This is a genomic window from Geobacillus sp. FJAT-46040 (assembly GCF_002335725.1).
In the GTDB taxonomy this organism is placed as follows: Bacteria; Bacillota; Bacilli; order Bacillales; family Anoxybacillaceae; genus Geobacillus; species Geobacillus thermoleovorans.
On record NZ_NISS01000001.1, the window covers coordinates 1084596 to 1142266 of the forward strand.

Below are 57671 nucleotides of genomic sequence, written 5' to 3' on the forward strand. Positions count from 1 at the left end.
CGGTCTTTTTCCAAGTCGGGTTTGTCTTGCTTATTCCGCTCGTCTTTACGATTGCGATGGAAACGGGCATTTCACTTGTGACGATCGGCATTCCGCTTGTCGCTGGTTTGTCTGTCGTGCATGGGCTTGTCCCGCCGCACCCAGCCGCGATGGCGGCAGTCGGCATTTTTAAGGCGGATGTCGGAAAAACGATTCTTTACTCGATCATCGTCGGCTTGCCGACCGCCATTATTGCCGGTCCGCTGTATGGCAAATGGATCGGTTCGCGCCTGCACAAAACAGTGCCGGCGGAGATTGCCGAACAGCTTGTGCAGCATAAAGAAGCACGTGAGCTTCCTGGCTTTGGCAATACGCTGTTCACGATTTTGCTTCCCGTTATTTTGATGTTGATTGCCTCTGTCGCAAACGTGACGCTTGATCAAAAGTCAGAAGCGGCGAAAGTGTTGCGCTTTATCGGCGACCCGATTGTTGCGCTCTTGATCGCGACGGTTTATTCGTTCTTCAGCTTAGGCTACGCCCGCGGCTTCAACCGCGACGCTGTCTTGAAATTTGCCAACGACTGCCTCGGCCCGGTCGCGAACATCCTGCTTGTCATCGGGGCGGGCGGCGCATTCAACAAAGTGCTGCTTGATTCCGGCATCGGCGAACAAATCGCGGAAGTGGCGAAACACTCGCACTTCTCTCCGCTCCTGTTAGGCTGGGGCATTGCGGCGCTCATTCGCGTAGCGACGGGATCGGCGACCGTCTCGATGATGACCGCTGCCGGCATCGTTGCCCCCATCGCGGCTACCATGCCGGGAACGAATATGGAACTGCTTGTCTTGGCGACCGGCGCGGGTTCGTTGATCTTGTCGCACGTCAATGACTCCGGCTTCTGGATGATCAAAGAATATTTCGGCATGACGGTGAAAGAAACGCTCATGACATGGACGGCGATGGAGACGATTATTTCGGTGGTGGCGTTTATTTTCGTCTTGCTGTTGAATGTGGTTCTCTGACGGCAGAATGGAAGGTGTCCTAAAAAGGCGGGACACCTTTTCGTATTATCGGATATACGCATAAACCCATTGATGGAAAACGAGATATGGTCGCTTTGTGGCAAGCCTCTTTTTTGAGACAGCCTCTTTTCTTCAGAACCGTATCTATAGAAGGCAGGTGAAAAATAGCTGTCACGTGCAAATCAGCGGCATTTCGCCAAAAAAGAAAGATTGTCTCGCAAGGTTTATCTAATTGAAAAACGTCTGGGATCAGCAACCTTTTGTACTAAATCACCAGCCCTCTAGTGCGGTGGTGAAAAACACGATTCATAAATTATCGGCTTTGCTTCAGTCAGCTCCGTTGGAACAAATGGATGAGGTCATGCACCGACGAGTGTTGGACCAATTTTTATCCCAGAACGGAGAAATTGAGGCCGTCTGGTCGAATCGTCTTGATGGGGCGTTTGTCTATTCGAATCCGCCGGCGGGCTTGGTCAACGCCAAAGTCCGGTCGTGGTTTCAGGAAGCTTGTAGAGGAACAGTGTATGTTTCCGATCCGTATGTATCGGCATTGACGAAACATCTTTGCGTCACGGTGTCCGCTCCCATTAGGGATCATAACGGTCAAATTGTCGGGGTCATTGGAGTGGATTTGTCGCTTGTGAAATGAACGCTGCCCCAAAAAGGTGCATGTGTGCCTTTTTGGGGCATGTTTTGTTTTTCGACCTGGCTGATTGGTCGGAAGATGATTGATAATAAATATAACAAAAATATGTAATAAAATATGACAAATATGTTGAGTCCGTGAAACGTGGGCCTTATACTGCTAATCAAGAACAAATCCTCAACGTGGAGAACATGCATCGCTTTTGAGGAACAAGGGAGGGATGCGCTCTTTTAGATGAACGAGGGGCAGGAATTCATCGATGTTTCAAATGAATAATGAATAGGGGGAAGGGTGTGCGAATGAAACCAGCATTCATGTGGAAATTATGGTTGCTTTTATGCATCAGCGTTTTTGCCCTTGGGGGATGTGCGGCGTCATCAGCTGTTGATCAAGCAAAAAACGAAAACAAAAAGGATTCGTCTTCGGCTAGTAAAGAAGGCGATACGGTCAAAGTAGGGATTCTCCATTCGCTGAGCGGAACGATGGCCATCAGTGAAGTGTCGCTGCGCGATGCCGAGTTAATGGCCATTGAGGAAATCAATGCATCGGGCGGGCTGCTCGGCAAGAAGATTGAACCGATTGTGGAAGATGGGGCGTCGGACTGGCCGACGTTTGCCGAAAAGGCGAAAAAACTGCTGCAAAAAGATCAAGTGGCCGCCATTTTTGGCGGTTGGACATCGGCGAGCCGCAAGGCGATGCTTCCGGTTGTGGAGCAAAACAACGGGCTGCTTTGGTATCCGGTGCAATACGAAGGGATGGAGTCGTCTCCGAACATCTTTTACACTGGGGCGACGACGAATCAACAAATCGTTCCAGCGGTCAGCTGGCTCCTGAAAAACCGCGGCAAGACGTTTTTCTTGCTTGGATCGGATTACGTCTTTCCGCGGACAGCGAACAAAATCATCAAGGCCCAGTTGAAGGCCGAAGGTGGGCAAGTGGTCGGGGAAGAATATACGCCGCTCGGCCATACCGATTATAGCACCATTATCAGCAAAATCAAACAAGTGAAACCGGCTGTCGTCTTCAATACGCTCAACGGCGATAGCAATGTTGCCTTTTTCAAACAGTTGAAAGACGCTGGCATCACACCGAAAGACGTGACGGTGATGTCCGTCAGTATCGCGGAAGAAGAAATACGCGGGATCGGGCCGGATGTGTTGGCCGGTCATTTGGCTGTGTGGAACTATTTTCAGACGACCGATACACCGGAGAATAAGGCATTTGTACAAAAGTATAAAGAAAAGTATGGACAAGACCGCGTGACGGCTGACCCGATTGAAGCGGCGTATACTGCGGTTCATTTATGGGCCGAAGCAGTGAAAAAAGCCGGTTCCTTTGATGTGGATCAAGTGAAAAAAGCGGCGGCCGGCCTTGAATACAAGGCGCCGGAAGGAACAGTGAAAATTGACGGGGAAACGCAGCATCTATGGAAAACGGTGCGCATTGGCGAAATCCAAGCGGACGGACAATTCAAAGAGTTATGGAATTCCGGCCAGCCGGTGAAGCCGGATCCGTATTTAAAGAGCTACCCATGGGCGAAAGGATTAAGTGAATAGTTCACTTGGAAGGAAGGGATTTCCTTCCTTCTCGCCCAGCGGACATGAGAGGGGGACGGCGATGTTTATTGACCAATTATTCAACGGGCTGAGCGTCGGTTCGATTTTGCTTTTGATCGCCATTGGGTTGGCGATCACCTTTGGATTGATGGGCGTCATCAATATGGCGCACGGTGAACTGATGATGGTCGGAGCGTACACAACCTACGTCATTCAACAAATCTTTGCCCATCATGCACCGCAATCAGCGGGGATGTACTTTGTCATTGCCATTCCGTCGTCGTTTCTCATCGCTGCCTTGCTTGGGTGGGGGTTGGAAAAAAGCTTGATCCGCCATTTGTACCACCGCCCGCTGGACAGTTTGTTGGCGACATGGGGGATCAGTTTGATTTTGCAACAGACGGCCCGCCTCATCTTTGGGGCGCCCAACGTGGCGGTTGTGCCGCCAAGCTGGCTGGATGGCGGAATCCGCTTGTTTGGGGCGGTGTTTCCGTATAAACGGTTGTTTATTCTTTGCCTTGTGTTGGCGATCGTTTTCTTTCTCTATATGTATTTAATGAAAACACGAGCTGGCCGACGCATTCAAGCCGTCACCATGAACCGGTCGATGGCAGCCTGCCTCGGCATTGCCACGCAGAAAGTTGATGCATACTCGTTTGCGATCGGTTCAGGGTTGGCGGGGGTGGCGGGATGCGCGTTGACCTTGCTTGGGCCGATCGGGCCGACGATCGGCACATACTATATTGTCGATGCGTTTATGGTCGTCATTTTAGGGGGAGTGGGAAAACTGGCCGGGACGCTGCTGGGGGCATTTGGCATTGGTTTGATTTCGACGTTCGTCGAATATTCCACAAGCGCCACCATCGCCAAAGTCATTGTGTTCGTTCTCATTATTGCGTTCTTGCAATGGAAACCGTCCGGTCTTCTTAGCTTGAGGACGCGGTCGCTCGATTGAGGGGAGGAAGCATCGTGAACAAACGTTGGGGATACTGGCTGTTTTTCGTTGCTTTGTTTTTGGCGCCATTTTATTTAACGGAGTTTCGCCTGTCTTTGCTTGGCAAATTTCTTTGCTTTGCCATCGTGGCGGTCGGCATTTCTCTCATTTGGGGCTATACCGGCATTTTGAGCCTCGGCCATGGGGTGTACTTCGGGTTAGGCGCTTATTGCATGGCGATGTATTTGAAGCTCGAAGCTTCGCGAGGGCATTTGCCTGATTTTATGGAATGGAGCGGCGTGCGCGAACTGCCGTGGTTTTGGAAGCCGTTTGCGCATCCTATGGTGGCCATCGCCGCCGCGATCGCTCTTCCTACGCTGCTCGCTGCGCTATTAAGCTATTTCACGTTTAAAAATCGGATTAAAGGTGTCTATTTTTCTCTCCTTTCCCAGGCGGTTGTTGTCGTGTTTGTTACGCTGTTTATCGGCAAGCAAGAATGGACGGGTGGAACGAACGGCTTGACCAATTTTTCGACCGTGTTCGGCTTTTCGTTATCATCGCCGCTTACGCAAATTGTGTTGTATTGGCTGACAGCAGCTGTTCTTGCCCTCATTTTCGTTATGACGCGCCGTCTAACGACTGGTCGGCTAGGAAAAGTGCTCATTGCCATTCGCGACGCTGAAAATCGGGTTCGTTTTTTAGGGTTTAATCCGACCGTCTATAAAGTGTTTGTGTATAGTTTGTCAGCCGCCTTTGCCGGGGTGGCTGGGGCGTTGTTTGTCCTGCAAGTCGGGCTCATTTCCCCGGAGATGATGGGGATTATTCCTTCAATCGAAATGGTGCTGTGGGCTGCTGTCGGCGGACGCCACTCGCTCATGGGCGCGATTATGGGCGCGATCGTCATGAACACGGCGAAAAGCTTTTTAAGCGAAAATTATCCGGATCTATGGCTGCTTTTGTTAGGCGCCTTGTTTGTCGTTGTTGTGCTGTTTGTTCCGAAAGGATTGGCGGGCATTTATGAATCGCTCGTTGCCGTTCGCATCAAAGCAAAAAGGGGGCATGAACGTGAAGCCCGTGTTGATGTGTCGTGACGTCGTCGTTGACTTCGATGGATTTCGTGCTTTGCAAGGTGTTGATCTCGCGGTTTACCCTCATGAAGTGCGGTTTTTGATCGGCCCGAACGGAGCGGGGAAAACGACGCTGCTCGATGTCATTTGCGGACGGACGAGAGCGACGGACGGCCGAGTGCTGTTTTTCTCCCATGACATCACGAAACGGCCCGAATATGAAATTGTGCAAATGGGGATCGCCCGGAAGTTTCAAAGCCCTTCCATTTTTCCATTTTTGACGGTATGGGAAAATATGGAGTTGGCCATGCGACAAGACCGGCGTCTGCGTTCCGTTTTGCGGGCGAAGTTGACTGGAGAAGAGAAAGAAATGATGGCAGCACAGCTAGAGAAAATTGGATTGCTCGATGAACGTCATCGCTTAGCGGGCACCCTGTCTCATGGCCAAAAGCAGTGGTTGGAAATTGGCATGCAGCTCATTCAGCGCCCGCAACTTCTCTTATTGGATGAGCCGATTGCCGGCATGAGCGCGGCGGAACGGGAGCGCACGGGGGAATGGCTGCACGAAATCGCCAAACATTGTGCGGTGATCATTGTGGAGCATGATATGGACTTTGTCCGCCGTTATTCGAAGCAAGTGACGGTCATGCATGAAGGAAAAGTATTGTGCGAAGGCTCGATTGATGAGGTGCAGCAAAACGAACAAGTCATCGATGTGTATCTTGGAAGGAGGAAAAACGCGTGTTATGCCTCCGGAATGTAACCGCTGGCTATGACGAAAGCGTTGTGCTCGATCAAGTTCGCATGGACATTCCTCTCAGCCGGGTGACGGCGGTGTTGGGCAGAAACGGAGTCGGCAAAACGACGTTGATGAAAACGATCATCGGGTTGATTCGCCCGATGTCAGGCGTGATCGAATGGGAAGGAGAAGATATCACGCGATGGCCGCCGGAGCGTCGGGCGCGGGCAGGGATCGGCTATGTGCCGCAAGGGAGGGAAATTTTCTCCGCGCTGACAGTGGAAGAAAATATCCTTCTCGGGTTGGAAGCACAGGCCGAGAACGTCCGTCCTCAGCCGATCCTTGAGGAAATGTATGCATTATTTCCAGTCCTAAAAGAGATGCGCCAGCGAAAAGGAGGGGATTTAAGCGGCGGACAGCAGCAACAGCTGGCCATTGCCCGCGCGTTGGCCGGCCGGCCGAAACTGCTCTTGCTTGATGAACCGATGGAAGGCATTCAGCCATCGATCGTTGAGTTGATTCATGATGCGATTATGAAAATCGCCGAAGAAAAACAGGTTGGCATCGTATTGGTCGAACATAACGTGGAGCTGGCGTTTTCTTGTGCCGATCGTTTCTATATTTTGGATCGCGGCACTGTCGTGGCGAAGGGGGATGTCGATGGGGCTGATTTGACTTATATTCAATCATTTCTTGCTGTTTAAGCCACAGGCCGCGGGTTAGCGATGAGAGATTTCTTGAACCTGCGAGTATAGGTGGGAGCATTCAAGAGGGGGAGAGATGAGTGAAACTGACTCCGCGCGAACAGGAAAAGCTGTTGATCGTCGTGGCCGCCGATTTGGCGCGCCGCCGGAAAGAACGAGGATTGAAACTGAATTATCCGGAAGCGGTGGCGCTCATTACGTATGAACTGATGGAAGGAGCCCGCGACGGGCGGACGGTGGCGGAGTTGATGCAATACGGCGCGACGATTTTGACACGCGATGATGTGATGGAAGGCGTCGCTGACATGATCGACGAGATTCAAGTCGAGGCGACGTTTCCGGACGGCACGAAACTCGTCACGGTCCACCAGCCGATCCGGTCGTAATAGCGCCGGCCGATTCCGATGAAGGTGGATAAAGGAGTGATCTTATGATCCCAGGAGAATACCGATTGCGCGACGAACCGATTGTGTGCAACCGGCAAAAGCCGGTTACGAAGCTGACGGTTGTAAACCGCGGCGACCGCCCGGTGCAGGTTGGTTCCCATTTTCACTTTTTTGAAGTCAATTCGTTTCTCGAATTTGACCGACAGGCCGCATACGGAAAACATTTGAACATCCCAGCCGGGACAGCGGTTCGTTTTGAGCCCGGAGATGCGAAGCAAGTGGAGCTTGTCCCGTTCTCCGGCAAGCGCCGGGTGTACGGATTAAACAATATGGTCAACGGTCCGCTTGATGACAACGGGAAGGAGGGAGCAAGAGAATGAGTTTTTCCATGTCAAGACGGCAATACGCGGATATGTTTGGGCCGACGACTGGGGACTGCATCCGGTTGGCGGATACGGACTTATGGGTTGAAATTGAGCATGACTATACCGTTTACGGCGATGAAGTGAAATTCGGCGGTGGGAAGGTGATTCGCGACGGGATGGGGCAACATCCGCTTGCAACCCGCGACGAAGCGGTCGATTTAGTGCTGACGAATGCCGTCATCGTTGATTACACCGGCATTTACAAAGCCGATATCGGGATCAAAGATGGAAACATCGCCGCCATCGGCAAGGCTGGGAATCCGCTGTTAATGGATGGCGTCAATATTGTCATCGGCGCCTCAACGGAAGTGATCGCGGCGGAAGGAAAAATCGTGACCGCTGGAGGAGTGGATGCCCATATCCATTTCATTTGCCCGCAGCAAATCGAAACCGCCCTGTCATCCGGCATTACGACGATGATCGGCGGCGGGACCGGGCCGGCGACCGGAACGAATGCCACGACGTGCACGCCGGGAGAGTGGAATATTTACCGGATGCTTGAAGCCGCCGAAGCGTTCCCGATGAATATCGGTTTTTTAGGAAAAGGCAACGCATCGGCGAAAGAGCCGATCGCTGAGCAAGTCCGCGCCGGAGCGATTGGACTCAAACTTCATGAAGACTGGGGAACGACGGCAGCAGCGATTGATGCGTGCTTGCGAGTGGCGGATGAGTACGATGTGCAAGTCGCCATTCATACCGATACATTGAATGAAGGCGGGTTTGTCGAGCATACACTGAAGGCCATTAACGGGCGCGTCATTCATACATACCATACGGAAGGAGCCGGAGGGGGGCATGCGCCCGATATTATGAAAGTCGCCAGCTTCCCGAACATTTTGCCTTCTTCCACGAATCCGACGCGGCCGTATACGAAAAACACGCTTGATGAGCATTTAGATATGTTAATGGTGTGCCATCATTTAGATCCGTCCGTTCCGGAAGACATTGCCTTTGCCGATTCGCGCATCCGCAAAGAAACGATCGCGGCAGAAGACATTTTGCACGACATCGGCGCCTTCAGCATGATCAGTTCCGACTCGCAAGCGATGGGACGGGTCGGTGAAGTCATTTTACGTACGTGGCAAACGGCCGACAAAATGAAAAAACAGTTTGGCCGCTTGCCGGAGGAAACGGGGCGAGGCGATAATGTCCGCGTCAAACGGTACGTAGCCAAATATACGATCAACCCGGCTATCACTCATGGCATCGCGAAGTATGTCGGGTCAGTCGAAGTCGGAAAATTCGCAGATTTGGTCGTTTGGCATCCCGCTTTTTTCGGGGTCAAGCCTGAGCTCGTCATCAAAGGCGGGATGATCGCCTACAGCGTGATGGGCGACCCGAACGCCAGCATTCCGACGCCGCAGCCCGCTCTGTACCGCCCGATGTTCGCCAACTATGGCGCCGCCGTCGCGAAAACGTCCATTACGTTTTTGTCCAAAGCGGCGTTCGAACGCGGCGTCCCTGACAAACTGCGATTGCACAAAATCGTCAAACCGGTTGGAAACATTCGTTCGTTAACGAAACACGATATGGTGTTCAACAACGCCATGCCTCAAATCGATGTCGATCCGCAAACGTATGAAGTGAAGGTCGACGGGCGGCTCATCACGTGCGAACCGGCTGAAGTTGTGGCCATGGCGCAACGATATTTTCTGTTTTGAGGTGATGATGATGATTGTAGAAACGGTTATCGGCAACATTCGAGCTCTTTCTTCTCTCCCCCCGCACATCGAACGGGTGTACATGCCAAGCGATGATTTAGTAAAACGAATTCAGCGGGTGGTGACCGACCATGGGAGGGAGATTGGCATTCGCTTGAAAGAAGCGAAAGAATTGGTAGACGGAGATGTGTTATGGATGGATGAGCATAATGCCATTGTCGTATCCGTTCTTCCCGATGATTTGCTTGTCATCCAGCCTGTTTCCATGAAACAAATGGGGGAGATTGCTCATCAGCTCGGCAACCGCCACTTGCCCGCCCAATTCGAGGAAGGGGAAATGCTCGTCCAATACGACTATTTAGTCGAAGAGCTGCTCCAGCAACTCGGCATCCCGTACAAGAGGGAAAAACGGAAAGTAAAACAAGCGTTCCGCCATATCGGGCATCGCCATGACTGACCAACAGTTGTTGTGGCTGCTGCAGCTCTCCGATTCGAATTTTCCGTCTGGAGCATTTTCCCATTCCTTTGGGTTTGAAACATACATGTACAATGAACAAATTTGCGATGCCAAAACGTTTGGCGATGTGCTTGTCGCTTATATTCAGACCCAGCTGACGTATACGGATGGATTGGCGTGCCGGATCGCCTATGAGCAGTTGGAAGTCGACCGTATGGAAGGACTGCGGCGGCTGAACGACACGCTGTTTGCTCTCTGCTTGGCGAAGGAAACGCGAGAAGGAACGAGAATGATTGGGGGGCGCTTATGGAAACTGTGCCGCGACATTTACGGAGTCGATGAATTGGATGAGATCGTGCAAACGACGCGGTCCATTCATCCGGCCATTGTGTTTGCGGCGGTTGGCCGCAAAATCGGAGCAGTCAAACAAACGACGGTGCTGACGTATTTGTTTGCTTCCGTACAAACGATGGTGCAAAACGCGGTCCGCGGCATCCCCCTCGGCCAGACGGACGGACAAAAGCTTCTTGTCATGGTGCAGCCATATTTGATTCATGCCGCGAGCATCATCGAGACACTCGACGAAGAGGAGCTCGGGGCGGCAGCCGTCGGCTTGGAAATCGCGCAAATGCAGCATGAACGTCTTCCTGTTCGATTGTTTATGTCGTAAATCTTGTTTGACGTGGAACGAAAGAAGGACAGAGAAGGGAGAATCCAGAATGGAACCGGTACGAATCGGCATCGGCGGCCCGGTCGGCGCCGGCAAAACGATGCTTGTCGAGAAGCTGACGCGGGCGATGCATCGCCGCTTTAGCATCGCGGTCATTACGAATGATATTTATACAAAAGAAGATGCCCAATTTTTAATCAAACATAGCGTCTTGCCGGAAGATCGGATTATCGGCGTCGAAACGGGCGGGTGCCCGCATACGGCCATTCGCGAAGACGCATCAATGAATTTTGCGGCCATTGATGAACTGAAACGGCGCCATCCAGATGTGGAACTCATTTTGATCGAGAGCGGCGGCGATAACTTGGCGGCGACCTTCAGCCCGGAGTTGGTCGATTTCTCCATTTATGTCATCGACGTCGCCCAAGGGGAGAAAATTCCGCGCAAAGGCGGACAGGGGATGATTAAGTCGGATTTGCTCGTGATCAACAAAATCGATCTTGCCCCTTACGTCGGCGCCAGTCTGGAAGTGATGGAACGGGACGCCAAAGCAGCGCGAGGGGCGAAGCCGGTCATTTTTACAAATTTAAAAGAAGAGATTGGTCTTTTTGACGTTGTGGATTGGATCGAAAAACAGGTGCTGCTGGCAGGGCTGGAAGAATGAGCTGGACGGGGCGTTTGCGATGTACAGCGGTCGTGAAAAACGGCCGCACCGTCATTTTGGACAACTATAGTGAAGGGGCGCTGAAACTGATGCGTCCTGTTTACCTCGACCCGGCTCATCCGACGTTATATCTTGTCCACGTGGGCGGCGGGTATGTCGATGGGGATTCATATGATATGGAAATCTTCCTCGAGCCCAGCGCCCGGTTGATGGTGACGACCCAGTCGGCGGCGAAAATCTACAAAACTCCTTCAACGCCTGTAAGGCAGTATACACGATTGTCACTTGGGGAGCAAAGCGTACTTGAATATTTCCCCGACCCGACGATCGCCTATGAGCATGCGCGCTTTTATCAAGAAACGACGGTGTACATCACGCCAAGCTCCACGTTCGTTTATGGCGAAATCATCACACCTGGATGGTCGGAAAGCGGCGAGCTGTTCCGCTATGATTGGATTCGCTCGAAACTGAAGGTGTATCAAGACGAGGTGCTCGTTCTGTTTGATCATCTGTACTTGGACTCGCGGCAGCACTTAACGAGCATGCTGCAGCTCGGCGGCTACACGCATGTCGGATCATTCGTGGCTCTTTCTCCGTTTATCACAAAGGAAGTGTTAGAACAGTTCAACCAATTCATGGAAGAGATGCCGCAAGAGGTTCGCTGCGGTTTTTCAGCGGCGGCCGTTCCAGGCTTTTCTGTACGTATATTGGCGTATGAAACATCGGTCATCGAAGCGATATTCCAACGCGTCCAACAGTTCATTCGCCAACAATGCGGTGAGAAAGCGCCAGTCTGTTGGAGGAAATATTGACAAGGGAAAGGAAGAAGACAATGGGAACGATATGGCCTGTGCTCTTGTTTGGATTGCTGCTTGGAATGAAACATGCGACGGAACCGGATCATGTCATTGCCGTTTCGACCATTGCCAGCCGGACGAAAAAACTGTCCCTTTCATCGCTGGCCGGCATGTTTTGGGGAATTGGCCATACGTTGACGCTGCTCGTTGTTGGGATGGCGATGATCGCCTTTGAGCGGCAAATTCCTGAACAGATTGCTTCTTATCTCGAAATGGGCGTCGGCATCATGATCGTTATTCTAGGAATGGCTAGTTTCCGTTCGACAATGAGGCTGGATCATCATCACCAAGGCGATATTCATCATTTACATGTGAAATCGACATTGATCGGCATCGTCCATGGTTTAGCCGGCAGCGCCGGAATGGTGTTGTTGACGATGACGACGGTCAAAGGAACTTGGATGGCGCTTGCTTTTATTTTGATTTTTGGCCTAGGAACGGTCATCGGCATGATGCTGTTCACGACGTTTCTCGGGATTCCGTTTGTTTGGATGAAAGCGAAACAGCAAGTCATGAATCAATGGATCGTGAAAACCGTCTCCCTCATCAGCATCGCCTATGGGGTCTATTACATGTATCATATCGCCGCCGAAATTTGACGCTCCTCGCGGCTGGCGTCATAGGTGGAGGGTTGTTCAAAACAAAGAAGCACCGGTCTTGGGAGAAGGCCGGTGCTTCTTTTTCGATGCGGCGTCATCATCACCTCGTGTCACACCAGTGGTTTGACCAGCAACAACTCATCTCGAATAGGAATGCCGTCAGGACTTGTTTTCGGAATGCTTGGCTTGATTCGCCGCGCCTTGTCGACAGCGTTCGGAAAGACATTCACAATTTGGTAGCCGCGCTTTTGGTAGAAACGAAGCGCATGCAAGTTGTCGTTGGTGGTGATCAGTTGAACAGCCGTGCACCTTTGTTGTCTCGCCCATGTCTCCGCCTCATGCAAAAGGGTGCTGCCGATGCCGCGGTTTTCCATTATGCTGTCTAGCGAGATGATCTCGCATTCGTTTCCGCGAATCACAAACGTAATGAGCCCGATGATCCGCTGTCCATTCTCGACAGCCGCAAATCCATCTAGTTCGCTGCAGTTATAGATGCCGGTCGAGACAACCATTTGCGGGCTTCCCCAATGGTCGTTGAAAAATTGGTTGACGATGGCGCGGTCCAACTGTTTGGTTGGAACGATGTTCAAGGCGCTCCTCCTCCTTTTATCTTAATTAGGCGAGAAGACTCCCACTTCAACGAAGCGAAGCGGAGTAAGTGGGAGATGAATCGCCTTAACTATATTTTGCTGAAAATAGGATAGATTCAGTAAAATATAGTATAATATAGTTAGATGGGAGGTGAAAAAATGTATTTTTGTATCAAACAACAGCTAAATGGTTTGACCAAAGAAGAATACTTGACTCTTCGAGAACTGTGCCATATTGCCAAGAACATGTACAACGTCGGATTGTACAATGTCAGACAATACTATTTTGAACACAAGGAATTTCTTAATTATGAGAAAAACTATCATCTTGCAAAAACTAACGAAAACTATAAGCTGTTAAACAGCAACATGGCACAGCAAATTTTAAAAAAGGTCAATGAAGCCTTTAAATCTTTCTTTGGTTTGATCAGTCTTGCCAAACAAGGAAAATATGACCACAAGGCTATCAGTATTCCAAAATATCTTAAAAAAGATGGCTTTCATTCACTGATCATTGGCCAGATTCGTATAGACGGCAACAAATTCACGATACCGTATTCTCGCCTATTTAAAAAGACTCACAAGCCTATCACGATAACGATTCCGCCTGTGTTACTGGACAAAAAGATTAAGCAGATTGAAATCATTCCTAAGCATCATGCCAGGTTCTTTGAGATTCAGTACAAATATGAAATGCCTGAAGATCAAAGAGAATTAAATGACCAAAAAGCACTGGCAATTGATTTAGGATTAAACAATGTTGCCACTTGTGTCACATCAGACGGCAGATCATTCATCATTGATGGGCGGAGATTAAAAAGTATAAATCAATGGTTTAACAAAGAAAATGCCAGACTTCAAAGCATAAAAGATAAGCAAAAAATCAAAGGCACCACTCGTAAACAGGCTTTGCTTGCTATGAATCGCAATAATAAAGTGAATGATTATATCAACAAGACTTGCCGTTACATCATTAACTACTGTATTGAAAATCAAATTGGCAAACTTGTCATTGGCTATGCGGAAACATGGCAACGCAATATGAATCTAGGAAAAAAGACAAATCAAAACTTTGTCAATATTCCTCTCGGTAACATAAAAGAAAAACTAGAATATCTTTGTGAATTTTACGGCATTGAATTCTTGAAACAGGAAGAATCCTATACGTCTCAAGCCAGCTTTTTTGACGGCGATGAGATTCCTGAATATAATGCCGACAATCCAAAAGAATATAAGTTCAGCGGCAAACGTATTAAGCGCGGCTTGTATCGAACAAAGTCTGGCAAACTAATTAATGCTGATGTCAATGGCGCATTAAACATCTTAAAGAAAAGTAAAGCTGTAGACCTGAGTGTCTTATGCTCTAGCGGCGAAGTGGACACGCCTCAAAGAATAAGGATTGCTTGAAGCAGTCAAACTTCTTTGGAAGCCCCCACTTCAAATTTTCGCTAGAAAATTAAGTGGGGGTAGTTCACCCATAAGACTTGCACTTGCGTGTGTAGCGGGTCACCCCCATCCCCTCTTGAATCAAAGGGACGTGTCTTTTTGCATCATCGCGCGTTGGAACGATTGAAAAACGGAAAAGGAAATGAATGTAAGCGCAATTCCTGCCGCATATGGCAAACTGGGCTTTAAGGTGAACAACCAGCCGGCGATCGCCGGACCGCCGATGCGGCCGAGCGAATCGAACGAGGATAAAACGCCTGTCGCACTTCCTTGGCCATCCGCTGTATGCTTCGTTAACAAGGCGGAGACGCACGGGCGGATGACGCCGTTGCCAATGCCGAAAATCGTTAAATAGAGCGCGGCTGTCCAAAAGCTGTGAACGAATAAAATGAGAAAAAAGCCAACTGCTGACAAGAACAGCCCGAAACGAATGACAGCGCCTTCCCCGAATGAGCGGATCAGTTTTCCAAGCAACCCTCCTTGGACGATGGCCCCTGCAAGCCCCATGATCATAAAGATGTAGCCAAGTTCCGTCGACGAAAGCCCCGCTCGTTCAGCGGCAAAATAGGCGAACGTCGCTTCAAGTCCAGCGAGGGAAAACGTTGTGATCAGCTGCAGTAAGTATAGGCGCGCTACAGGCCCTTGGAGGGCGGCCGCAAGCGATGGCCGCTTTGTTCGTATATTCATTCGTTTTTCTCTCGGAAGCGACTCATGCAAGAAAACGAAAACGAATAGAGCGGTCAAGAGCGCCAAGCTGCCTGCAATCCAAAACGGAGCGGTCAAGCTCGTTTTTGAAAATATGCCGCCGATCCCCGGTCCGAAAATAAATCCAAGCCCGACAGCCGCTCCGATCATCCCCATTCCTTTGCCCCGGTCTTCTTCGGTTGTCACATCTGCGACATATGCCATAGCGGCCGGCATCGTGGCCGCCGATAGACATCCGCCGATGATGCGAGCGGCAAACAACATCCAAAGTTTTGTCGCGACGGCGAGCAAGAAAAACGAAAGGGCCAAACCGAAAATGCCGACAAGCAGCATCGGCTTTCGTCCATAGCGGTCCGATAAATTCCCCCACATCGGCGCAAATAAAAATTGCATGAGCGAATAAACGGCCATCAACCAGCCGAGTTGTGTCGGGGAAGCGCCGATTTTTTCTGCGTAAAACGGAAGGACGGGAATGATGATGCCAAACCCGGCCATGACCAAAAACATCACGAGAAACAAAAGCGATAAATCGCGACGATTGCTCATGATCATCATCTCCACGATATGGTTTGCCTCTTTCATCATAATGGAAAGACAGACATTTTTCAAAGCGGATCATGCCTCGCTTGGCCATTCCGACAAGGCTGGGATCACTCCCGAATGTCATCCACAAACCATTTCCCTTCATCCCCATTGACAATGGAAGCGGTTTTCGCGAGACTGAAGGTAAACGGCAAACGGTTCGGCAAACCATGAAGTGGACTTTGGACCGGCATCTGCCAAGGGTACGAAACGACAAACACGCATGGGAGAGAATGGTGCATGATGACCAAAAACGAAATCCAAAAGTGGGTAAAGGAATTCCCGCTGCTTGAAACGATCATGGCGGCCGAAGAGGTATTTTGGCGCAATCCAAAATATCACGCGTTTGCGCAAGCCATTCGAACGATTCCTTTACGCGAGCGCGATGTCAAGGAGGCCGAAGAGCGATTGCGCCGCTTTGCCCCCTACATCGCGAAGGCATTTCCCGAGACGCGAACGGCCCACGGTATCATCGAATCCCCTTTAGTGCGAATTCCGAACATGACACAGCGTTTGGAAAAGATGTTTCAGACCAACATTGAGGGGGAGCTGTTGCTAAAATGCGACAGCCATCTTCCCATCTCCGGGTCGATCAAGGCGAGAGGGGGAATCTACGAGGTTCTGAAACATGCCGAAGACCTCGCGCTCGCCAACGGGATGATCACCATAGGAGACGACTATGCGGTCATGGACAGCGAGAAATTCAGGCAATTCTTTTCCCGCTATTCTCTGGTCGTCGGTTCGACAGGGAACTTGGGCTTGAGCATCGGCATCATCGGGGCAAAGCTTGGATTCCGCGTCACCGTTCATATGTCAGCCGATGCGAAACAATGGAAAAAAGACTTGTTGCGAAGTAAAGGGGTCACCGTCATCGAACATCTCACCGATTACAACAAAGTGGTGGAAGAGGCGCGAAGACAGTCCGCCGAGGATCCAACGTCGTATTTTATCGATGATGAAAACTCGATCCATCTGTTTTTAGGCTATGCGGTGGCGGCGTTTCGGCTGAAAAAGCAATTAGAGGACATGAACATCACGGTTGATGAAAAACACCCGCTCTTTGTGTATCTTCCTTGCGGCGTCGGCGGCGGTCCGGGCGGGGTGACGTTTGGGCTGAAGCTCGTGTACGGCGATCATGTGCATTGCTTTTTCGCTGAGCCGACGCATTCGCCTTGCATGCTGCTTGGGTTGATGACAGGAGAGCACGACCGCGTGTCGGTGCAAGATTTTGGCCTCGACAATAAGACCGAAGCGGACGGGCTGGCGGTGGGTCGGCCGTCGCGGCTGGTGGGGAACATGCTTGAGAACGTCATCAGCGGCGTCTATACGGTGGACGATTCGACGCTTTACCGCTTGCTCGCGGCGATGGTGGAAACGGAGGAAATCTATTTAGAGCCGTCCGCCTTGGCGGGGGTGGCGGGGCCTGTTCGGCTGTTTCGTGATTTGGCGGGGCAAACGTACGTAGAGGCAAACGGTTTGAAAGAAAAGATGAAAAACGCCGTTCATATTGGCTGGGCGACGGGTGGAAGCATGGTGCCAAAGGATGTGATGGAGGTCTATTATCGGGAAGGCGTGCGGATTGAAACGATGACAGGGAACGGTTTTTCTGAAGGACGATAAGATCATTCCATGGAGTTTTGAAACGAATGCATGAAATGTTGAAGGGGTTCGATGAAAACCGAAAAAGAAAAGATGGTAGCGGGACACTTGTACAACCCCGCCGACCCGGAGCTCGTCAAGGAGCGGGCGCGGCGGCTCGTTCGTTTGTATAATGAAACCGCCAACGCGGTCGTCGGCGGGAACCCGGCGAAAGTGATCAAATGGATTAACTAGCCAAAGGAAGTGCGCCCCGCATCAAAGCATGTGCGGGGCGTTTGGTTGCATCATCCTTCTTCGTTACGCCCACTGCACCGCCACCGCCCGAACAGGCGAACCGTCGCAGCCAGGCAAGGAAAGGGGGAGGGCAATAATATACGGATCATCAAAATCGATTCGCTCGAAGTTCACGAAATTTTCCCCGATCACCCCGTTGGCGCCAAGAATAAGTTCGTGGGCGCGGAACGACGAGCCGTCCGGCGGGTCGATGTTGAGCGCGTCGATGAAAAACGTCCGCACGCCTCGCTCCAGCATCGCTTCAATCACCTCCGGCGCAACGTACGGATGGGAAAAATACCGCTTTGTTCCGGCGTATTGCGACCAGCCGGTGTCAACTACCCCCACTTAGCTAACGCTTGAAGTGGGGGCTTGCAACTCCCCAGAAGTACAAGCGGACTTCGTCCTCCTTCCTTGACTTGGGGTTGCATCAGGGCAGGTTGACAACTACCCAACGACGCAGGTCATGCCTGCATCGTTACCGATTCTCTCGGTGTGTCTGTTGGCAGTACTTGGCTTCCACACACAACAGACGGATCTACGCTCGATGTTTTACGGTTACAACGTTTCCTGTAACCAACTCCATACATCGAGTAGCAGTTATTGGAGTGCCTTTATTAAACGGTTTTCTCCACGCCTTTATTATATCATACACAAAAGAAAAGGGGAACGCGCATTCCTCTCCCACTTACTCCCTTTGGTCGTTGAAGTGGGAGTCTCCTGCGCGAAATAGGATGAAACAACACAATGGTTCCCGGCGACAGCTTCGGGATATACGGAGCGGCATCGGCCATCGTCACCGCTTCGCCTTCCGCTTTTCCGGTGGCATTGATCACGACGCCGCGGCCAAGAAAATAGGTGAGCGGCACGTCATCGAGCCGCCAACCGTGTTCGCAAAAGTGAAACGGCGCATCCACATGCGTGCCGCTGTGCGACCCAAGCACAAGGCGGCTGACGTGATAGCCGTCTTGGGCGAACGTCGCCGCCGGTTCGATTTTCGGCTTCGGATCCCCCGGGTACACCGGAGTTTGGGCTGTGATCGGCATGGTGAGGTCGATGATTTTTTTGATGATCATTTCCCGGTATCCTTTCAAGAAAATATTGGCTGCATCCATCATATAACGAAAACATATGGGAAAGAAAGATAGACTCCCATGACCAAAAATTTTGTCACCATCGGAGGAATGAAAATATCCCTATGTTGAACGCTGCCACTTTACGCATTTTGGAGTTCGGGTATTTTCAGGATAGAGAATTGGTTGATGTCGGGCGGAAGAAAAAATAATTGCCCTGTGTTGCAACATTGGGAGCTCATCCGGTGAACAGTAGAACCGGTATGGTGAACCTATTCACTGTTTTTGTCGACCAATGGCCTACTTAGTTGTGCTGTCTACAAGCCATTGTTCTTGACCAGGTGTAGCCTCTTCTTGTTTGAACATTGTCACAAGCGAGGAAATACATCACCATCAGCAAGCATTTTGCGGTAAAGTGAGCCTTACAGACTTTAGAATGAGACTGCCGTTTGCGCTTGCCATGATGGCACAAAAAATGCTTAAAAATGTAACAGCAGGCTCAATCATCATCTATTGAAATAAGAGGAAAAAGAAGGATTTTTGGGCATGATGGCGAATGAAACAAATAAGCAGGGCGTGTGGGATATATAACAAAGGGGGATGCGTTGGCTAAAGCTGCATGCCCAAAATAAGGAAAGGGTGAAATAGATGGAAACAGCGGTGCAGAAACAGAAGCTATACATCAACGGCGAATGGCGGGAAGCCAAGTCGTACACGGAGCTGAAATCGCCATACTCACGCGAGACGATTGCCGAAATCCCTGTGGCCACCGAACAAGAAGTCGACGAAGCGATCGCGGCGGCGTACGCCGCGCGGCAAACGATGGCGGCTATGCCGGCGCATGAACGAGCCGCCATTTTAGAGCGGGTCGTCGAGCAGCTGAAAGCGCGGCAGGAAGAAGCGGCGAGGTTGATCGCACTGGAAGCAGCCAAACCGATCACCACGGCGAAAGGGGAAGTCGCCCGCACGATTCAAACGTACAAATTCGCCGCCGAAGAAGCGAAGCGCATTCATGGGGAAACGCTGCCGCTTGACGCCGCGCCGGGCGGGGAACATCGCATCGCCTTGACGGTCCGCGAGCCGATCGGCGTCATCGGGGCGATTACGCCGTTTAACTTCCCGATGAACTTGGTGGCTCATAAACTCGGCCCGGCCATCGCCTCGGGCAACACCGTTGTGTTGAAGCCAGCCAGCCAAACGCCGCTGTCCGCCTACTTTATCGCCGAATTGTTCGAGAAAGCCGGCCTGCCGAAAGGGGCGCTCAACGTCGTCACGGGAAGCGGCCGCACGGTCGGCGACAAAATCGTCACCGACCCGCGCATCAGCATGATCACCTTCACCGGCAGCCCGGAAGTCGGCATCGCGATCCGCAATAAGGCGGGCTTAAAGCGGGTGACGCTCGAGCTCGGCTCGAACTCGGCCGTGATCGTCGATGAACAGGTCGATCTTGACCGCATCATCCCGCGCTGCGTGTTCGGTGCGTTCACGTTCCAAGGGCAGGTGTGCATTTCACTCCAGCGCATTTACGTGCATGAGAATCGTTATGACGAGTTCGTCGAAAAATTTGTCGCCGCCGCGAAACAGTTGAAAACAGGCGACCCGTTGGATCCAACCACCGATGTATCCGCCTTGATTACGCCAAACGATGTCGACCGGGCGCTCTCTTGGATCGAAGAGGCGAAACAAGGCGGCGCAAACGTCGTCCTCGGCGGCGAGCGCGACGGCAATATCTTGCTTCCGACGGTCATTGTGGACGCCGAACCGACGATGAAAGTGTCTTGCCAAGAAGTGTTCGCCCCGATCGTCTTGATCAACCGCGTCCGTTCGATCGATGAAGCCATTGAACTGGTCAATGACTCGCGCTACGGCTTGCAGGCGGGCATCTACACCGACAACGTCCATACCGCGTGGAAAGCGGCGAAACAACTGCACGTTGGCGGCGTGTTGATTAACGACATCCCAACGTTCCGCGTCGACCATATGCCGTACGGCGGCGTGAAAGAAAGCGGGTTTGGCCGTGAAGGCATTCGTTATGCGATTGAAGAAATGACGGAGTTGAAATTGATTATTTTTAACCAGAATTAAGCGGGATGAGAAGAGATTGGAGTAAAGTTTGTTCCTAAAATTCTAGAAGAATAGTTGCGCAGCCTTGGAGAGAGTGGCACTCCAAGGCTGTATGTTTAAGCGTGCTTTTCCAAAATATATCCCCAACGGTTCGAGGCGAGAACAGACAGGTGGTATTTATGCTCGAGCTGTTTGCTGAACCATGCTTTTTTCACGAGAAGCAAGCTTCGGCTTGTATGCAAGAACGTTTTCAGCCCTCCGTGCCGAGGTTTGAGGTCATTCGCAAGCTCTGCTGTCAAGACCGCATTTTGCGGCCAGCGACCCTTCTCGTGCAACGGATGGTACATAAACAGTTCGTATCCATGAACAGGCATTTGGGCGGTCTGCTGAAGCAATGCCAGTTCGAAATTTGGCTTGGGATGATGGATATAATGTTGAATATTCGTTTCGTAAAACGATGCGACGAACAACAGTCCAGTCAGCAACACTCCCCGCGCTCCCCACGTTCCTTTTCTCCATAATTGACTTGCGCAAATGCCAATCAACATGCAAAGCGGCGGATAGACAGGGAGGATGTACCATCTGATTTTCGTCTTCGCTATGGTAAACATGAGAAGCGGGACGCAAATCCAAAGCAAAATCCCGATCACATCTTCTTTCAATCGATGGTCTGTTCCTTCAAACGCTAAAAGACGAACGCCTTGCATGTAACTGATGACCATGATTCCGACCAAGAGCGCCAGCCACCAAAAGAAAAAATGAACAAGAATGATGCCGTAATAGGCTTCATCACCGATATGACCTTCAATGGGCCGAGTGGAGCGCAGCAACAAGTCATATCCGATCATTTGTTTAAAAAAACGGAATCCATCATAGTGATAGCGGGCAAAAGCCCAAGCGAGCACAGGAACAACGAAGGTGAGCGCTGCCCTCCACCATGCGCGCCAGCGGCCTGACTCCCACTGCCTAGTGATGAGAAAATATAAGACCATGATCAACAGAATGTTCCCCGCATGCCAACTTTTCGTTAAAAAAGCGAGTGAACAGGCAAGGCCCGCTGCATACAACCATCGCGTCTGCCGTCTGGCGGCCAGCAAAGAAAGGATGGATAACGTAAAGAAGAAGACAAAGAGCGAATCCGCATCTCCTGTGCGAGCGCAATGGTTGAGCAGATATTGAGTGCTAGTAGATAAGGCAAGCAATGAGACGATCGCGGCCATGCTTCCAAACCGTTTTTTCACAAATAGCGCAATGGCAACGGCCGTGAGCATAGCGCAAATGCCAGACATCAGCCGCAAACCAAGCGCGTTCATCCCAACGAGTTTATAGCCAATCATGATCGCCCAGTAGCTGACAGGAGGCTTTAAATTCCAGTAATCAGGATGCCCAAGGTATGTGTTGACGATCAAGTTTCCATGTCTCAGCATTTCGTATGCATTGACGCCATGACGCGCTTCGTCCCAGCTTGAAATCGGGAATGTTCCTAGATGATAAAAGACGTTGTAGACCATCATCGAGAAGATAAACGCGCCGCTAGATAAAACGAGATGTTTCGTACACTTGGATTTCTCATGCGATCCACTCCTTTATCGGCACGCTGTGCTTCGAAAAAAAAGCAACACCGACATAGAAGCTATTACAAGCAGATGAAGATGTCAAGCATGGATGTGTTAGAGAACATGATATTTTTGCCGCCAACAAGGAAAAAACCATCTTCATGGCGAATGAAAAGAAATGAATCATCATTCAGAGGAGGAAAGCCATGGAAACGGTTGTACTGACATTTGACCAAAACAAAGCGATATTGGAACTGAACCGTCCGCAGGCGTTAAATGCCATGGATGTGAAAATGCTTCAGGAGCTCGTCGACGCGCTGCGGAAAATCAAGGAAAGTGACGCTTCCGTTGTCGTCATCCGCGGCAAAGGGAGAGGATTTTCTGCGGGTGGCGACATTAAGACAATGCTGGCGGTTGATGACCCGAGCCAATTTCAAACCGTGATGAAAACGATTCAGGAGATGATCATGCTCTTGTATACGATGCCGAAAATCACCGTTTCGCTCATCCATGGCCCAGCGGCCGGCCTTGGGTTCAGCTTTGCCTTGGCGAGCGATTACCTCATCGCCACGAAAGAAGCGCGCTTGGCGATGAATTTCATCGGCATCGGCCTCATCCCAGACGGCGGCGGGCATTTCTTCTTGGCCCAGCGGGTCGGCACGGCGAAAGCCAAACAGATCATTTGGGAAGGAAAACCGATGAGCGCGGACGAAGCGCAGCAGCTCGGGCTGATTGACTTCATCGTCGAAGATGAACAACAGGCGGAACAAGCAATCGCTTCCTTGCAAGAAAAACCGCTTCAAGCCATGATCGCCACGAAAATGTTGTACGTCGAACAAACAAAAGAAGATTTGCTTCGCGTGCTCGAACTCGAAACCGACGCCCAACAGCGCATGCGGCAAACCGAAGACCACCGCGAAGGCGTCCGCGCCTTTTTAGAAAAGCGGAAGCCGGTGTTTCGGGGGAGGTAGGGAAGAGATTTTCTGATGCCTATGGTGAACTGATGACATAGAATCAGGTAGGGTATGATCGCTTATCGGAATGGTGTTTAGCAGAATAATCATCCGTTTCATCCAGCCTCTCTCATCAGGGTGTCCTATTCATTCCCTGAAGGGGAGAGTTTTTTTGCGTAAACGATCCAAATGGGTGTCAAATTTATTTGAACTACTAGTTTGAATCATGGTACATTGTAGTATATTACATGTATTGATTCGTACAACTCCATAGAATGAATCGAAATTTGTAAGTATATATCGAAAGACATGATAAAGACAGGGGATGGATAATGAGAATAAGGGCTTTAATTGTAGCGTATGCAGGATTGCTAGCGGTGTTTATCGCGTATGTTTATCATTATCAACATGATGTGTCTCGTATTCAGTCTGTTAATGAGGACACGTCACCGTTCTATGGCAAACCCGACGAAAAATACGTCATGGTCACCTTCCAATCAGGCATGGATTATTGGAAACGCTGTCTCAAAGGATTTGAAGACGCAGCGGAGGCGTTGAACGTTTCCGTAGAATATCGAGGGGCGACTCAATATGACGTCAATGAGCAAGTGACAGTGCTCGAACAAGTGATCGCGAGAAAACCAGCTGGGATTGCGGTTTCTGCCATTAATCCGACTGCGCTGACGAAGACAATCAATAAAGCAGTCGAGGAAGGGATTCCAGTTGTATTATTTGACTCGAACGCTTCGGGAAGCAAGGCGTTTTCATTTCTAGGGACGAATAATTATAGCGCTGGAGTGACGGCGGCTCACGAAATGGCTAAACTGCTGAAGAATGAGGGGAAAGTCGCGATCATTACTTCCCCTCATCAACTCAATCATCAAGAGAGGACGAGAGGATTTGTTGAGACGATCTATCAAAAATATCCGCGAATGCAAGTGGTGGCCGTAAAGAATGGAAAAGGGGACGCTATGGCCTCAAAACAGGCGGCAATGGAGATTTTAAAGGATTATCCGGATGTGCAAGGGATCTTTGCAACAGAAGCGAACGGGGGAGTTGGCATGGCAGAAGCAGTCAAAGAGCTAAATAAGAAAGAGATTAAGCTCATTAGTTTCGATACAGAAAAACAAACGTTAGATTTAGTGAAGGGGGGCGTTATTGCTGCGACGTTGGCGCAAGGAACGTGGAATATGGGATATTGGTCGCTCCAATTTTTATTTCATCTTCATCATCATCTCACATCTCCATCCCGGTCAGGAGATTCACCGTTGCCAACGTATGTTGATACAGGAATTACGGTCGTTACGCGGGAAAATGTGGATCATTTTTATGCCAAATGACTACATAGAGAAATGAGTGATTGAGGTTGCGAATGATGAAGCGTTGGCGGGTTAGCCATTGGCCGATACGATACAAGTTTGTTTCGTTGTTACTCATCTCTATGATTGTGCCTGCACTCTGTTTAGGAAGCTTGGTAGGGTGGACGGTTGATCGAATTATCGAACGACAAGTAAATGAAAATACATTGCAATTGATTAGCCAAGTCAATCAGACATTAGAGTTTTATGCCAATAATATGCAAAACGCAACGTATCTCATTGCCTTTAATCCACAAATGAAAGCGTTTTTGGATCGTAGAGCGCCTCGCAATGATTATGAAATGCGTCAATTTTTGCAAGGAATCACTACGTTGTATCCCGAGATTGCGGGGATTTTAGTTGTTAACGAATATGGCGACTATATAAGTAATGAAATGTACAGCCGTTCTTCCGCGCCATTGACAAAGGAATGGTGGTATCGTGAGGCTGTGAAAAATAAAGGGATTTTTAAAATGCTCGGTCATCCTATCGGACGAAATGTTATTTCTCATGCCCATTATACAAGTGCAGAAGTCGTATCTGCAGTTCGAGCCATTATGGATCCCGAGACACAAAAAGTGAAAGGGGTTGTACTGGTTGATTTAAAGTTGAGAGTGATTGCGGAAGCTACTAAAAATATCCGTCTTGGAAAATGGGGATATTTATTGGTGATGGATGAGCAGGGGAAAAGCATCTATACTCCGAGCCGTTCTACAGTGACAGCTGTCCCATTGCGCTGGATCAAAGGAAATAGCGGTGCATTTTCCAAGAACATCAATGGACAACATGTTCAGTTTATTTACCAGCGCTCTCCATTTACGAATTGGACAACAATCGGGGTGTTCCCCAGCGATGAATCGGCATTAGAAGTGAAAGAGATCCATTTTTATATTGTCAGTTTTATTTTTTTCGTCTGTTTTATTGCAATTGGTGCTTCCTATTACCTGTCGTTTTCATTATCTCGTCCGATCAGCCAGTTGACGGCATTTATGAAAAAAGCGCAAGCAGGCGATTTAACGGTTCGTTATCATGGTGAGCGTACGGATGAAATTGGGATGTTGGGTCGAAGTTTCAACCACATGTTGGATCAAATGCAGCGTTTTATTTCTTTGGCCGAATGGCAGGAGCGGCAGCGATGGGAGGCAGAGTTGCGGGGGTTGCAAGCACAAATTAAACCGCACTTCCTTTACAATACATTAGATACCATTCAATGGATGGCACGCAAAAAAGGGGCTGATGATGTTGCTGAATTGGTCGGCACACTGGCAAAGCTGTTCCGCATCGGATTAAGCAAGGGGAAGGATATGATTCTTTTGGCTGAGGAAGTAGAGCATATTAAAAGTTATTTACGTATCCAGGAAGTTCGCTATAAAGATAAGTTAGACTATACATTTGACATTCCGGAATATCTGCAACAATTTTATGTGTTAAAGTTGCTATTGCAGCCGATTGTAGAGAATGCGATTTATCACGGTATCAAACAGAGAAGAGGACAAGGGCATATTTGGATTCAAGCGCGAGAACATGAAGGAGCGATGTATATTTGTGTAAAAGACGATGGCGTCGGAATGTCACGGGAGCGGCTACAAGAGTTGCAGAAAAGTTTAGCCATTGACTTTACATCGGGAGACCAAGAAGGAAAGATGAAAAAGGTGAAAGGGTACGGAATGATGAACGTACAAGCTCGCTTACAATTAACATTTGGCCCGTCCTACCGGTTGCATATCGATAGTGAGGAAGGAAAAGGAACAACCGTGACGATTGTGCATCCAATCATCACCCATCTTCCTTAGGAGGGATGGATTCATGTGGAAGGTGCTGATTGCAGATGACGAAGCGATCATTCGTGAAGGGATTCGGGAGTCGATCGATTGGAATGAATTTAACATGGAAGTTGTTGCAGAAGCAGAAGATGGGGAAGAGGCGTTGGAATTAGCTTTACGGCATCGAGTGAATGTATTGTTTGTCGATTTAAGCATGCCGATCATGGACGGGCTTACGCTGATGAGACATGTGCGGGAGAAGTTGCCCAACTGCCATATGATTGTAATTACCGGTTATGATGAGTTTTCGTATGCACAGGAGGCGATTCGCCTTCAAGTGGATGATTACTTATTAAAGCCAACTGATCCGCAGCGATTGTACGAAGTAGTCGCAAAAGTGAAGGAGAAGCTCGAACAGGAGCAAAAGGAAAAACAATATAGGGAATTGTTAACGAACCAAGTACAAAAGCATATTCACGTGCTTCGCCAGCAATTCGGGATGGAATGGGTGGCAGGGCGACTGACGGAGGAGGATATCATGGGACAACTGTCATTGCTCGGACTTTCACGGTCTTGTCCTGCGCAAGTCGTGGTGATTCAATGGTTTTCATTTAAAAATCAACCCATTGTGAGCGATCGGGATCGGCAGTTGCTTTTATTTGCCATTGAAAAGGCCGTCTCTGAATTATTGGGGGATGGTGAAAAAATTGTTTTTCGTGATTCAAACGAGTTTATTGTTGTGATCAGCTGGAAACCGATTAGTGAAGAACAGTGTAGGCAGATGGAAACGGCACTGAAACAACATTTGCACATTAGAGCCAGTGTATATATAGAAACGGTGGAAGGAGGAATGGTCGGGGTGGCGACGGCATATGAAAAATGCAAAGAGCAAATGGTGGAAGAAAGCCGCCTTTCTCCGATTGTCCGTCGTGCTAGGCAGTATATACAGAAGCATTTTAGCCAATCGGATTTGACGCTTGGGTCCGTTGCTGAGTTTCTCAATGTCTCTCCGGTTTATTTAAGTCGAATGATCAAGCAAGAGCTCGGTATTTCGTTCATCCATTTGTTGACGAAAATCCGGATGGAGAAGGCGGCGGAATTGCTTTTGTCTACCGAACTGCCGATCCATGAAATTGCTGAACGTGTCGGTTATGATACGCAACATTATTTCAGCACTGCTTTTAAAAAGGCGATGGGAGTATCTCCAAATCAATACCGGAGAATGCACATAACAAACGATAGCTCCTAAGATAAGGAAGGAAACGAGTGTTAATGCGACGGGACGGTCTTTTGAAAAGATCGTTCTTCTTTTTTTGAAAACGCTTCAACGAAGTTGAATTTTTATAAAAACAGTTAATTAATTAAAAAGACGGACAATTTGTTCGATGATATAGTAAAATCAGAAATTAAATATACGTACAAATTTAAAAGGGGGTAAAAAAATGAAAAGGCTTTTATCTGTACTGACGTTATTGGTGTTTGTACTGTCATTGTCCGCCTGTGGAGGACTCGGAGCGAATGGTGGAAAAGACGCCGGATTTGTTGGTATTTCAATGCCGACAAAATCATCGGAACGCTGGATTCGTGACGGGGAAAACATGGTGAAAGAATTTAAGAAGCTCGGATATAAGACGGATTTGCAATATGCTGAGGACGTAGTCGAAAACCAGGTATCGCAAATTGAAAACATGATCACCAAAGGGGTCAATGTGTTAGTGATTGCTCCGATTGACGCGGAAGCGCTAACGGATGTGTTGGAAAAAGCGCATAAACAAGGGATTAAGATCATTTCGTACGACCGTTTGATTAAAAACAGCAAGTATGTCGACTATTATGCAACGTTTGATAACTTTAAAGTTGGTGTGCTGCAAGGGCAGTACATTGAACAGAAGCTCGGATTGAAAGAAGGAAAAGGACCGTTCAACATTGAGTTGTTTGCCGGTTCTCCAGATGACAATAACGCCTATTTCTTCTTTGATGGAGCGATGTCCGTATTAAAGCCGTACATCGATTCCGGAAAATTAGTAGTGAGAAGCGGCCAAACGAAGTTTGACCAAGTAGCGACATTGCGCTGGGATGGAGCGACGGCTCAAGCGCGCATGGACAACTTGTTGAGTGCGCATTATACAAACGCACGTGTTGATGCGGTTTTGTCCCCGTATGATGGCATTAGCATTGGCATCATTTCTTCCTTAAAAGGGGTTGGCTACGGAACTCCGAGCAAGCCGATGCCGGTGATTACTGGGCAAGATGCGGAATTGGCTTCGGTGAAATCGATTATCGCAGGGGAACAAACGCAAACGGTATTTAAAGACACAAGAGAATTGGCGAAAAAAGCGGTTGAGATGGTTGATGCGGTGTTGAAAGGGAAAAAGCCGGAAGTGAACGATACGAAAACGTATAATAACGGGGTCAAAGTTGTCCCAGCGTACTTGTTGGAACCGGTTTCGGTTGATAAATCCAATTATGAAAAAGTGTTGATTGACAGCGGTTATTACAAAAAAGAAGATTTAGAAAAGTAGAAGATGCCAAAAAGACGGATATAAGGGATGTACCTGTACCCCCTTATATCCGTAACTCTCTTACAAGGGGGGCAGCGGGAGATGTCTGAGTTTATTTTAGAAATGAGAGGGATTACGAAACAATTCCCTGGAGTGAAAGCACTTGATAATGTGAATTTAAAAATACGGGAAGGGGAAATTCACGCGCTTTGTGGAGAGAATGGAGCAGGAAAATCGACATTAATGAAAGTCTTGAGCGGCGTTTATCCGTACGGCACGTATGACGGAGAAATTTTATTTAAGGGCGAAGTATGTAGATTTAAAGATATTAAACAGAGCGAACAGTTAGGAATTGTTATCATTCATCAAGAGCTGGCCTTGATTCCCTATTTATCCATTGCCGAAAATATTTTTTTAGGGAATGAACGGGCGAAAAGAGGCATCATTAACTGGAATGAAACGATCGCTCAAACAAAAAAGCTGTTGCAGAAAGTCGGATTAGAGGAGTCGCCGCATACATTGGTCGGCCAACTTGGCGTCGGCAAGCAGCAACTTGTAGAAATCGCGAAGGCGTTGGCTAAAGATGTGAAATTGCTTATTTTGGATGAGCCGACCGCAGCGTTGAATGAAGATGACAGCGAAAATTTGCTGAATTTGCTTTTGGAATTGAAAAAACAGGGGTTATCGGCCATTATTATTTCCCATAAATTAAATGAAATTACGAAAGTCGCTGATTCGATCACGATTTTACGAGATGGAAAAACAATTGAAACGTTGGATATGAAACATGATGAGGTGACCGAAGACCGGATTATCCGTGGAATGGTCGGACGCGATTTAACGAATCGCTATCCTTCAAGAACACCGAAGATAGGCGAAATCATATTCGAGGTCAGGAATTGGACAGTATATCACCCTGTTTATTCGGAGCGCAAAGTGCTTGATAATATCAATCTGTCGATTCGCAGAGGAGAAATTGTGGGGATCGCCGGCCTTATGGGGGCGGGACGAACCGAATTGGCCATGAGCATCTTTGGTCGGTCATACGGAAAGAAAATTAGCGGAGAAATATGGAAAAACGGGGTCAAAATCGATGTCAGCGATGTCAGCAAGGCCATTGCCAACGGGATTGCCTATGTAACAGAAGATCGAAAAGGAAATGGCCTTATCTTAATGGAAGACATTCGGAAAAATATTACGCTTTCCCGTTTAGGAAAAATCTCGAATCATTTTGTGGTCGATGAAAATCAAGAAATTGTTGAATCGGAGCGATTCCGTGACCAATTCAAAATTAAAACGCCAAGCGTATTTCAAAAAGTAGAAGCCCTTAGTGGCGGGAATCAACAAAAAGTGGTGTTAAGCAAATGGATTTTTGCTGAGCCAGATATTTTGATTCTCGACGAACCAACACGGGGGATTGACGTCGGAGCGAAATATGAAATTTACACGATCATTCAGCAGCTAGCCGATGCAGGAAAAGGTATTTTAATGATTTCGTCCGAACTCCCAGAAATTCTTGGCATGTGCGATCGAATTTATGTGATGAGTGAAGGGAGAATCACTGGAGAGGTGTCGCGGGAAGAAGCGACACAGGAAAAACTAATGAGGCTTATGACGAAAACAGCGATTCAGGAGGGGGCATAAGATGGGAGCACTAATGCAAAAAACAGCACAACATTCTCCAAAGCGGTCTACAGAAAGTCAGCAGTTATCGTTGAAGCAGATGATCAAAAACAATATGAGAAGTTACAGTATGGTCATCGCTCTCATTTTGATTATGTTATTGTTCCAAGTGTTAACTGGAGGCATTTTGTTGCGGCCATTAAATATTACAAACTTGATTTTGCAAAACAGTTATATTTTGGTGCTGGCTGTTGGCATGATGCTTGTCATTATCACCGGACATATTGATTTGTCCGTCGGATCGGTGGCAGCTTTTGTCGGGGCATTGGCCGGCATTCTGATGGTTCAGCACCATGCATCAGTATGGTTGACGGTGCTCATTTGTTTATTGCTCGGAGCCTTGATTGGCGCATGGCAAGGATTTTGGGTGGCGTACGTAAAAATTCCATCATTCATTGTTACATTAGCAGGGATGTTGCTGTTCCGAGGATTGACGATGGTTATTTTGGAAGGACAGTCGATCGCCCCGTTTCCGAAAACATTCCAAAATATGAGTTCTGGGTTTCTCCCTGACGTATTTCATGGAGGAGAGATCCATCTGTTCACCATTGTGATCGGTTTCGCCGCTTCTCTCTTATTTGTTGTACTGGAATGGAGAAAACGAAACAGTCAGAAAAAATATGGGTTTGCGGTCACCCCTGCGGCGATGTTTGCCTTGAAGCTGGCTGTGATTGCCGCTGTGATCATGATTTTTACTTATATTTTAGCGACGTATGAAGGAATTCCGACGATTCTAGTGATTTTGGTTGCGTTGATCATTGCTTATTCCTTTGTGGCGAACCGGACGGTCGTCGGCCGCCATATTTATGCGATTGGTGGTAATGAGAAGGCTGCGCAATTGTCCGGGATTAAAACGAAACGTGTCACGTTTTGGGTGTTTGTCAACATGGGCGTGTTGGCCGCTTTGTCCGGATTGATTTTTGCCGCTCGCCTCAACGCTGCGACGCCGAAAGCGGGGAACTTGTTTGAGCTCGATGCCATTGCGGCGTGCTTTATTGGAGGCGCATCCGCTTATGGAGGAATCGGCACGATTAGCGGAGCGATCATCGGCGGTCTAGTCATGGGCGTAATGAATAACGGGATGTCCTTGCTGGGGCTCGGTATTGACTGGCAACAGGCCATCAAAGGGCTTGTATTGCTTATTGCTGTGGCTTTTGATATTTACAACAAAAATAAAGCTGCTTAATGCGAAAGCGAAGGGCCAAGCGCATTGCTTGGCTTTTTTGTCAAATGGTCAAAAGATGGACACAGGGCTTTTATGCTCGAAAAGAGTTCGATCGGTTCATATGATCCGTATGCCGAGTCGCATTTCAAGTGGTTTTGGAGGTTGAAGCGTTTTCTCCCACTGTTCTCTTTCGCTTGAAAAAGGGCGTGTGCAGGCGCCTCATATATTTTCCGCCGTCTGCTCTTAGCGCAATGATACGGACAAATAAAAACTGCTATAATAAAATTAATTTGTATCTCATTATTTTATCGTTGAGGTGGACTATGAAGGAGAAAACGCTGCCGAAATATCTGCAATTAAAACAAGAAATTTTATCTTGGATCATTTCCGGACAAATGAAGCCGGATGAGAAAATTCCGACCGAGCATGAGATCGCCAACCAGTTTCAACTAAGCCGACATACCGTTCGGCAAGCGCTGGGAGAACTCGAGAAGGAAGGATGGCTGTACAAAATCCAAGGGAGCGGCACATTTGTGTCCCGGCCGAAGCCGAAAGAACAGGTGGATACGAAAACGATCGGGATCGTGACGACCTATATTTCCGATTATATTTTTCCCCATATCGTCCGAGGGGCGGAGGAGACGTTGCGGGAGAAAGGATACCGTCTTTTGCTTGCCAGCACGAATAATGATAAACAGAGAGAGAAAGAGCAGCTTGAGGAGATGATTCGGGAGCCATTAAGCGGACTGATCATCGAACCGACAAAAAGCGCGCAAGGAAATCCAAATCTGGGCTACTACTTGTCGCTCAATAACCTCCATATTCCGTACGTGATGATCAATGCCCGCTATTTGGAAGTGAGCTGTCCATGCGTCAAAATGGACGACGAGCAGGGAGGATTTTTATTGACCGACCATCTCATTCGTTTAGGGCACCGCCGGATTGCTGGTTTCTTTAAAACCGACGATTTGCAAGGGGTGGATCGTTTGCGCGGCTTTATTCGCGCCCATCAGCAACACGAGGTGCCTGTGGCGACGGAGTATCTTCTTTCCTACGCAACAGAGGAGAAATGGACAAAGCCGCTTGAGGTGGCGCGGGAGTTTTTGCAACGGCCGAAAGAGGAGCGCCCGACAGCCTTTGTGTGCTACAACGATGAGCTGGCGATTTTGCTTCTTGAAGTCATTCGCCAACAAGGGTTATCGGTTCCCGATGACATTTCGATCGTTGGCTTTGATGACTCTACATTTGCGACAGCGACGGAGGTGAAATTGACGACGATTCGCCATCCGAAAACAGAAATGGGCGTTCAAGCGGCTGAGATGCTCATTCAAATGATCGAACAACGATCAGTCGATAAAATGGGCGATATCATTTATCGACCGGAGCTAATTGTCCGTAACTCAACAAAGGAAATTTAAAAAATGTATGAGAGATCAAAAAAAGTTATAGAAAAATTGTACGTACAATAGTATAATGGAGGTGAGGAGTTTTTTCATAGGGAGTGGGAGCCAATGCTTGAGGAGTTGAAACAAGCCGTATTAGAGGCCAACCTGCAGCTCCCGCAATACCGCCTCGTGACATTTACGTGGGGAAACGTGAGCGGGATTGACCGGGAGCGCGGATTGGTTGTCATTAAACCAAGCGGGGTGGCGTATGACAAGTTGACCATTGATGATATGGTGGTCGTGGACTTAAATGGCAATGTGGTGGAAGGGGACTTAAAACCGTCGTCGGACACCCCGACCCACCTCTGGTTGTATAAACAATTTTCTGGTATCGGTGGAGTTGTTCATACCCATTCGACTTGGGCGACGATTTGGGCGCAGGCCGGAAAAGGAATTCCAGTATTAGGGACGACGCACGCGGACTATTTTTATGGGGAAATTCCGTGCACCCGTCCGATGACCAATGAAGAAATTCAAGGAGCTTATGAACTAGAGACCGGAAAGGTCATTACGGAAACGTTTCGTTTTCTCGATCCGCTGCAAATGCCAGGTGTCTTGGTGCACGGCCACGGACCGTTTGCTTGGGGGAAAGATCCAGCGAACGCGGTTCATAATGCCGTTGTCTTGGAAGAAGTGGCGAAAATGGCGGCAAGAACATTCATGCTCAATCCAAATGTGCAACCGATCAGCCAGTCGCTACTTGACCGCCACTATTTGCGCAAGCATGGCGCAAACGCTTACTACGGGCAATAAAGGGAGGGAGATCGAGATGGGGAAAAAGTATGTCATTGGCATTGACTATGGCACCGAATCGGGGCGAGCGGTTCTTGTTGATCTAGAAGGAAACGAAATTGCGGATCATGTCACTCCGTATCCTCATGGAGTCATTGATGAAGTGCTGCCGGAATCGAACGTACAACTCGAGCCAGACTGGGCGCTGCAACACCCGGCTGATTATATTGAAGTATTGGCGACCGCTGTCCCGACGGTATTGCAAAAGTCAGGGGTCAACCCAGCCGATGTGATCGGGGTCGGCATTGATTTTACTTCATGCACGATGCTGCCGGTCGATGCTTCTGGCGAGCCGCTTTGTCTAAAGCCAGAATTCAGGAACCGTCCGCACAGTTGGGTGAAATTGTGGAAGCACCATGCCGCTCAAGATGAGGCGAACTTGCTCAATGAAATTGCGACCAAACGAGGCGAAGCGTTTTTACCGAGATACGGGGGAAAAATTTCATCCGAATGGATGATTGCGAAAATTTGGCAGATTCTAAACGAAGATCCGGAGATTTACGAACAAACTGATCTTTTCCTCGAGGCGACTGATTGGGTCATTTTCAAAATGACCGGCAATATCGTCCGGAATAGCTGTGCGGCGGGCTATAAGTCGATTTGGCATAAACAGGACGGCTATCCAAGCAAGGAGTTTTTCCGGGCGCTCGCCCCCCGGCTGGAACACTTAACAGAAACGAAACTGCGCGGCCCGATCGTTCCGCTTGGTACGAGAGCGGGAGTGCTGACGAAAGAAATGGCGGCCACGATGGGCCTCCTTCCGGGAACAGCCGTTGCCGTCGGGAATGTTGATGCCCATGCAGCCGTACCGGGTGTCGGGGTCGTTGAGCCAGGCAAACTGGTGATGGCGATGGGAACATCGATTTGCCACATGTTGCTTGGCACGGAAGAAAAATATGTCGAAGGCATGTGCGGCGTTGTGGAAGACGGCATCATTCCGGGATATTTCGGCTATGAAGCCGGGCAGTCAGCGGTCGGCGACATTTTCGCTTGGTATGTTGAACAAGGCGTCCCGGCTTATGTGAAAGAAGCGGCGGAAAAAGAAGGGGTTAGTGTCCATGAGTGGCTGGAAAAGCGCGCTGCTGCTTACCGGCCGGGGGAAACAGGACTGCTCGCTTTAGACTGGTGGAATGGGAACCGTTCCGTATTGGTCGACACCGATTTAACCGGACTGATCATTGGTTATACGCTGCTGACGAAACCAGAAGAGATTTACCGCGCGCTGCTTGAAGCAACGGCCTTTGGAACACGCAAAATTATCGATGCCTTTGTTGAAAACGGTGTCAACGTGGATGAACTGTACGCATGCGGCGGGTTGCCGCAAAAAAATAAGCTGCTCATGCAAATTTATGCCGATGTGACCAACCGCGAGATCAAAATCGCGGCGTCGAAGCAAACCCCGGCAGTGGGGGCTGCCATGTTCGCGGCGGTCGCGGCCGGCAAAGAGAACGGCGGTTATGAATCAATCGTTGAGGCGGCGCGAAACATGGGAAAAGTGCGTGAAGAGACGTTCAAACCGATTCCGGAGAATGTCGCGATGTACGAGCAGTTGTACCAAGAATATACGAAGTTGCATGACTACTTCGGCCGTGGGGAAAACGATGTCATGAAACGGCTCAAACATTGGAGAGAAACTGCACGGACGGCGAACGAATCGGTGACTTTATCGTGAACGGGGAGGAGCAATGATGCTATCATTACGTCCTTATGAATTTTGGTTTGTAACAGGAAGTCAGCACTTGTACGGAGAAGAAGCGTTAAAACAAGTCGAAGAACATTCAAGAATCATGGTCAATGAATGGAATCGCGATTCGGTGTTTCCGTTCCCATTCGTTTTCAAATCAGTCGTGACGACGCCAGAGGAAATCCGGCGCGTTTGCCTTGAGGCGAATGCGAGCGAACAATGTGCCGGCGTTGTCACATGGATGCATACGTTCTCGCCAGCGAAAATGTGGATTGGCGGCCTTTTGGAGTTGAGAAAACCGTTATTGCATCTTCACACCCAGTTTAACCGTGATATTCCGTGGGACAGCATCGATATGGACTTTATGAACTTAAACCAATCAGCTCACGGTGACCGAGAATACGGATTTATCGGTGCGAGAATGGGAGTTGCCCGGAAAGTGGTCGTTGGTCATTGGGAAGACCCAGAAGTCCGCGAGCGGCTGGCGAAATGGATGCGGACGGCCGTCGCCTTTGCGGAAAGCCGACATCTTAAAGTTGCCCGTTTCGGCGATAACATGCGTGAAGTGGCGGTAACGGAAGGGGACAAAGTGGGAGCGCAAATTCAATTCGGCTGGTCGATCAACGGTTATGGCATTGGGGATTTGGTGCAATCTATTCGCGATGTTTCTGAACAAAGCGTTAACGAACTGCTTGATGAATATACCGAACTGTATGACATTGTACCTGCTGGCCGTCAAGATGGACCGGTTCGCGAGTCGATCCGTGAGCAGGCGCGGATTGAACTTGGGTTAAAAGCCTTTTTGCAAGACGGGAACTTCACTGCCTTTACGACGACGTTTGAAGATTTGCACGGCATGAAGCAACTTCCAGGACTAGCGGTTCAACGGCTTATGGCAGAGGGATATGGATTTGGCGGCGAAGGCGACTGGAAAACGGCTGCTCTCGTTCGGTTGATGAAAGTCATGGCGGATGGCAAAGGAACATCGTTCATGGAAGACTACACGTACCACTTTGAGCCGGGCAACGAAATGATTCTTGGCGCGCATATGCTCGAAGTATGCCCGACGATTGCCGCAACCCGGCCGCGCATCGAAGTCCATCCGCTTTCGATCGGTGGAAAAGAAGATCCAGCCCGTCTCGTGTTTGACGGCGGCGAGGGTGCTGCGGTCAATGCTTCGTTGATTGACTTAGGACACCGTTTCCGTCTCATTGTCAATGAAGTCGATGCAGTGAAACCAGAACATGAGATGCCGAAACTGCCTGTTGCGCGCATTCTATGGAAACCGCGCCCGTCACTCCGCGACTCGGCCGAAGCATGGATTTTAGCCGGCGGAGCGCATCACACATGCTTCTCGTTTGCGGTCACGGCTGAACAGCTGCAAGACTTTGCGGAAATGGCGGGCATTGAATGCGTCGTGATCAATGAACATACGTCCGTCTCCTCATTCAAGAACGAACTAAGATGGAATGAAGTATTCTGGCGGGGACGGTAAGGTGAAGCCAGCGTGCAAATCCATACGGCACAACACCAAGGACATGGGCTGGAAGGAGGGCTCATGTCCTTCGTTTTTATCATACATAAAAGTTGGCCATTAACAGAAGAGAGGTAATTTCGAATGTGTAAGCAAAGTCATCAACGTAACGGAAGTTATATGGACAACTTTCGGTATCAATTTTAAGGTGGATAAAAATTATTTCTTGATTTTTTTAAATTTTGTATTAAAAAAAATATATAAAATGGTACAATGAAGTTAAAAGTTATACGTACAATATAAAACGGTATTAGGATAAAACGTACTATTTGTAAGGTCAAATTGTTTTCAGATCCTTATAAAAAGGATTTGAAATAAACAAAGGGGGAGAGGTGGTTAGTTTTAAAAGCGTTTTCAACGATAGTAGCAACATGGCGTAAACAGTAGTTGACCCGCGCTTGAAATCAGGGGGGAGGTAAACCGATGAAAAAGTGGTCTTTATTGCTACTAGTCTTATTTATGGCTGTATCAACGTTTTTAGCTGGTTGTTCAGGTGACTCAAGCAATTCTGGTCAATCGAGCAAAGGCGCAAATGGTGCCACTAAACTGACATTATGGACATTTGGAGAGCAACATGCAAAGTTTTTCGAGTTTATGGCTGATGAGTGGAATAAAACACACCCTGACAAAAAGATTCAGCTAGAAACTACCACTTATCCGTATGATGACATGCATAACAAACTGCTTTTATCTTTGCAATCCGGAGTAGGAGCGCCGGACATTGTAGATATTGAGATTTCTCGTTTCTCCAACTATTTAAAAGGAAAACCGCAGTTAGTAGAGTTAAATGACATTATAGACCCCGTAAAAGACAAAGCTATTCAATCATTTGGCGCTGTCGCTGGAAATGGATGATTTTATTCGTTCGGTTGTGGCCATTGCTGATTACGTGAAGGCGAAAAAACGAAGCAAGAAGACGATTCATCTTTCGTTTGACGAATGGAACGTATGGTACCATTCGAATGAGGCGGATAAGCAAATTGAACCGTGGACGGTGGCGCCGCCTTTGTTGGAGGATATTTATAACTTTGAAGATGCGCTTCTTGTCGGCTGCATGCTTATTACGCTCATGAAACATGCCGATCGGGTGAAAATTGCCTGCTTGGTTCAATTAGTGAATGTCATTGCACCGATCATGACGGAAAAGAACGGTCCGGCATGGAAGCAAACGATTTACTATCCGTTTATGCATGCTTCTGTTTATGGCAGAGGGGTGGCGCTGCACCCAGTCATTTCAAGTCCGAAATACGACAGCAAAGACTTTACGGACGTGCCGTACTTAGAGGCGATCGCGGTGTACAATGAAGAAAAAGAAGAAGTAACGATTTTCGCCGTCAACCGTGATATGGACGATTCGTTACTGCTTGAGTGCGATGTCCGCAATTTTGAGGATTATCGCGTTATTGAACATATCGTATTGGAACATGAAAACGTGAAACAAACGAATTCCGCGCAATCTTCCCCGGTGGTTCCGCACCGCAACGGCGATGCTCAGCTGTCCGCTGGAAAAGTGTCGGCGACGCTGCCGAAGTTATCGTGGAACGTTATTCGTTTAGGAAAATGATAAGGAAGTGAAGGCTGGTCTGATGGCCAGCCTCTCCCTTTGCAAACGGAAAGGAGAGACGAAACGTGGGGCGTAAAGTCCGTTTTGGTATTATGAGTACAGCGGCCATTGCCAAATACGTGATGATTCCCGCCATTCGCCGGACGGATCACGCCGAAGTCGTGGCGATCGTCAGTGAAAGCAGGAAAGCCAGCGAAGCAGCGCGGGAGCTCGGCATTCCGAAGGCGTATGACAGCTATGGTCAGCTGCTTGATGACCCGGACGTCGACGCAGTGTACATCCCGCTTCCAAACAGCCTGCACGCTGAATGGACGATCAAAGCGGCGAAGAAGAAAAAGCACGTGCTTTGTGAAAAACCTGCCGCTTTATGCGCAGAAGATGTCCGGCGCATGATTGAGGCGTGCGAGGAAAACGGTGTTTTATTCATGGAAGCGTTCATGTACCAGTTTCATCCGCAGCATGAACGGGTGAAGCAGCTTTTAGCCGATGGGGCGATCGGTGACATCAAGTACATGCGCACCCATTTCTCCTTTTACTTGCAAGACCGGGAAACGAATATCCGCATGAACGATGAGCTTGGCGGAGGAAGCTTGTTCGATGTCGGCTGCTATTGCGTGCACTCGACGAGACACATCCTTGACGCCGAACCAATTGAACTATTCGTTCAATCCCATTTTGATCCGCACCGTTCGGTCGATTTAACGACGAACGGATGGATGAGGATGGAAAACGGTGTTCTTGCGCAGTTCACGTGCAGTTTTGATATGCTCTTTCAGAACGAATACGAAGTAGTGGGTACGAAGGGAAAAATCGTTGTCTCGCGGGCGTATCGACCGGATGTGGATGGTGGCGAGGGGCGGATTACGGTCGCAACGGCTGATGGGAACGTACGCGAGGAAACGGTGGCAGGCGACCAATACGCGCTGCAAATCGAGCACTTTTCGCGCTCCATTCTCGAAGGAACGCCGCTGTTGTATTCCCCGGAGCGCATGATCAAACTGGCGCGGGCGCTCGACGCTTGTCGCACATCGATGAAAACGGAAGAGATCGTACAATTATAAAGGAAGGAGAATCGAGATGAACATTACATACGAAAAGTGGTCCGAACTTAATGGAAACGATATTCTGTTGTTCACCTTGGTCAATGATCGCGGCATGGGACTGTCGGCGACAAACTACGGATGCATCGTGACGGACATCCGCGTTCCAGACCGGAACGGCAATATCGAAAATGTCGTACTTGGGTTTGATCGGTTTGAACCGTATTTAACCAACGCTCCTTATTTTGGGGCGGTGATCGGCCGGGTGGCGGGGCGCATTCAAGGGGCGAGTTTTGAGCTTGATGGCGTCACGTACCGGTTGGCGAAAAATGAGAACAACAACCACTTGCACGGCGGCCCGAACGGATTCCATCGTGTGCTTTGGCAGGCGGAACCGGTTCAGCGCGATGATGCGGTTGGGATCGTCTTTTCGTACACAAGCCCGGACGGGGAGGAGGGATATCCGGGAACGGTTCATGTTCAAGTAGCGTATTGGCTCAATAATAACAACGAATGGACCGTCACGTACCGGGCTCGTTCGGACAAAACGACGCTCGTCAATTTGACGAACCATACGTATTTTAACTTGAGCGGCAACGGCAAGCGTGATATTTTGGATCACACGCTGACCATCCAAAGCTCCCGTGTGTTGGAGCTGAATGAGGAGTTGATTCCGACAGGCCGCGTCTTGGATGTCGCCGGCACGCCGTTTGATTTGCGGCAAGGAAAGACGATACGGGAGGCGGTCGAATCCGGGCATCCGCAAATCGAACTCGTTGGCGGAGGCTATGACCATCCGTTTTGGCTCGACCGGCATCATGACAAAGAGATTGTGCTTTCCGATCCAGAGAGTGGGCGGATATTGACCGTCGAGACGGATGAAGTCGGCGTCGTCGTGTACACGTCGAACCAGTTGCCGGAAGGGTTGGATTTGGGCGGCGTGCCGTCGCGGAAATATCTCGGCATTTGCTTAGAAACGCAAGGGCTTCCGGATGCGGTTCACCATCCGCAGTTTCCGTCGATCGTATTGCCGGCTGACAAGGAGCAGGTGTCGATGACAAGGTATCGATTTAGTGTTGACTAAGTTGAATTTTAAAATCTGAAAGCAGTTGTGGAAACAGAAAGTCATCATAACAAGTGTCGGGATGTAAAGCATTACGTAATAAAAAACGGTAACATCTAGAGTGTGGGGGATCGTATGCCCATCCCCCCTGTAAAACTTCAACCAACATAGTTGTGGTTTTACAGGTGAGAATACTTTGTTTATATGATAGACAAACAAATATGAAAGCGTTATAATAAAACTGAAACAAATCATTCTCGCTTATTTAAGGAGGACTTGGACATGGCGTATTTCCCGAATATCGGCACCATTCCATATGAAGGACCAGAGTCGCGCAATCCGTTGGCGTTTAAGTTTTATAATCCAGAAGAAAAAGTCGGCGATAAAACAATGGAAGAGCATTTGCGCTTTTCAGCGGCCTATTGGCATACGTTTACGGGGGATGGGTCGGATCCGTTTGGCGTCGGCAATATGATTCGTCCATGGAATAAGTACAGCGGCATGGATCTGGCGAAGGCGCGCGTCGAGGCGGCGTTTGAGCTGTTTGAAAAGCTGAACGTTCCGTTTTTCTGCTTCCATGACGTCGACATCGCGCCAGAAGGGGAAACGCTCAGCGAGACGTACAAAAATTTGGATGAAATTGTCGATATGATTGAAGAATACATGAAAACAAGCAAAACGAAGCTGCTTTGGAATACGGCGAACTTGTTCAGCCATCCGCGCTTCGTTCACGGGGCGGCGACGTCGTGCAACGCCGATGTGTTCGCCTATGCGGCGGCAAAAGTGAAAAAAGGGCTGGAGATCGCGAAGCGGCTCGGAGCGGAAAACTACGTGTTCTGGGGCGGCCGGGAAGGTTATGAGACGCTGCTGAACACGGACATGAAGTTGGAGCTTGACAATTTGGCCCGCTTCTTGCACATGGCGGTTGACTATGCGAAAGAAATCGGCTTTGACGGCCAGTTTTTGATCGAGCCGAAGCCGAAAGAACCGACGAAGCATCAATACGATTTTGATGTGGCGACGGCGTTGGCGTTCTTGCAAACATACGGGCTCAAGGATCATTTCAAATTCAACATTGAAGCGAACCATGCGACATTGGCCGGGCATACGTTTGAGCATGAGCTGCGCGTCGCCCGCATTCATGGCATGTTGGGCTCGGTCGATGCGAACCAAGGCGATACGCTGCTCGGCTGGGATACGGACGAATTCCCGACCGACTTGTATGCGACGACGCTGGCGATGTACGAAATTTTGCAAAACGGCGGCCTTGGGCGCGGCGGCTTGAACTTCGACGCGAAAGTACGGAGAGGCTCGTTCGAACCGGAAGATTTGTTCTACGCTCATATCGCCGGGATGGACAGCTTTGCGATCGGTTTAAAAGTCGCCCATCGCTTGCTGGAAGACCGCGTGTTTGAACAGTTCATCGAAGAACGGTACAAAAGCTATACAGAAGGCATCGGCCGCGAGATCGTCGAAGGGACGGCGGACTTCAAAAAGCTTGAGGAGTACGCCTTGCAGCTCGGCGACATTCGCAATACGTCCGGACGTCTTGAGCGCTTGAAAACGTTGCTGAATCAATATTTGCTCGAAGTCAGCGCGCCGAGTGGATCTCGTTCGTGAAAGAGGGATGAGCGTGGAATATGTCATTGGCGTCGATTTAGGAACAAGTGCGGTGAAAGTGTTGCTTGTCGACCGCAATGGGCAAGTCAGAGGGGAATGGACCGAGTCCTATCCCCTCTACCAGCCTCATTCCGGCTATAGTGAGCAGCGCCCGGACGATTGGGTGGAGAAGACGATTACGGCGTTGCGCCGCGTTTGGGAAACGGCGGGCATTTCTCCGGAGTCGGTCGTGGGCTTGAGTTTTTCTGGGCAAATGCACGGGCTTGTGCTGCTCGATGGCGACGGGAACGTCGTGCGCAACGCGATTTTATGGAACGACACGCGAACGACAGCCGAGTGCCGGGAAATTGAAGCGAAAGTCGGTCGAGAGACGCTGCTTGCGGCGGCGAAAAACGAGGCGCTCGAAGGGTTTACGCTGCCGAAACTGTTGTGGGTGAAAAACCATGAACCTGAGCTGTATGAGCGGGCGCGGACGTTTTTATTGCCCAAAGACTATGTCCGTTTCCGTTTGACTGGGCACATCGCGATGGATGTATCCGATGCGGCGGGGACGCTGTTGCTGGATATCGAAAAGAAAACATGGAGCGAGGAGATCGCTCGGGCGGTGGATGTCGACCTTTCGCTTTGCCCGCCGCTTGTTGAGGCGACGGCATGGGTCGGGACGCTGCGTCCGGAGGTGGCCGAACAGACCGGGCTGCCGGCATCGGTGAACGTGTTCGCCGGCGGAGCGGACAACGCTTGCGGCGCGGTGGGTGCGGGCATTTTGGCAGAAGGCCGCATGATGTCGAGCATCGGCACATCCGGCGTCGTCTTGGCGTATGAGCAAAGTGGGGAAAAAGATTTCGCCGGACGAGTGCATTACTTCAACCATGCCGAGCCGAACGCCTACTATATTATGGGGGTGACGCTGGCGGCGGGCTACAGTTTCGACTGGTGGAAGCGGACGTTTGCCGAGGACGTGCCGTTTGCCGAGATCGTCCAGCGCGCTGCCGAGTCGCCGATTGGCGCCAACGGCTTGTTGTTTACGCCATATTTGGTCGGCGAGCGGACGCCTTATGCGGACGCCGATATTCGCGGGTCGTTTGTCGGCATTGATTCGGCGCAGACGAAATGGGATTTCGCCCGCGCGGTCATCGAAGGCATTACGTTCTCGCTCAACGAGTCGGTGGAGATCATCAAAGCGAGCGGCAAAACGATCGAATCGGTCGTCTCGATCGGCGGCGGGGCGAAAAGCGCCGAGTGGCTGCAAATCCAAGCCGATATTTTCGGCATCCCGGTGGAAAAACTGAAAAACGAACAAGGGCCGGGACTGGGCGCCGCGATGATCGCCGCCTGCGGCGTCGGCTGGTTTGATTCGCTCAAGGAATGCGCCGACGCGTTCAAACAAGTCGATTCCATCGTCGAACCGCGGCCGGATGCGGCGGCGAAATACAAAGAGCTGTTTGCGATTTATCGCGATGTATATCCGCGTACGAAAGAACTGGCGAAACGGTTAAAGGTGTTTCGGCCGTGACGATAAACTCCCTAAACCAGTGGATGGTTTGGGGAGTTTTTTGTTTGATCAAGCAATAAGGCAGGATGACCCGCCACGTTTGTCGAAAGGAGAACTTGAAAGGTGGAGATGAAACATGGACATTCGAAAAGAATTCGAACATCTTCAATATTTCTTTGACTCGTATTACAATCAGACGTTTTACAATGCTCAATTAGAAGAACAGTTTTTGCGATTTCTAGCGGATGAACCGGAGTGGGTGGTTCGTGCCTTGAAGCTGGAAGTAGAGAAGCTCGAACGCATCCACCATCGCCGCGATACGGAGACATGGGCAAAAATCGAAGAACTTGTTCATGAAAACAGCATGCGCTATTTTTCGTTTGAGGATGGCAAAACGTTTATCGAAGTGGCCAGCCGTTTGTTAAAGGATATTGAGTAAAGGGACAAATCATGAACAAACAGCCTGTTTATTGGACGTCAGGTGACAGCGATTAGGCATGGATCGTATTGTTCGCTTTATGTTTCGATCGATTGATTGAACAACGGATAACACCTGTTCTTACCATATGTATGTGAGATGTTGAAAACGCGCCGCGTTGGCCGGACAGCTGTCGTTCATGGAGCGTGCAAAAGACATAGTCGGCGTAAAGATTGATTCGACAAAGGGGGGAGGAAATCCGAGCACGAAGCGCGAAAAAATAGGAGAGGGGCAAAACGGTTTTAGCCGAAAGAAGGGAGATACGTATGTTCTCTACACTTCCCATCCCGATCATCCAAGCCCCGATGGCTGGCGGGGTGTCGACGCCTGAACTGGCCGCGGCGGTGTCGAACGCCGGAGGGCTTGGTTTTTTGGCCGGCGGGTACAAGACAGCGGAGGCCATGAGGAAGGAAATTCACAAGCTGCGGACGTTGACGGATCGGCCGTTTGGGGTAAATGTGTTTGTGCCGGGGGACAAAACAGTGGATGAGGAGGCGGTCGAACGGTACCGTGTAGCACTGGCGGCGGAGGCGGAGCGGTTTGGGGCGTCAGTCGGCGAGCCGAAATGGGAGGACGACGACTGGGCGGCGAAGCTTGATGTGCTTCTTCAGGAGCGAGTGCCGGTTGTGAGCTTTACATTTGGTTGCCCGGACAAAGAAGTGATCGCTGCCTTGCAAAAGGCGGGATCGTTTGTGATCGTGACGGTCACGGCGGTGGAGGAAGCTGAAATGGCAGCCGAAGCCGGGGCGAATGCGCTTTGTGTGCAAGGGGAGGAAGCGGGAGGGCATCGGGCGTCGTTTGGCAACGATCCGAAAAAGGATGAGACGCTCGCGTTGTTCCCGCTGCTGGCCCAAGCGCGGACGGCGGTTCGGATTCCGCTTGTGGCGGCGGGCGGGATCATGGATGGGCGCGGCATCGCGGCGGCGCTCCAAGCCGGGGCGAGCGCGGTGCAGCTCGGGACGGCGTTTTTGCGCTGCCCGGAAAGCGGGGCGCATCCGCTCCATAAGCAGGCGCTTGCCGATCCTCGGTTTGCCGAAACGGCCGTGACGAGGGCGTTTACCGGCCGGCCGGCGCGCGGGCTTGTGAACCGGTTTATGGCGGAGTATCGCGCCTTGGCGCCGGCGGCGTATCCGCATGTGCACCATATGACGAAGCCGCTGCGCGCCGCATCCGCCAAGGCGGGCGACCCGGAGGGAATGTCGCTTTGGGCCGGGACGGGATATCGGCTGGCGCGGGAGCTTCCGGCGGCGGAGCTTGTCGAAGAGCTGAAGCGGGAGTTCGAGGAAGCTTGGCGAGCATAGGAGTTTGGTTATGCGGATGGAAAGAAAACGCGTTCATTCTTCCGAAAAAATGTTGAATAAGGGGGAGAGGGAACAATGACCGCATCCCGCATCGTCTTTCCACCGCTCAGCCATGTCGGCTGGGGGGCGCTTGGCCAGTTAGTTCCAGAAGTAAAAAGGCTTGGGGCAAAACACGTGTTGGTGATCACCGATCCATCGCTTGAAAAACTCGGCCTCGTCGAGCAAGTGGCATCTCCGCTCCGGCAAGCAGGGTGCAGCGTGCATGTATATACGGATGTTGTGCCGGAGCCGCCGCTTGAAACAGGGGAGAAGGCGGTGGCGTTTGTCCGCGACGGAGAGTTTGACCTTGTCATCGGCGTCGGCGGCGGCAGCGCGATGGATTTGGCGAAACTGGCCGCTGTTTTGGCCGTGCATGAAGGTTCGGTCGCCGATTATTTAAACTTAACTGGAACGAGAACACTTGAGAAAAAAGGATTGCCGAAAATATTGATTCCGACGACATCAGGCACCGGGTCGGAGGTGACGAACATCTCCGTGTTGTCCTTAGAAACGACGAAAGACGTCGTGACGCATGATTATTTGTTGGCGGATGTGGCGATCGTCGATCCGCAGCTTACGGTTTCCGTCCCGCCGCGGGTGACGGCGGCGACGGGCATTGATGCGCTTACCCATGCGGTTGAAGCGTACGTGTCGGTCAACGCGAGTCCGACATCGGATGGGTTGGCCATCGCCGCCATGCGCCTGATTTCTCGCTCATTGCGCAAAGCGGTGGAAAACGGAACGGACAAACAGGCGCGCACCGATATGGCGAACGGCAGCTACCTGGCCGGTTTGGCGTTTTTCAACGCCGGGGTGGCCGGCGTGCATGCGCTCGCGTATCCGCTTGGCGGACAGTTTCATATCGCCCATGGCGAATCAAATGCCGTGCTCTTGCCATATGTGATGGGCTACATTCGCCAAAGCTGCACGAAACGAATGGCTGATATCTTAAACGCCCTCGGCGGCAACTCGAGCTTTTTATCAGAGGAGGAGGCGTCGCACCGCTGCGTCGAGGAGCTCGAGCGCCTCGTCGCCGATGTCGGCATCCCGAAGACGCTCGGCGGTTTTGGCATTCCGGAAAGTGCGTTAGAAAGCTTGACAAAAGACGCCGTCCAGCAAAAACGGCTGCTCGCCCGCAGCCCGATGCCGCTTTTGGAAGACGACATCCGCACGATTTATCAAGCCGCGTTCGCCGGCACGATCATGGAACCGAACAACAAGTGAGAACACAAAAACAGGGGCTGCTTCAGGCTCCTGTTTTTTCTTTGGCTGTTGGAAATAGGGTCTCACTTCTCAAGTTGGATCCCCCTTCCGCTCAAGGGGCGACGTTTTCATGTTTTCTTGATGGTGAAGCAGGAATTTCCACATCGTGAAGCGAACACATATACATCAGCCGCCGAAATTCGACAAAAGACGATTCCAGTTCTTGTGGAGGAGGGGCGTTCGTGTTTACGACTGTCATTACGCCGCGCGTGTCAGAAACGGACGGCGTCGGCCATATTAACAATACGACCGTGCCCGTTTGGTTTGAAGCGGGGCGGCATGAAATTTTCAAGCTGTTTACGCCTGATTTGTCATTCAAACGTTGGCGGATGGTGATCATCCGTATGGAAGTCGATTATGTCAACCAAATGTATTATGGGCAAGATGTGACCGTGTATACCGGCATTGAACGCATCGGCAACACAAGCCTCACGATTTATGAAGAAATCCACCAAAACGGGGTGGTGTGCGCGAAAGGGCGGTCGGTGTATGTCAATTTCAATTTTGACACCGGGCGGCCCGAGCCGATTCCGGATGACATTCGGGCGAAATTGCGCGAACATGTATGGCAGCCAGGCGAGTAGACGAAAGGGGGTGAGTGCGTGAAGGAGCATCATCTTTGGGAGCAAGTGAAAACGAAGCTTGCGCAAAAGCTGTCTGGCCCGTCATTTGACACTTGGTTTGCTTCGACGTCCGCGACGGTGGATGACGATTGGCTCATCATCGAATGCCTAAACGAGATTCAATGTGAATGGCTGCAAACAAGATATGGCGAACTCATCAGTGAAACCGTCCGCGAAGTGTTCGGCCGCGAGATGCGCATCTTCGTCTCTGTCCACGGCGAGCGGCAGAAAATCGAAGAACGGCTCGAACAGCGATACGGCGCTCCGATGACCTTCCGTCAATATATGACCCAGCTTGAGAAGCAAGTGGATGAGCTTGAGCGGCGCATTGACCACTACGCGCGCATCATCGATGAACTGTTGGAATCCCGTCCGATTCACTGATCATCCCCCTAATAAAGCACCCTCCAAACAAGAAGCGGCCTCCGCTCCATCAGGCGGAAGGCCGCTTTTTTATGTGATAAAAAGTTACATGGTTCCAACAAATACGTATATTACTCTGATTTTTCATGCGATTATTCATGTTTTTTGTTAAAAGTGTGTTATATAAACTGACATAAAAAATGCATGCTTCATGTTTGACGTGATATGATGGGCACAACCAAGGCAAAGGGGGAATGTGAGGGTGATGCGAACAAGAACAATCGGATTATGGGAGTTGCTGGTGATGACGATCCGGCTTTGGCTGCATCGATGACAATAAGAAAGTGGAACAACGTATGAAGTATGGAGGGATGGCGACGTGAAACGAAAACTCGTGTTAATCGGCAACGGCATGGCGGGGGTTCGCTGCATCGAGGAGATTTTAAAACTCGATCGCGAGGCGTTTGAGATTACGATTTTTGGCAGCGAGCCGCATCCAAACTATAACCGGATTTTGTTGTCGAAGGTGCTGCAAGGAGATACGCGCCTTGATGACATTACGTTGAACAGTTGGGAATGGTACGAACGAAACGGCATTCGGCTGTTTGCCGGCGAAACGGTGACGGAAGTCGACATCAAGCGGCGGCTTGTCCGGACCGACCGTGGGCGGGTAGTCGAATACGATGAATTGATTTTCGCGACAGGGTCGAATCCGTTTATCTTGCCGGTGCCGGGAGCGGATTTGCCCGGGGTGACGGCGTTTCGCGACATCCAAGATTGCGAGCGGATGATCGAATATGCGAAGACGTACAAAAAAGCGGCGGTCATCGGCGGCGGCTTGCTTGGATTGGAGGCGGCGCGCGGCCTGCTTAACTTAGGGATGGATGTCGATGTCATCCATATTTTCGACTATTTGATGGAACGCCAGCTTGACCCGACCGCTTCCAAGCTGCTGCAGCGGGAGCTGGAGAAACAAGGGATGAACTTTTTGCTTCGCAAAGAGACGGCCGAATTGTTCGGCAACGGCCGTGTGGAAGGAGTGCGATTTAAGGACGGTACGTCCATTGCCGCCGACTTGGTGGTGATGGCGGTCGGCATTCGTCCGAATGTTGAGTTAGCGCGGAAAAGCGGCATTGAGGTGAATCGAGGAATCGTTGTCAATGACTACTTGGAAACGAGTGTGCCGCACATTTACGCGGTCGGTGAATGCGCGGAACATCGCGGTGTTGTGTATGGACTCGTCGCTCCGCTTTATGAACAGGGGAAAGTGCTGGCACAAGCGATTTGCGGCCGAAAAGGAAAGCCGTACGAAGGATCCGTCGTCTCGACCCAACTGAAAGTGTCAGGCGTCGATGTGTTCTCGGCCGGCGAGTTTATGGACGTTGAGGGCACGGAATCGATCAAGTTGTACGACGAAGCGCGCTCGGTGTACAAGAAAGTCGTCGTTCGCGAAGGGAAAATCGTTGGTGCCGTGCTGTTTGGCGATACGAGCGAAGGAAGAAAACTATTTGATATGATCCAGCGCGGCGATTCGCTTGAGGCGCTTTCTCTTTCGTTATTGGCGCCGGCTTCATCGGGAGGAAAAGGAAGCCTTGTGGCGGCGATGGCGGATACCGATGTCGTCTGTGGCTGCAACGGGGTGACAAAAGGCGCGATTTGTCAGGCGATCGCCGAACACGGGCTCAAGACGGTCGCCGAGGTGCGCGACTATACGAACGCGTCCCGCTCATGCGGCGGGTGTAAAGGGCTTGTCGCCGAGCTGCTTGAGCATATGCTCGGTGAAGAAGCGAATCGGTATGCGGTGAAAGAAACGATCTGCGGCTGCACGGACCTAAGCCGTGAGGAAGTGCTCGAGGCCATCGAACAAAGACGGTTGATGACGGTCAAAGAAGTCATGAGCGTATTGGGATGGAAAAACGAGGAAGGCTGTTCCAAATGCCGTCCGGCGCTCAATTATTACCTGGGCATGTTGTATCCGGGTGAGTACGATGAAGAAGCGGAATCGTTGTTTGTCAATGAACGGCTGCACGCCAACATCCAGGCCGATGGCACGTACTCCGTTGTGCCGCGCATATACGGCGGGGTGACCACAGCCGAGCAGCTGCGGAACATCGCCGATGTCGCGGAAAAATACAACGTGCCGATGATTAAGATCACAGGCGGGCAGCGCATCGACTTGCTTGGGGTGAAAAAAGAAGATTTGCCGCGCATTTGGGCCGATCTCGGCATGCCGTCAGGCTACGCCTACGCCAAGGCGCTGCGGACGGTGAAAACGTGCGTCGGCAAGCAGTTTTGCCGCTTTGGCACGCAAGATTCAACCGGGCTTGGCATTCGGATGGAACAAACATTTGAGCGGCTGAAAACGCCGCATAAAGTGAAAATGGCCGTCTCCGCCTGCCCGCGCAACTGCGCGGAATCGGGCATTAAAGATGTCGGCATCGTCGGCGTCGAGGGCGGATGGGAGATTTATGTCGGCGGCAACGGCGGCACCCATTTGCGTGCAGCTGACTTGCTTTGCACGGTCAAGACGGAAGACGAAGTGATCGAGATGACCGGCGCTTTTTTGCAATATTACCGCGAGTCCGCGCATTATTTGGAACGGACGTCCAAATGGGTCGAGCGCGTTGGGCTTGAGCATATCCGCGAAGTGCTGTTCGATGTGGAAACGCGCCGCGCGCTGCTTGAGCGGCTTCACAAAGCTCTTTCGGCGACAAAAGATCCGTGGCGGGAAATCGTCGAAAACGAGAGACTGCAGCAACTGTTGTTCCGCGATATCGGCGACAAAGAGCCGGTGCCGGTGGAATGAAGGGGGATGACGGCGGGCGAACGGAAAGATGGGCGGGCAAAAAAGCCGGTTGCTTCCGCCGCCCAGCCTTATCCAGCGTTTCAGCGGAGAGAAAAGAGGCTGCCCAACAGGCTGGCCTTTGACTATGCATCCATGCGAGGAGGATCAAGTGATGATGAGAGTAGAAGTGGGAACATTGGAACAGCTGCCGAAGCGGCTCGGAAAATGCGTGCGGGTCGGGAATCGTGAGCTGGCGTTGTTCCGGACGGGTGACGATCAAGTATTTGCCGTTGAAAACCGCTGTCCGCATAAAGGAGGTGATCTGTCGCAAGGCATTGTCAGCGGCGAGTATGTGTTTTGTCCGCTTCATGATTGGAAAATTTGCTTAAGAGACGGTCAGGCGCAGGCGCCGGATGAAGGGTGTGTCAAAACGTACCGCGTGGCTGTGGAAGACGGCTGTGTATATGTCGAGTTGCAGGAAACGGGTGAATGACGATGACGAATGAATTGCTGCGCTACTTTCGCGCCAAGGAAAAAGAACGGGCGTCGGAAACGGCCGCCGCGACCCAATGTCCGTTTTGCAGCGTCCAGTGCACGCTTCAGCTGGTGGAGGAGCGGATTGTAGAACGGCGCCGCTACAAGGCGGTCCCAACCGACAACCCGACGTCCAACGGCCGCCTTTGTTTAAAGGGGATGAACGCCCACCAGCACGCTTTGCATCCCGAGCGGCTGTTGGTTCCGCTTGCGAAAGTGGACGGCCGGTTTGTGCGGGTCAGCTGGGAGGAGGCGCTTTCGCTAATCGCGGAACGAATCATCTCCATTCAGAAGGAAGATGGAGTCGATGCGTTTGCTGTTTACGGCGGCGGATCCTTGACGAACGAGGAGGCGTATTTGCTCGGGAAATTTGCCCGCGTGGCGCTCAAGACGCGGCACATCGACTACAACGGACGCTTTTGCATGTCGGCAGCCGCAGCGGCCATGAACGACGCATTCGGTCTTGACCGCGGGTTGACGAATCCACTGTCCGATATTCCGCTCGCTCAGACGATCATTTTGGCTGGGACCAATATCGCCGAATGCCAGCCGACGTTGATGCCGTATTTTTATGAAGCGAAGAAGAACGGCGCTTTTATCATCGTGGTGGATCCGCGGGAAACGAAAACGGCGGCGTTGGCGGATCTGCACCTGCCGCTCAAGCCCGGAACGGATGCGGCATTGGCCGTCGGCATCGGGAAAGTGCTGCTTGACGAAGGATATATCGATGAAGCGTTTGTGCGCGAGCGGACGGTTGGGTTTGCCGAATGGAAACAGCACATAGAAGCAGTGGAGATGGATGAGATCGTCCGGCTGACTGACGTGCCGGAAGAGAAGATTCGCTTGGCGGCACGAAAGTACGGGGAGGCGGCCGAAGCGATCGTGCTCACGGCGCGCGGCTTGGAGCAGCAGGCGGACGGCTATGCGGCGGTCAGACAGTGGATCAACGTCGTGCTGGCGGCGGGGAAAGTCGGTCGCCCTGGCTCTGGGTTTGGCTCGATCACCGGACAAGGGAACGGGCAGGGCGGGCGCGAGCATGGACAAAAAGCCGATCAGCTGCCGGGCTATCGAAGCATTGAGCATCCGGAACACCGCCGGTATATTGCGAACATATGGGGCATTTCGCCGGATGAACTGCCGAGAAAGGGGGTGTCAGCGTATGAAATGATGCAAAAGATCGATGCGGGCGAGATCACCGGGCTGTTGGTCATGGGGTCGAACCCCGTCGTCTCGAGCCCGAATGCGGCGTTTGTGGCCAAAGCGATGCAAAAACTGAAGTTTCTTGTCGTTGCGGATATGTTTTTGTCCGAAACAGCCGAGCTGGCCGATCTCGTGCTGCCTGTTTCGTCGTATTTGGAAGACGAAGGCACGGTGACGAACGTCGAAGGGCGGGTGTGCTTTCGGCCGGCGGCTCGGAAGCGTCCTGGGGAGGTGAAACATGATTGGGAAATTTTATGCGCGATTGCGCACAAGCTTGGCAAGGGCCGCTTCTTCCCGTTCACATCAGCCGAAGAGATTTTCAATGAACTGCGGTTGGCGAGCCGCGGCGGCAAAGCGGACTATTATGGTGTGACGTATGAGCGTCTGCGCCGCGAACGTGTCTACTGGCCTTGCCCCGATCCGCATCATCCTGGGACTCCTCGGTTGTTTACGGAACGGTTTGCACATCCGGACGGCAAGGCTCGGTTTGCGGTTTTGCCGTTTCGGCCGGAGAAAGAGGAGACGGATGAATGGTATCCGCTTTATTTAACGACCGGACGGGTGCTTGCTCATTATTTGAGCGGAACGCAAACGCGGCGGAGCCCGGCGCTCTCGGCGCGGCAGCCGGAAGCGACCGTCGAGATCCACCCGAGGACGGCCAAACGATACGGGATCGGCCCAGGGATGCTTGTGCGCATTGAAACGCGCCGCGGTGCGGCGGTCGTCCGCAGCCGTTACAATGATCAAATTCGCGAGGATACCATTTTTGTCCCATTCCACTGGAGCGGCCTCGGGCAAATCAACAACGTTACGTCCGATGAACTGGATCCGCATTGCCGGATGCCGGCGTTTAAGCGGTGCGCAGCTCGGGTGCGGCCGGTTGTTGATTTAGGGAGAAATTAGCCATCAAGATTCAAACATCGTTCTGCCTCTCATCAGCAGTTGGAAACCGCACTCATCAAGGTTCGCGAGTGGGGAACGCTATGGTGATGGGTCTAGTCAATCGCCGAATTTTTCAATGAATCACGAATGCAGAAAAAAAACTTCCCGGCAATACGGCGGGAAGTAGGTGGAGAAATCGCTTTCATTTCCATTTTAGCATAACGAACATTCTGTGCCAAGGGGGAGTTGGGGGAAGATGGCGAGAAAATCGTTTTGGCGCGTCGGGCATGCGCCGACGCTATTGTCGTCGTTTCTCTATTTTGATATTAGTTTCATGATTTGGAACTTGCTTGGTGCGCTCGGGGTGTTTGTCGCTGAACAGTTTGCGCTCACACCGGCGGAAAAAGGGCTGATGGTCGCCATTCCGGTGTTGGGCGGGGCGCTGCTTCGCATTCCGATGGGGATGCTCGCCGACCGCTGGGGCGGGAAGCGGGCTGGTCTGCTTGGCATGGCGGTGACAGTTGTGCCGCTTGTGTGGGGCTGGCGGTTTGCAGATCAGATGACGGATGTGTATGCGCTCGGATTTTTATTAGGGGTGGGCGGAGCCAGCTTTGCCGTTGCGTTGCCGCTTGCGAGCCGCTGGTATCCGAAAGAATATCAAGGGCTGGCCATGGGGATCGCCGGGGCCGGCAACAGCGGGACGGTGCTGGCAACGCTGTTTGGTCCGCGCCTGGCGGAGATGTATGGTTGGAACGCGGTGTTCGGGTTGGCGCTCGTCCCGCTAGTTGTTGTCTTTTTTCTATTCGCTTGGCTGGCGCGTGAATGTCCAACAGCGGTGAAACCCGTTTCGTTGCGTGAATACGGAGCCGTTCTCCGTCGAAAAGAAGCATGGCTGTTTTGTTTCTTCTACAGCTTGTCATTCGGCGGATTTGTCGGGCTGACGGGATACTTAGGCATTTTCTTCTTTGATGAATACGGCGTCAGTAAAGTCACGGCCGGCGATTTCGTCACCGCCGTCGTGTTTGCGGGCAGTTTCATCCGGCCGATTGGCGGTTATCTCGCTGACCGGATCGGGGGAATGCGGCTTCTTTCCTTGTTGTTTGCCGCTGGGACTTTGTTGCTGGCTTGCATCGGTACATTGCCGTCTCTTTTCGTCCTGTTCGGATTGATGGTTGCTCTTTTCCTTTGTTTTGGCGCGGCGAACGGTGCGTTGTTCCAAGTTGTTCCGACGTGGTTTCCGAAAGAGGTTGGCTTGTTGACGGGCATCATTGGCGCCGCTGGCGGACTGGGAGGGTTTTTGCTGCCGAACGTGCTCGGGGTGATGAAGCAGTGGACCGGCTCTTCGGCGTATGGGTTTTGGATGCTTGCTTTCGTTTTCGCGATCGCGGTGATGGCTGCTCGTCGCCTTCAAGGGACGACGGTTACGATCGAATCGTTCTCTCAAAAAGCAGCAGAATGAATAGGGTAACCCAAAGAGACGCTGCAAACTTTCAAAGGAAATCGTTTGATTGAACGAAAAAACTGGTGAAACACAGTCCTTTCTTTAGGTTGACAAAGAGGGGGGGGTTCGCGGCGTTTCTTAAGTTTTTCCAGCCTTAGCGCTGATTTCGGAAGGATTTCTGTTGAAGAATGAGGGTGAAAAAAGGTGCCCGTGAAGAAATTCAGGGCACCTTCTCATTTGCGATCGTTTTACAATCGATTTTGCAAAAATCGAAGCAGCTCATCCGCTCGGTTGCCGATGAGCGCGATCAGTTGCTCAAACATCGCGTCGCGCTCAAGATCGAGTTCAATGATGCGTTTGGCCAGTTCGAGCGCTTGTTTGTCCATGGCGGCGTCCTCCTTCGATCGTCTGGGCGGGGTGGAATCGTTCATATTCGCGGCGCAGTTCGGCCATTGTCCACTCTTCGAGACGCTCGCGGTCGGCGGCTAAGCCGAACTGCATCAGTCGTTCGATGTAAAACTGCTTTTTCTTCCGCACGGCGCTTCTCATCCATGTCCCCATTCGATTCCCTCCCTGTTTTTACCTTTACCATATCATCTTTTTCTTCAGCATACAGCAAATGTGTTAAGCGCATTTACAGGAAATTTAAAAAATATGTTAATTTTATTTACAAAAGTTAGCGGGCTAACATCATTTTTGGTATAATTACGTTAGAAAATATAACGAATTGAGGTGAGGAGTATGACAGATCATCCTCAAGAGGATCATTACAAATACAAAAAAGTCATTTCGATCGGTGTCGTCAGCGAACTGACCGGGCTGTCGCAGCGGCAAATTCGTTATTACGAGGAACGGAAGCTGGTGTTCCCTGACCGTTCCAAAGGAATTCGCAAATATTCGTTCGCCGATGTGGAGCAGTTGATGAAAATCGCCAATCAGCGCGAGGAAGGGGTATCGACGTGGGAAATCCGTCAGGAAATGACGAAAGAGCTGCGCGAGCGGATGTTGAAAGGGCAAATGAATGCGCATTTTCGGATGCGTTCCTAGGGGCGCGGGCAGATTCGAATTTTGGATGCATCCCCTGCTTGGAAGCAAAGCATGCGGAAAACCGCCTGGCCGTGTGCCAACAGGATGTAAACACAGTGGCGTTTGTCCAATCATAAGAGCATAGTTGTTTGGCGCGCATAGAGATTCGTGCGCGCTTTTTTTGATAAAGCCTCGAGCAGGGGGCGAAATGGAACTGGACCTCAGTACGCGCGTCTTCCAGTTGGTTATGCAGCCATCTTTTCTCCTTTTTTCTCCATTTATAATGCCGCTCGATCGATTCCATAATGTAAATGGATAGAACGAACAGGGGAAGGATGCCGCCAATGAGAAGCAAAGCGACGCAGTGGCTGTTGTCTGTATGGGGACTGATGGATCCGCTCTATTATGCATGTTCCCGCCTCGAATATGTTGGTGGGAAAGAGAACGGCTGTCGTTCCATTTTTCGCGTCCGTTTGCTTCGATACAAGGGTGAAACCATTCACCTTTCGGACGGAACGACGATTGCGGCCAATGACTGGCTGTTGAAAATTCACCTTCATAATGTTCGTCTGCTTCGCGAACTGATGCAGTATCGAGGTGATATTCAAAAAGGACGTTATATTTTCGAACAGGTGAAGGCCAGTTTGCCGTATGTTGCTCATTATCTTTACCATCACGAACAGTCCGCCTGCATAAAAGGGATTATCGGCGTAACGATGTTAAACAAAGGTTGTGAGAGACTCGGATTTGATGTCATTGACATAGCGGATTCATTTTACCGTTGGTTGAAAATGGCATCCCATTGGCCGATGATGACAGTGGCCCAACACCGTCTCATGCCGCTTGTTCGCCCGCCGAAATATTTGTTGATGTCGAAGGAAAAGTTGTTTTCATTGTATGGTTACCATCTCATCCACTAACTCCCTCTTTCTTCTCTCCTCCGTTTCACTATAATGGGTATCGAGGGAGGAGAGAAGACGATGACATTCTTTTTTGTTTTTCTTGCAATCTTGTTATTGCTTGCTTTGGCCATTCGCAAAGCCCACCGCAACACGTATGAAGCGGTTTTGCATAAAGTTCAGGTCGGCAGTCTGGACGGTGGGAACGGCGCCATCCGCATTTTGCAGCTGTCTGACCTTCATTTGGAAAAGCTGTCCATTTCCCCGGATGATGTGTATGAAAAGCTGAAAGGGGAGCGCATCGATTTGATCGCCTTAACGGGCGACTTTTTGGACCGCGAGGAGAGCATCGCCAAACTCGGTCCGTATTTGACGGCGTTGAAACAGTTGAATCCGACATATGGCATGTACGCCGTGTTTGGCAACCACGATTACGTGCTGCAAGGCGAGTCGTTCGAGCGCCTGAAAGCGACGCTGGAGGCGCACGGCTGCGTCGTCTTGCAAAACGAGACGAAGACGATTACCGTCAACGGTCACACCGTCAATATCATTGGCATCGATGACTTTTACACGGGGCGCAGCGACATTGAAAAGGCGTATGCGGGCGTCAAAGACGGTCTTAACCTCGTGTTGACGCACGATCCAGACATCGTGCCGCATATGAAAGACTATCATTTTGACTACTTGTTGTCCGGCCACTTCCACGGCGGACAAATTCATTGGCCAAAGCCGTACCATTTGGCGAAAATGAGCAAAACGCTCACCGAGCGGAATATGATCAAAGGTTATCATGAATGGGAGGGGAAACCGTTTTATATCAACGAAGGGCTTGGGCAAACCGGGGTGAACATTCGAATCGGCTCGAAGCCGGAAGTGACGCTCCACTTGTTGGCGCTGCCGTCCCGAAGAGAAGCGGTGAAAGCTGTCTA

The 57671-nt window shown here is 50.6% G+C and carries 50 protein-coding genes and 5 pseudogenes (2 of these 55 cut by a window edge); 48 read left to right on the top strand and 7 right to left on the bottom strand.

Going from position 1 to position 57671, the window contains the following annotated elements; genetic code table 11:
- The 15 genes and pseudogenes from CD000_RS05785 to CD000_RS05855 all read left to right on the top strand — a co-directional run.
- A pseudogene (locus CD000_RS05785) lies at window positions 1-998 on the top strand (GntP family permease) (it extends 351 nt beyond the left edge of the window).
- 361 nt (window positions 999-1359) lie between these two features.
- Window positions 1360-1647, top strand: a complete 288-nt coding sequence (locus CD000_RS05790; RefSeq protein ID WP_233130405.1) for a PDC sensor domain-containing protein — start codon at window positions 1360-1362, stop codon at window positions 1645-1647.
- Between the two features lie 296 nt (window positions 1648-1943).
- A complete protein-coding gene (gene urtA / locus CD000_RS05795; RefSeq protein WP_096225133.1) occupies window positions 1944-3200 on the top strand; it encodes an urea ABC transporter substrate-binding protein in 1257 nt (418 codons plus the stop codon).
- A 61-nt stretch (window positions 3201-3261) separates the two neighbouring features.
- Window positions 3262-4155 carry an urea ABC transporter permease subunit UrtB gene (gene urtB, locus CD000_RS05800; protein WP_096225135.1) on the top strand — a complete coding sequence of 298 codons (894 nt, stop codon included), beginning with the start codon at window positions 3262-3264 and terminating at the stop codon, window positions 4153-4155.
- Between the two features lie 11 nt (window positions 4156-4166).
- Window positions 4167-5225 (top strand): urea ABC transporter permease subunit UrtC, encoded by a 1059-nt coding sequence (gene urtC, locus CD000_RS05805; RefSeq protein WP_096226243.1) that lies wholly within the window; start codon window positions 4167-4169, stop codon window positions 5223-5225.
- On the top strand, window positions 5200-5964 hold the full coding sequence (gene urtD, locus CD000_RS05810; RefSeq protein ID WP_062898664.1) for an urea ABC transporter ATP-binding protein UrtD: 765 nt from the start codon (window positions 5200-5202) through the stop codon (window positions 5962-5964). The genes urtC and urtD overlap by 26 nt, the downstream gene beginning before the upstream one ends.
- The gene (gene urtE / locus CD000_RS05815) at window positions 5943-6644 is read left to right on the top strand and encodes an urea ABC transporter ATP-binding subunit UrtE (protein WP_096225137.1); all 702 of its coding nucleotides are present in this window, start codon (window positions 5943-5945) and stop codon (window positions 6642-6644) included. The genes urtD and urtE overlap by 22 nt, the downstream gene beginning before the upstream one ends.
- A gap of 80 nt (window positions 6645-6724) precedes the next feature.
- Window positions 6725-7030, top strand: coding sequence for an urease subunit gamma (gene ureA / locus CD000_RS05820; protein WP_020755308.1), 306 nt, complete (start codon window positions 6725-6727; stop codon window positions 7028-7030).
- A gap of 44 nt (window positions 7031-7074) precedes the next feature.
- Window positions 7075-7410 (top strand): urease subunit beta, encoded by a 336-nt coding sequence (locus CD000_RS05825; RefSeq protein ID WP_096225138.1) that lies wholly within the window; start codon window positions 7075-7077, stop codon window positions 7408-7410.
- The gene (gene ureC / locus CD000_RS05830) at window positions 7407-9116 is read left to right on the top strand and encodes an urease subunit alpha (protein WP_096225139.1); all 1710 of its coding nucleotides are present in this window, start codon (window positions 7407-7409) and stop codon (window positions 9114-9116) included. The genes CD000_RS05825 and ureC overlap by 4 nt, the downstream gene beginning before the upstream one ends.
- A gap of 10 nt (window positions 9117-9126) precedes the next feature.
- A complete protein-coding gene (gene ureE, locus CD000_RS05835) occupies window positions 9127-9573 on the top strand; it encodes an urease accessory protein UreE (protein ID WP_020960052.1) in 447 nt (148 codons plus the stop codon).
- Window positions 9566-10243 (top strand): urease accessory protein UreF, encoded by a 678-nt coding sequence (locus CD000_RS05840; protein WP_096225141.1) that lies wholly within the window; start codon window positions 9566-9568, stop codon window positions 10241-10243. The genes ureE and CD000_RS05840 overlap by 8 nt, the downstream gene beginning before the upstream one ends.
- 49 nt (window positions 10244-10292) lie before the next feature.
- Complete coding sequence (gene ureG / locus CD000_RS05845) at window positions 10293-10907, top strand: urease accessory protein UreG (RefSeq protein ID WP_011231413.1); 615 nt, start codon at window positions 10293-10295, stop codon at window positions 10905-10907.
- Window positions 10904-11719, top strand: coding sequence for an urease accessory protein UreD (locus CD000_RS05850; RefSeq protein ID WP_096225143.1), 816 nt, complete (start codon window positions 10904-10906; stop codon window positions 11717-11719). The genes ureG and CD000_RS05850 overlap by 4 nt, the downstream gene beginning before the upstream one ends.
- A gap of 20 nt (window positions 11720-11739) precedes the next feature.
- On the top strand, window positions 11740-12363 hold the full coding sequence (locus tag CD000_RS05855; protein ID WP_050367337.1) for an urease accessory protein UreH: 624 nt from the start codon (window positions 11740-11742) through the stop codon (window positions 12361-12363).
- Between the two features lie 110 nt (window positions 12364-12473).
- Here the strand turns inward: CD000_RS05855 and CD000_RS05860 are convergent, their stop codons facing one another.
- Window positions 12474-12953 (bottom strand): GNAT family N-acetyltransferase, encoded by a 480-nt coding sequence (locus CD000_RS05860; RefSeq protein ID WP_096225145.1) that lies wholly within the window; start codon window positions 12951-12953, stop codon window positions 12474-12476.
- A gap of 159 nt (window positions 12954-13112) precedes the next feature.
- Here CD000_RS05860 and CD000_RS05865 point away from each other — a divergent pair, with 159 nt between their 5' ends.
- Window positions 13113-14360 (top strand): RNA-guided endonuclease InsQ/TnpB family protein, encoded by a 1248-nt coding sequence (locus CD000_RS05865; RefSeq protein ID WP_096225147.1) that lies wholly within the window; start codon window positions 13113-13115, stop codon window positions 14358-14360.
- A gap of 120 nt (window positions 14361-14480) precedes the next feature.
- On the opposite strand, the gene CD000_RS05870 is transcribed toward CD000_RS05865, so the two are convergent.
- Window positions 14481-15650 carry an MFS transporter gene (locus tag CD000_RS05870; protein WP_096226244.1) on the bottom strand — a complete coding sequence of 390 codons (1170 nt, stop codon included), beginning with the start codon at window positions 15648-15650 and terminating at the stop codon, window positions 14481-14483.
- Window positions 15651-15926: 276 nt separating this feature from the next.
- Here CD000_RS05870 and CD000_RS05875 point away from each other — a divergent pair, with 276 nt between their 5' ends.
- On the top strand, window positions 15927-17306 hold the full coding sequence (locus CD000_RS05875; protein ID WP_096225149.1) for a D-serine ammonia-lyase: 1380 nt from the start codon (window positions 15927-15929) through the stop codon (window positions 17304-17306).
- A gap of 51 nt (window positions 17307-17357) precedes the next feature.
- Window positions 17358-17465: pseudogene (locus tag CD000_RS05880) on the top strand (maltose acetyltransferase domain-containing protein); the annotation flags it as partial.
- A 117-nt stretch (window positions 17466-17582) separates the two neighbouring features.
- On the opposite strand, the pseudogene CD000_RS05885 reads toward CD000_RS05880, so the two are convergent.
- Together CD000_RS05885 and CD000_RS05895 are read right to left on the bottom strand one after the other, a co-directional pair.
- Window positions 17583-17891, bottom strand: a pseudogene (locus CD000_RS05885) (cyclase family protein); the annotation flags it as partial.
- A 401-nt stretch (window positions 17892-18292) separates the two neighbouring features.
- Window positions 18293-18634 (bottom strand): annotated as a pseudogene (locus tag CD000_RS05895) (cyclase family protein); the annotation flags it as partial.
- Between the two features lie 645 nt (window positions 18635-19279).
- On the opposite strand from CD000_RS05895, the gene CD000_RS05900 reads away from it, so the two are divergent.
- A complete protein-coding gene (locus CD000_RS05900; RefSeq protein ID WP_096225151.1) occupies window positions 19280-20716 on the top strand; it encodes an aldehyde dehydrogenase family protein in 1437 nt (478 codons plus the stop codon).
- Window positions 20717-20811: 95 nt separating this feature from the next.
- Here CD000_RS05900 and CD000_RS05905 read toward each other — a convergent pair whose 3' ends face one another.
- Complete coding sequence (locus tag CD000_RS05905; RefSeq protein ID WP_096225153.1) at window positions 20812-22209, bottom strand: ArnT family glycosyltransferase; 1398 nt, start codon at window positions 22207-22209, stop codon at window positions 20812-20814.
- Window positions 22210-22457: 248 nt separating this feature from the next.
- On the opposite strand from CD000_RS05905, the gene CD000_RS05910 reads away from it, so the two are divergent.
- The 26 genes and pseudogenes from CD000_RS05910 (at window position 22458) to CD000_RS06035 (ending at window position 54835) form a co-directional block, all read left to right on the top strand.
- A complete protein-coding gene (locus tag CD000_RS05910; RefSeq protein ID WP_096225156.1) occupies window positions 22458-23222 on the top strand; it encodes an enoyl-CoA hydratase in 765 nt (254 codons plus the stop codon).
- Between the two features lie 314 nt (window positions 23223-23536).
- Window positions 23537-24544 (top strand): substrate-binding domain-containing protein, encoded by a 1008-nt coding sequence (locus tag CD000_RS05915; RefSeq protein ID WP_011231402.1) that lies wholly within the window; start codon window positions 23537-23539, stop codon window positions 24542-24544.
- A 35-nt stretch (window positions 24545-24579) separates the two neighbouring features.
- Window positions 24580-26355 carry a cache domain-containing sensor histidine kinase gene (locus CD000_RS05920; protein ID WP_096225158.1) on the top strand — a complete coding sequence of 592 codons (1776 nt, stop codon included), beginning with the start codon at window positions 24580-24582 and terminating at the stop codon, window positions 26353-26355.
- A 13-nt stretch (window positions 26356-26368) separates the two neighbouring features.
- Window positions 26369-27574, top strand: coding sequence for a response regulator transcription factor (locus CD000_RS05925; RefSeq protein ID WP_096225160.1), 1206 nt, complete (start codon window positions 26369-26371; stop codon window positions 27572-27574).
- A gap of 193 nt (window positions 27575-27767) precedes the next feature.
- The gene (gene chvE / locus CD000_RS05930; RefSeq protein WP_011231399.1) at window positions 27768-28847 is read left to right on the top strand and encodes a multiple monosaccharide ABC transporter substrate-binding protein; all 1080 of its coding nucleotides are present in this window, start codon (window positions 27768-27770) and stop codon (window positions 28845-28847) included.
- Window positions 28848-28928: 81 nt separating this feature from the next.
- A complete protein-coding gene (gene mmsA / locus CD000_RS05935) occupies window positions 28929-30470 on the top strand; it encodes a multiple monosaccharide ABC transporter ATP-binding protein (protein ID WP_011231398.1) in 1542 nt (513 codons plus the stop codon).
- A 1-nt stretch (window position 30471) separates the two neighbouring features.
- Window positions 30472-31695 (top strand): multiple monosaccharide ABC transporter permease, encoded by a 1224-nt coding sequence (mmsB, locus tag CD000_RS05940; protein WP_014195985.1) that lies wholly within the window; start codon window positions 30472-30474, stop codon window positions 31693-31695.
- Between the two features lie 302 nt (window positions 31696-31997).
- A complete protein-coding gene (locus CD000_RS05945) occupies window positions 31998-33092 on the top strand; it encodes a GntR family transcriptional regulator (RefSeq protein ID WP_096225162.1) in 1095 nt (364 codons plus the stop codon).
- Window positions 33093-33185: 93 nt separating this feature from the next.
- Window positions 33186-33872, top strand: coding sequence for an L-ribulose-5-phosphate 4-epimerase (araD, locus tag CD000_RS05950; RefSeq protein WP_096225164.1), 687 nt, complete (start codon window positions 33186-33188; stop codon window positions 33870-33872).
- A gap of 16 nt (window positions 33873-33888) precedes the next feature.
- Window positions 33889-35583: a ribulokinase gene (locus tag CD000_RS05955; RefSeq protein ID WP_096225166.1), complete on the top strand. Its 1695-nt coding sequence runs from the start codon at window positions 33889-33891 to the stop codon at window positions 35581-35583.
- A gap of 16 nt (window positions 35584-35599) precedes the next feature.
- Window positions 35600-37090, top strand: coding sequence for an L-arabinose isomerase (gene araA / locus CD000_RS05960; protein ID WP_096225168.1), 1491 nt, complete (start codon window positions 35600-35602; stop codon window positions 37088-37090).
- 633 nt (window positions 37091-37723) lie between these two features.
- Window positions 37724-37984 carry an extracellular solute-binding protein gene (locus tag CD000_RS19055; RefSeq protein WP_233130496.1) on the top strand — a complete coding sequence of 87 codons (261 nt, stop codon included), beginning with the start codon at window positions 37724-37726 and terminating at the stop codon, window positions 37982-37984.
- Window positions 37953-38693 (top strand): annotated as a pseudogene (locus CD000_RS05970) (alpha-L-arabinofuranosidase C-terminal domain-containing protein); the annotation flags it as partial. The gene CD000_RS19055 and the pseudogene CD000_RS05970, both read left to right, overlap by 32 nt.
- Window positions 38694-38758: 65 nt before the next feature.
- Complete coding sequence (locus tag CD000_RS05975) at window positions 38759-39754, top strand: Gfo/Idh/MocA family protein (RefSeq protein WP_096225170.1); 996 nt, start codon at window positions 38759-38761, stop codon at window positions 39752-39754.
- A gap of 16 nt (window positions 39755-39770) precedes the next feature.
- Window positions 39771-40817 carry an aldose epimerase family protein gene (locus CD000_RS05980; protein ID WP_096225172.1) on the top strand — a complete coding sequence of 349 codons (1047 nt, stop codon included), beginning with the start codon at window positions 39771-39773 and terminating at the stop codon, window positions 40815-40817.
- A 261-nt stretch (window positions 40818-41078) separates the two neighbouring features.
- Complete coding sequence (gene xylA, locus CD000_RS05985) at window positions 41079-42416, top strand: xylose isomerase (RefSeq protein WP_096225173.1); 1338 nt, start codon at window positions 41079-41081, stop codon at window positions 42414-42416.
- Window positions 42417-42429: 13 nt separating this feature from the next.
- Complete coding sequence (gene xylB, locus CD000_RS05990) at window positions 42430-43929, top strand: xylulokinase (protein WP_096225175.1); 1500 nt, start codon at window positions 42430-42432, stop codon at window positions 43927-43929.
- Window positions 43930-44044: 115 nt separating this feature from the next.
- Complete coding sequence (locus tag CD000_RS05995; RefSeq protein WP_014195976.1) at window positions 44045-44347, top strand: hypothetical protein; 303 nt, start codon at window positions 44045-44047, stop codon at window positions 44345-44347.
- A gap of 305 nt (window positions 44348-44652) precedes the next feature.
- A complete protein-coding gene (locus CD000_RS06000; RefSeq protein ID WP_096225177.1) occupies window positions 44653-45687 on the top strand; it encodes a nitronate monooxygenase in 1035 nt (344 codons plus the stop codon).
- A 75-nt stretch (window positions 45688-45762) separates the two neighbouring features.
- Window positions 45763-46950 carry an iron-containing alcohol dehydrogenase gene (locus CD000_RS06005; protein WP_096225179.1) on the top strand — a complete coding sequence of 396 codons (1188 nt, stop codon included), beginning with the start codon at window positions 45763-45765 and terminating at the stop codon, window positions 46948-46950.
- Window positions 46951-47171: 221 nt separating this feature from the next.
- Window positions 47172-47573, top strand: a complete 402-nt coding sequence (locus CD000_RS06010) for an acyl-CoA thioesterase (RefSeq protein WP_011231360.1) — start codon at window positions 47172-47174, stop codon at window positions 47571-47573.
- 18 nt (window positions 47574-47591) lie between these two features.
- Window positions 47592-47996: a DnaA N-terminal domain-containing protein gene (locus CD000_RS06015; RefSeq protein ID WP_096225181.1), complete on the top strand. Its 405-nt coding sequence runs from the start codon at window positions 47592-47594 to the stop codon at window positions 47994-47996.
- A 358-nt stretch (window positions 47997-48354) separates the two neighbouring features.
- The gene (gene nirB / locus CD000_RS06020) at window positions 48355-50781 is read left to right on the top strand and encodes a nitrite reductase large subunit NirB (protein ID WP_096225183.1); all 2427 of its coding nucleotides are present in this window, start codon (window positions 48355-48357) and stop codon (window positions 50779-50781) included.
- Window positions 50782-50932: 151 nt separating this feature from the next.
- Window positions 50933-51253, top strand: coding sequence for a nitrite reductase small subunit NirD (gene nirD / locus CD000_RS06025; protein WP_014195968.1), 321 nt, complete (start codon window positions 50933-50935; stop codon window positions 51251-51253).
- Window positions 51250-53397 (top strand): assimilatory nitrate reductase catalytic subunit NasC, encoded by a 2148-nt coding sequence (gene nasC / locus CD000_RS06030; protein ID WP_096225185.1) that lies wholly within the window; start codon window positions 51250-51252, stop codon window positions 53395-53397. Before nirD ends, nasC begins: the two co-directional genes overlap by 4 nt.
- Before the next feature lie 235 nt (window positions 53398-53632).
- Complete coding sequence (locus tag CD000_RS06035) at window positions 53633-54835, top strand: nitrate/nitrite transporter (protein ID WP_096225187.1); 1203 nt, start codon at window positions 53633-53635, stop codon at window positions 54833-54835.
- A 230-nt stretch (window positions 54836-55065) separates the two neighbouring features.
- Here the strand turns inward: CD000_RS06035 and CD000_RS18715 are convergent, their stop codons facing one another.
- The gene (locus CD000_RS18715) at window positions 55066-55203 is read right to left on the bottom strand and encodes a hypothetical protein (RefSeq protein ID WP_011231352.1); all 138 of its coding nucleotides are present in this window, start codon (window positions 55201-55203) and stop codon (window positions 55066-55068) included.
- On the bottom strand, window positions 55163-55378 hold the full coding sequence (locus CD000_RS06040; protein ID WP_050367318.1) for a Fur-regulated basic protein FbpA: 216 nt from the start codon (window positions 55376-55378) through the stop codon (window positions 55163-55165). The genes CD000_RS18715 and CD000_RS06040 overlap by 41 nt, the downstream gene beginning before the upstream one ends.
- A gap of 180 nt (window positions 55379-55558) precedes the next feature.
- Between CD000_RS06040 and CD000_RS06045 the strand changes: the two genes are divergently transcribed.
- The 3 genes from CD000_RS06045 to CD000_RS06055 all read left to right on the top strand — a co-directional run.
- Window positions 55559-55864 (top strand): MerR family transcriptional regulator, encoded by a 306-nt coding sequence (locus CD000_RS06045; protein ID WP_047818455.1) that lies wholly within the window; start codon window positions 55559-55561, stop codon window positions 55862-55864.
- 323 nt (window positions 55865-56187) lie between these two features.
- Entirely contained in the window at window positions 56188-56763 is a 576-nt protein-coding gene (locus CD000_RS06050) for a YkoP family protein (protein WP_198962489.1), read from the top strand.
- A gap of 60 nt (window positions 56764-56823) precedes the next feature.
- On the top strand, window positions 56824-57671 hold the 5' portion of the coding sequence (locus tag CD000_RS06055; protein ID WP_096225191.1) for a metallophosphoesterase. The gene runs 1 nt beyond the window's last position; only the first 848 of its 849 coding nucleotides appear in the window; it begins with the start codon at window positions 56824-56826; only part of the stop codon is in view: it crosses the right edge, with 2 bases visible at window positions 57670-57671.

Bases quoted from the DNA above. Each gene is read 5' to 3' on its own strand.
- CD000_RS05840 (WP_096225141.1), top strand. From the start codon at position 9,566: ATGACTGACCAACAGTTGTTGTGGCTGCTGCAGCTCTCCGATTCGAAT.
- ureG (WP_011231413.1), top strand. From the start codon at position 10,293: ATGGAACCGGTACGAATCGGCATCGGCGGCCCGGTCGGCGCCGGCAAA.
- nasC (WP_096225185.1), top strand. From the start codon at position 51,250: ATGACGATGACGAATGAATTGCTGCGCTACTTTCGCGCCAAGGAAAAA.
- CD000_RS05920 (WP_096225158.1), top strand. From the start codon at position 24,580: ATGAAGCGTTGGCGGGTTAGCCATTGGCCGATACGATACAAGTTTGTT.
- CD000_RS05850 (WP_096225143.1), top strand. From the start codon at position 10,904: ATGAGCTGGACGGGGCGTTTGCGATGTACAGCGGTCGTGAAAAACGGC.
- urtA (WP_096225133.1), top strand. From the start codon at position 1,944: ATGAAACCAGCATTCATGTGGAAATTATGGTTGCTTTTATGCATCAGC.
- CD000_RS19055 (WP_233130496.1), top strand. From the start codon at position 37,724: ATGGCTGATGAGTGGAATAAAACACACCCTGACAAAAAGATTCAGCTA.
- CD000_RS05900 (WP_096225151.1), top strand. From the start codon at position 19,280: ATGGAAACAGCGGTGCAGAAACAGAAGCTATACATCAACGGCGAATGG.
- CD000_RS05910 (WP_096225156.1), top strand. From the start codon at position 22,458: ATGGAAACGGTTGTACTGACATTTGACCAAAACAAAGCGATATTGGAA.
- araA (WP_096225168.1), top strand. From the start codon at position 35,600: ATGCTATCATTACGTCCTTATGAATTTTGGTTTGTAACAGGAAGTCAG.
- CD000_RS06050 (WP_198962489.1), top strand. From the start codon at position 56,188: ATGAGAAGCAAAGCGACGCAGTGGCTGTTGTCTGTATGGGGACTGATG.
- CD000_RS18715 (WP_011231352.1), bottom strand. From the start codon at position 55,203: ATGGACAAACAAGCGCTCGAACTGGCCAAACGCATCATTGAACTCGAT.
- CD000_RS05870 (WP_096226244.1), bottom strand. From the start codon at position 15,650: ATGAGCAATCGTCGCGATTTATCGCTTTTGTTTCTCGTGATGTTTTTG.
- CD000_RS05865 (WP_096225147.1), top strand. From the start codon at position 13,113: ATGTATTTTTGTATCAAACAACAGCTAAATGGTTTGACCAAAGAAGAA.
- CD000_RS06040 (WP_050367318.1), bottom strand. From the start codon at position 55,378: ATGGGGACATGGATGAGAAGCGCCGTGCGGAAGAAAAAGCAGTTTTAC.
- CD000_RS05825 (WP_096225138.1), top strand. From the start codon at position 7,075: ATGATCCCAGGAGAATACCGATTGCGCGACGAACCGATTGTGTGCAAC.
- CD000_RS05925 (WP_096225160.1), top strand. From the start codon at position 26,369: ATGTGGAAGGTGCTGATTGCAGATGACGAAGCGATCATTCGTGAAGGG.
- araD (WP_096225164.1), top strand. From the start codon at position 33,186: ATGCTTGAGGAGTTGAAACAAGCCGTATTAGAGGCCAACCTGCAGCTC.
- CD000_RS05905 (WP_096225153.1), bottom strand. From the start codon at position 22,209: ATGATGGTCTACAACGTCTTTTATCATCTAGGAACATTCCCGATTTCA.
- CD000_RS05980 (WP_096225172.1), top strand. From the start codon at position 39,771: ATGAACATTACATACGAAAAGTGGTCCGAACTTAATGGAAACGATATT.
- CD000_RS06000 (WP_096225177.1), top strand. From the start codon at position 44,653: ATGTTCTCTACACTTCCCATCCCGATCATCCAAGCCCCGATGGCTGGC.
- CD000_RS06045 (WP_047818455.1), top strand. From the start codon at position 55,559: ATGACAGATCATCCTCAAGAGGATCATTACAAATACAAAAAAGTCATT.
- mmsA (WP_011231398.1), top strand. From the start codon at position 28,929: ATGTCTGAGTTTATTTTAGAAATGAGAGGGATTACGAAACAATTCCCT.
- CD000_RS05915 (WP_011231402.1), top strand. From the start codon at position 23,537: ATGAGAATAAGGGCTTTAATTGTAGCGTATGCAGGATTGCTAGCGGTG.
- nirD (WP_014195968.1), top strand. From the start codon at position 50,933: ATGATGAGAGTAGAAGTGGGAACATTGGAACAGCTGCCGAAGCGGCTC.
- CD000_RS05945 (WP_096225162.1), top strand. From the start codon at position 31,998: ATGAAGGAGAAAACGCTGCCGAAATATCTGCAATTAAAACAAGAAATT.
- CD000_RS05790 (WP_233130405.1), top strand. From the start codon at position 1,360: ATGCACCGACGAGTGTTGGACCAATTTTTATCCCAGAACGGAGAAATT.
- CD000_RS06035 (WP_096225187.1), top strand. From the start codon at position 53,633: ATGGCGAGAAAATCGTTTTGGCGCGTCGGGCATGCGCCGACGCTATTG.
- urtB (WP_096225135.1), top strand. From the start codon at position 3,262: ATGTTTATTGACCAATTATTCAACGGGCTGAGCGTCGGTTCGATTTTG.
- CD000_RS05955 (WP_096225166.1), top strand. From the start codon at position 33,889: ATGGGGAAAAAGTATGTCATTGGCATTGACTATGGCACCGAATCGGGG.
- CD000_RS05995 (WP_014195976.1), top strand. From the start codon at position 44,045: ATGGACATTCGAAAAGAATTCGAACATCTTCAATATTTCTTTGACTCG.
- CD000_RS05855 (WP_050367337.1), top strand. From the start codon at position 11,740: ATGGGAACGATATGGCCTGTGCTCTTGTTTGGATTGCTGCTTGGAATG.
- ureC (WP_096225139.1), top strand. From the start codon at position 7,407: ATGAGTTTTTCCATGTCAAGACGGCAATACGCGGATATGTTTGGGCCG.
- mmsB (WP_014195985.1), top strand. From the start codon at position 30,472: ATGGGAGCACTAATGCAAAAAACAGCACAACATTCTCCAAAGCGGTCT.
- xylA (WP_096225173.1), top strand. From the start codon at position 41,079: ATGGCGTATTTCCCGAATATCGGCACCATTCCATATGAAGGACCAGAG.
- ureE (WP_020960052.1), top strand. From the start codon at position 9,127: ATGATTGTAGAAACGGTTATCGGCAACATTCGAGCTCTTTCTTCTCTC.
- chvE (WP_011231399.1), top strand. From the start codon at position 27,768: ATGAAAAGGCTTTTATCTGTACTGACGTTATTGGTGTTTGTACTGTCA.
- CD000_RS05875 (WP_096225149.1), top strand. From the start codon at position 15,927: ATGATGACCAAAAACGAAATCCAAAAGTGGGTAAAGGAATTCCCGCTG.
- CD000_RS06005 (WP_096225179.1), top strand. From the start codon at position 45,763: ATGACCGCATCCCGCATCGTCTTTCCACCGCTCAGCCATGTCGGCTGG.